Source organism: Gordonia sp. NPDC003585, from assembly GCF_040610755.1.
GTDB lineage: Bacteria > Actinomycetota > Actinomycetes > Mycobacteriales > Mycobacteriaceae > Gordonia.
In genome coordinates this window covers 1-42,704 of record NZ_JBEXMX010000046.1, presented here as the reverse complement: position 1 = coordinate 42,704, position 42,704 = coordinate 1, and the positions used below count along the sequence as shown (strand labels likewise).

At 66.5% G+C, this 42,704-nt stretch carries 40 protein-coding genes and 1 riboswitch; of the genes, 18 read left to right on the top strand and 22 right to left on the bottom strand.

The features are described from left to right. From ABZW74_RS14360 to ABZW74_RS14345, 4 genes are all read left to right on the top strand, one after another. A partial coding sequence (locus ABZW74_RS14360) for an MmgE/PrpD family protein (protein WP_355276993.1) occupies nt 1-1,305 on the top strand: 1,305 nt, incomplete at its 5' end. Then, nucleotides 1,305-2,219: a methylisocitrate lyase gene (gene prpB / locus ABZW74_RS14355; RefSeq protein WP_240858831.1), complete on the top strand. Its 915-nt coding sequence runs from the start codon at nt 1,305-1,307 to the stop codon at nt 2,217-2,219. The genes ABZW74_RS14360 and prpB, both read left to right, overlap by 1 nt. Next, the gene (locus ABZW74_RS14350; protein WP_240858833.1) at nt 2,216-3,364 is read left to right on the top strand and encodes a bifunctional 2-methylcitrate synthase/citrate synthase; all 1,149 of its coding nucleotides are present in this window, start codon (nt 2,216-2,218) and stop codon (nt 3,362-3,364) included. The genes prpB and ABZW74_RS14350 overlap by 4 nt, the downstream gene beginning before the upstream one ends. A 135-nt stretch (nt 3,365-3,499) precedes the next feature. After that, nucleotides 3,500-6,889 (top strand): pyruvate carboxylase, encoded by a 3,390-nt coding sequence (locus tag ABZW74_RS14345; protein WP_355276989.1) that lies wholly within the window; start codon nt 3,500-3,502, stop codon nt 6,887-6,889. A 248-nt stretch (nt 6,890-7,137) separates the two neighbouring features. Here ABZW74_RS14345 and ABZW74_RS14340 read toward each other — a convergent pair whose 3' ends face one another. Both ABZW74_RS14340 and ABZW74_RS14335 read right to left on the bottom strand, forming a co-directional pair. Further along, entirely contained in the window at nt 7,138-8,754 is a 1,617-nt protein-coding gene (locus ABZW74_RS14340; RefSeq protein ID WP_355276986.1) for a 4-hydroxyphenylacetate 3-hydroxylase N-terminal domain-containing protein, read from the bottom strand. 71 nt (nt 8,755-8,825) lie between these two features. Then, on the bottom strand, nt 8,826-9,392 hold the full coding sequence (locus ABZW74_RS14335) for a flavin reductase family protein (protein ID WP_355276983.1): 567 nt from the start codon (nt 9,390-9,392) through the stop codon (nt 8,826-8,828). Between the two features lie 120 nt (nt 9,393-9,512). Between ABZW74_RS14335 and ABZW74_RS14330 the strand changes: the two genes are divergently transcribed. After that, nucleotides 9,513-10,457 carry an AraC family transcriptional regulator gene (locus tag ABZW74_RS14330; protein WP_355276980.1) on the top strand — a complete coding sequence of 315 codons (945 nt, stop codon included), beginning with the start codon at nt 9,513-9,515 and terminating at the stop codon, nt 10,455-10,457. A 68-nt stretch (nt 10,458-10,525) separates the two neighbouring features. Here ABZW74_RS14330 and metE read toward each other — a convergent pair whose 3' ends face one another. Beyond that, the gene (gene metE / locus ABZW74_RS14325) at nt 10,526-12,817 is read right to left on the bottom strand and encodes a 5-methyltetrahydropteroyltriglutamate--homocysteine S-methyltransferase (protein WP_355276978.1); all 2,292 of its coding nucleotides are present in this window, start codon (nt 12,815-12,817) and stop codon (nt 10,526-10,528) included. A 143-nt stretch (nt 12,818-12,960) separates the two neighbouring features. After that, nucleotides 12,961-13,195, bottom strand: a riboswitch (cobalamin riboswitch). A gap of 161 nt (nt 13,196-13,356) precedes the next feature. Between metE and ABZW74_RS14320 the strand changes: the two genes are divergently transcribed. Beyond that, nucleotides 13,357-13,563 (top strand): cold-shock protein, encoded by a 207-nt coding sequence (locus tag ABZW74_RS14320; RefSeq protein ID WP_240858851.1) that lies wholly within the window; start codon nt 13,357-13,359, stop codon nt 13,561-13,563. Between the two features lie 346 nt (nt 13,564-13,909). Here the strand turns inward: ABZW74_RS14320 and uraH are convergent, their stop codons facing one another. The 3 genes from uraH to ABZW74_RS14305 are packed head-to-tail and all read right to left on the bottom strand — an operon-like array spanning nt 13,910 to nt 16,779. Further along, entirely contained in the window at nt 13,910-14,236 is a 327-nt protein-coding gene (gene uraH, locus ABZW74_RS14315) for a hydroxyisourate hydrolase (protein ID WP_240858861.1), read from the bottom strand. Beyond that, the gene (gene uraD / locus ABZW74_RS14310) at nt 14,236-14,766 is read right to left on the bottom strand and encodes a 2-oxo-4-hydroxy-4-carboxy-5-ureidoimidazoline decarboxylase (RefSeq protein ID WP_240858868.1); all 531 of its coding nucleotides are present in this window, start codon (nt 14,764-14,766) and stop codon (nt 14,236-14,238) included. The genes uraH and uraD overlap by 1 nt, the downstream gene beginning before the upstream one ends. A gap of 9 nt (nt 14,767-14,775) precedes the next feature. After that, nucleotides 14,776-16,779, bottom strand: coding sequence for a solute carrier family 23 protein (locus ABZW74_RS14305; protein WP_355276974.1), 2,004 nt, complete (start codon nt 16,777-16,779; stop codon nt 14,776-14,778). Nucleotides 16,780-17,091: 312 nt separating this feature from the next. Between ABZW74_RS14305 and ABZW74_RS14300 the strand changes: the two genes are divergently transcribed. Then, nucleotides 17,092-17,583 (top strand): NTP transferase domain-containing protein, encoded by a 492-nt coding sequence (locus tag ABZW74_RS14300; protein ID WP_240858978.1) that lies wholly within the window; start codon nt 17,092-17,094, stop codon nt 17,581-17,583. Here ABZW74_RS14300 and ABZW74_RS14295 read toward each other — a convergent pair. After that, nucleotides 17,505-18,209: a TetR/AcrR family transcriptional regulator gene (locus ABZW74_RS14295; RefSeq protein WP_240858980.1), complete on the bottom strand. Its 705-nt coding sequence runs from the start codon at nt 18,207-18,209 to the stop codon at nt 17,505-17,507. The genes ABZW74_RS14300 and ABZW74_RS14295 overlap by 79 nt on opposite strands. Before the next feature lie 96 nt (nt 18,210-18,305). On the opposite strand from ABZW74_RS14295, the gene ABZW74_RS14290 reads away from it, so the two are divergent. Next, nucleotides 18,306-19,859 carry an MFS transporter gene (locus ABZW74_RS14290; protein ID WP_355276972.1) on the top strand — a complete coding sequence of 518 codons (1,554 nt, stop codon included), beginning with the start codon at nt 18,306-18,308 and terminating at the stop codon, nt 19,857-19,859. A 121-nt stretch (nt 19,860-19,980) separates the two neighbouring features. Then, nucleotides 19,981-20,730, top strand: a complete 750-nt coding sequence (locus ABZW74_RS14285) for a hypothetical protein (protein WP_355276969.1) — start codon at nt 19,981-19,983, stop codon at nt 20,728-20,730. Between the two features lie 209 nt (nt 20,731-20,939). On the opposite strand, the gene ABZW74_RS14280 is transcribed toward ABZW74_RS14285, so the two are convergent. The 5 genes from ABZW74_RS14280 to ABZW74_RS14260 form a co-directional block, all read right to left on the bottom strand. After that, nucleotides 20,940-21,284 carry a hypothetical protein gene (locus ABZW74_RS14280; RefSeq protein WP_240858982.1) on the bottom strand — a complete coding sequence of 115 codons (345 nt, stop codon included), beginning with the start codon at nt 21,282-21,284 and terminating at the stop codon, nt 20,940-20,942. A 5-nt stretch (nt 21,285-21,289) separates the two neighbouring features. Further along, nucleotides 21,290-23,098 carry an acetyl/propionyl/methylcrotonyl-CoA carboxylase subunit alpha gene (locus ABZW74_RS14275; protein WP_240858875.1) on the bottom strand — a complete coding sequence of 603 codons (1,809 nt, stop codon included), beginning with the start codon at nt 23,096-23,098 and terminating at the stop codon, nt 21,290-21,292. A gap of 199 nt (nt 23,099-23,297) precedes the next feature. Continuing rightward, on the bottom strand, nt 23,298-24,893 hold the full coding sequence (locus tag ABZW74_RS14270) for a condensation domain-containing protein (protein ID WP_355276966.1): 1,596 nt from the start codon (nt 24,891-24,893) through the stop codon (nt 23,298-23,300). Next, a complete protein-coding gene (locus tag ABZW74_RS14265; protein ID WP_240858880.1) occupies nt 24,890-25,342 on the bottom strand; it encodes a SufE family protein in 453 nt (150 codons plus the stop codon). The genes ABZW74_RS14270 and ABZW74_RS14265 overlap by 4 nt, the downstream gene beginning before the upstream one ends. Beyond that, complete coding sequence (locus ABZW74_RS14260; protein WP_240858881.1) at nt 25,339-26,238, bottom strand: sulfurtransferase; 900 nt, start codon at nt 26,236-26,238, stop codon at nt 25,339-25,341. The genes ABZW74_RS14265 and ABZW74_RS14260 overlap by 4 nt, the downstream gene beginning before the upstream one ends. A gap of 87 nt (nt 26,239-26,325) precedes the next feature. Between ABZW74_RS14260 and ABZW74_RS14255 the strand changes: the two genes are divergently transcribed. Next, nucleotides 26,326-27,309 (top strand): neutral zinc metallopeptidase, encoded by a 984-nt coding sequence (locus ABZW74_RS14255; RefSeq protein WP_240858883.1) that lies wholly within the window; start codon nt 26,326-26,328, stop codon nt 27,307-27,309. Between the two features lie 36 nt (nt 27,310-27,345). On the opposite strand, the gene ABZW74_RS14250 is transcribed toward ABZW74_RS14255, so the two are convergent. Then, nucleotides 27,346-27,639: a hypothetical protein gene (locus tag ABZW74_RS14250; RefSeq protein ID WP_240858885.1), complete on the bottom strand. Its 294-nt coding sequence runs from the start codon at nt 27,637-27,639 to the stop codon at nt 27,346-27,348. On the opposite strand from ABZW74_RS14250, the gene ABZW74_RS14245 reads away from it, so the two are divergent. Further along, a complete protein-coding gene (locus ABZW74_RS14245; protein WP_240858888.1) occupies nt 27,638-28,354 on the top strand; it encodes a neutral zinc metallopeptidase in 717 nt (238 codons plus the stop codon). The two genes, ABZW74_RS14250 and ABZW74_RS14245, sit on opposite strands and share 2 nt — an antisense overlap. A gap of 124 nt (nt 28,355-28,478) precedes the next feature. Here the strand turns inward: ABZW74_RS14245 and ABZW74_RS14240 are convergent, their stop codons facing one another. Genes ABZW74_RS14240 through ABZW74_RS14230 form a run of 3 tightly spaced genes read right to left on the bottom strand, consistent with a single transcriptional unit; the run spans nt 28,479 to nt 31,023 of the window. After that, nucleotides 28,479-29,141, bottom strand: coding sequence for a Maf family nucleotide pyrophosphatase (locus ABZW74_RS14240; protein WP_240858890.1), 663 nt, complete (start codon nt 29,139-29,141; stop codon nt 28,479-28,481). Between the two features lie 14 nt (nt 29,142-29,155). Further along, nucleotides 29,156-29,398, bottom strand: a complete 243-nt coding sequence (locus tag ABZW74_RS14235; protein ID WP_240858892.1) for an acyl-CoA carboxylase subunit epsilon — start codon at nt 29,396-29,398, stop codon at nt 29,156-29,158. Then, the gene (locus ABZW74_RS14230; RefSeq protein WP_240858894.1) at nt 29,395-31,023 is read right to left on the bottom strand and encodes an acyl-CoA carboxylase subunit beta; all 1,629 of its coding nucleotides are present in this window, start codon (nt 31,021-31,023) and stop codon (nt 29,395-29,397) included. Before ABZW74_RS14230 ends, ABZW74_RS14235 begins: the two co-directional genes overlap by 4 nt. A gap of 119 nt (nt 31,024-31,142) precedes the next feature. Here ABZW74_RS14230 and ABZW74_RS14225 point away from each other — a divergent pair, with 119 nt between their 5' ends. Next, nucleotides 31,143-31,943, top strand: coding sequence for a biotin--[acetyl-CoA-carboxylase] ligase (locus ABZW74_RS14225; protein ID WP_240858896.1), 801 nt, complete (start codon nt 31,143-31,145; stop codon nt 31,941-31,943). Nucleotides 31,944-31,951: 8 nt separating this feature from the next. Here the strand turns inward: ABZW74_RS14225 and ABZW74_RS14220 are convergent, their stop codons facing one another. Beyond that, nucleotides 31,952-32,542: a DUF6069 family protein gene (locus tag ABZW74_RS14220; RefSeq protein ID WP_240858899.1), complete on the bottom strand. Its 591-nt coding sequence runs from the start codon at nt 32,540-32,542 to the stop codon at nt 31,952-31,954. A 112-nt stretch (nt 32,543-32,654) separates the two neighbouring features. Between ABZW74_RS14220 and ABZW74_RS14215 the strand changes: the two genes are divergently transcribed. From ABZW74_RS14215 to ABZW74_RS14205, 3 genes are read left to right on the top strand one after another with little or no spacing between them, the layout of a single operon-like run. After that, nucleotides 32,655-33,200 carry a PH domain-containing protein gene (locus ABZW74_RS14215; protein WP_240858900.1) on the top strand — a complete coding sequence of 182 codons (546 nt, stop codon included), beginning with the start codon at nt 32,655-32,657 and terminating at the stop codon, nt 33,198-33,200. Beyond that, on the top strand, nt 33,197-33,871 hold the full coding sequence (locus tag ABZW74_RS14210) for a response regulator transcription factor (protein WP_240858902.1): 675 nt from the start codon (nt 33,197-33,199) through the stop codon (nt 33,869-33,871). The genes ABZW74_RS14215 and ABZW74_RS14210 overlap by 4 nt, the downstream gene beginning before the upstream one ends. 21 nt (nt 33,872-33,892) lie before the next feature. After that, complete coding sequence (locus ABZW74_RS14205; RefSeq protein WP_355276957.1) at nt 33,893-35,239, top strand: HAMP domain-containing sensor histidine kinase; 1,347 nt, start codon at nt 33,893-33,895, stop codon at nt 35,237-35,239. On the opposite strand, the gene ABZW74_RS14200 is transcribed toward ABZW74_RS14205, so the two are convergent. Continuing rightward, on the bottom strand, nt 35,211-35,771 hold the full coding sequence (locus tag ABZW74_RS14200) for a GtrA family protein (RefSeq protein WP_240858906.1): 561 nt from the start codon (nt 35,769-35,771) through the stop codon (nt 35,211-35,213). The genes ABZW74_RS14205 and ABZW74_RS14200 overlap by 29 nt on opposite strands. Before the next feature lie 162 nt (nt 35,772-35,933). On the opposite strand from ABZW74_RS14200, the gene ABZW74_RS14195 reads away from it, so the two are divergent. Further along, complete coding sequence (locus ABZW74_RS14195; RefSeq protein WP_308221050.1) at nt 35,934-37,139, top strand: 5-(carboxyamino)imidazole ribonucleotide synthase; 1,206 nt, start codon at nt 35,934-35,936, stop codon at nt 37,137-37,139. Further along, nucleotides 37,132-37,644, top strand: a complete 513-nt coding sequence (purE, locus tag ABZW74_RS14190) for a 5-(carboxyamino)imidazole ribonucleotide mutase (RefSeq protein ID WP_355276954.1) — start codon at nt 37,132-37,134, stop codon at nt 37,642-37,644. The genes ABZW74_RS14195 and purE overlap by 8 nt, the downstream gene beginning before the upstream one ends. 9 nt (nt 37,645-37,653) lie before the next feature. On the opposite strand, the gene ABZW74_RS14185 is transcribed toward purE, so the two are convergent. From ABZW74_RS14185 to ABZW74_RS14170, 4 genes are all read right to left on the bottom strand, one after another. Continuing rightward, entirely contained in the window at nt 37,654-38,484 is an 831-nt protein-coding gene (locus ABZW74_RS14185; RefSeq protein WP_240858910.1) for a dienelactone hydrolase family protein, read from the bottom strand. Nucleotides 38,485-38,489: 5 nt separating this feature from the next. Next, entirely contained in the window at nt 38,490-38,864 is a 375-nt protein-coding gene (locus ABZW74_RS14180; RefSeq protein WP_240858917.1) for a nitroreductase family deazaflavin-dependent oxidoreductase, read from the bottom strand. A 108-nt stretch (nt 38,865-38,972) separates the two neighbouring features. Then, entirely contained in the window at nt 38,973-39,686 is a 714-nt protein-coding gene (locus tag ABZW74_RS14175) for a TIGR03089 family protein (RefSeq protein WP_240858919.1), read from the bottom strand. Nucleotides 39,687-39,694: 8 nt separating this feature from the next. Continuing rightward, a complete protein-coding gene (locus ABZW74_RS14170) occupies nt 39,695-41,833 on the bottom strand; it encodes an LCP family protein (RefSeq protein ID WP_240858928.1) in 2,139 nt (712 codons plus the stop codon). Nucleotides 41,834-42,035: 202 nt separating this feature from the next. Here ABZW74_RS14170 and ABZW74_RS14165 point away from each other — a divergent pair. Then, a partial coding sequence (locus ABZW74_RS14165) for a sugar nucleotide-binding protein (protein WP_355276950.1) occupies nt 42,036-42,704 on the top strand: 669 nt, incomplete at its 3' end.

The window sequence follows — 42,704 nt, the reverse complement described above, 5'->3', positions numbered from 1 at the left end:
GCCGGGAGCGGAGCGAGCGGGCCGAATAGACACGGCGCCACCGTCTTCGGTATCGACGGCACCTACTCGCCGGAGTGGGCCGCCTGGGCCAACGGCGTCGCGGTGCGTGAACTCGACTTCCACGACACCTTCCTCGCCGCCGAGTACTCCCATCCCGGCGACAACATCCCGCCGCTCGTCGCGGTCGCCCAGCACCTCGGTGTCGGCGGCGCGGACCTGATCCGCGGCCTCGCCACCGCCTACGAGATCCAGATCGACCTGGTGAAGGGCATCTGCCTGCACGAGCACAAGATCGACCACGTCGCCCACCTCGGACCGTCGGTGGCCGCGGGCATCGGAACCATGCTGAATCTCGATCAGGAGACCATCTACCAGGCCGTCGGCCAGGCGCTGCACCTCACCACCTCCACCCGGCAGTCGCGCAAGGGCCTCATCTCCAGTTGGAAAGCCTACGCACCTGCCCACGCCGGAAAGATCGGCATCGAGGCCGTCGACCGTGCGATGCGCGGTGAGGGCGCACCCGCCCCGATCTGGGAGGGCGAGGACGGCGTCATCGCCTGGCTGCTCGGTGGCCCCGAGGCGTCCTACGAGGTTCCGTTGCCCGGACCCGGTGAGGCCAAGCGCGCGATCCTCGACTCCTACACCAAGGAGCACTCGGCCGAGTACCAGAGCCAAGCGCCGATCGACCTCGCACGCAGGATGCGCGAGAAGATCTCGAACTTCGACGACATCGAGTCGATCGTCCTGCACACCAGTCATCACACCCACGTGGTGATCGGCACCGGATCGGGCGACCCGCAGAAGTTCGACCCGAGCGCCAGCCGCGAGACCCTCGACCACTCGGTCATGTACATCTTCGCCGTAGCGCTGCAGGACGGTACCTGGGATCACGAGGCGTCCTACGCTCCCGAGCGCGCCAACCGCCCCGACACCATCGACCTGTGGAAGAAGATCTCCACGGTGCAGGACCCGGAGTGGACCCGTCGCTATCACTCGACCGACCCGAACGAGAAGGCCTTTGGTGCCAAGGCGGTCATCACACTGAAGAACGGTGAGGTGATCACCGATGAACTCGCGGTCGCCGACGCGCATCCGCTCGGTGCACGTCCGTTCGCGCGGCCGCAGTACGAGGCCAAATTCGCCACGATGGCCGACGGTGTGGTGGAAGTCGAAGAGCAGCAACGCTTCCTGGCCGCGGCCACCGGACTGGCCGGCCTGGCCGCCGGCGAGTTGGGCGCACTCAACGTCGCGGTGCTGCCCGCGCTGCTCGACAAGGCTCCCTCGACCGGCAAGGGGATCTTCTGATGTCCCTGTTCTCTTCGGCCGTCACCGACGGCGACAAACGACTGGCGCTGCGCGCCGGTTTGACCTCCGGTGAGTTGCAACGGTGGCCAGGAGCGTTCTCGCCCCTGGTGGCAAAGCTCGTTACCGATATCGGATTCGACGGGGTGTACGTTTCTGGTGCGGTGCTGTCGGCGGACCTGGGCCTCCCCGACATCGGGCTCACCACGCTCACGGAGGTGGCGGCGCGGGCCGGGTCGATCGCACGTGCGACCGACCTGCCCGCGCTCGTCGACGCCGACACCGGATTCGGCGAACCCATGAGTGCGGCAAGGACTGTCGCGACACTCGAGGACGCCGGGCTGGCCGGGTGTCACCTCGAGGATCAAGTCAATCCGAAGCGATGCGGGCATCTCGACGGCAAGGACGTCGTCCCGGTCGGCGACATGCTCAAGCGGCTGGCGGCAGCGGTCAACGCACGGCGCGACGAGAACTTCGTCATCTGCGCACGCACCGACGCCCGTGCGATCGAGGGCTTCGACGCCGCGATCGACCGGGCCAAGGCGTATGCCGACGCCGGTGCCGATCTCATCTTCACTGAGGCGCTGCGCGATCTCGGTGAGTTCGAAAAGTTCCGGGCCGCAGTCGATGTCCCGTTGCTGGCCAACATGACCGAATTCGGCAAGTCCGAGCTCCTCACCACCGATCAGTTGCGCGACGTCGGCTACAACGCGGTGATCTATCCCGTCACCGCCCTGCGGATCGCGATGGGTGCCGTCGAAGCGGGACTTCACGAAATCCATTCCGCAGGAACGCAAGCCGGACTGCTCGACGGTATGCAGCACCGGAGTCGGCTCTACGAACTGCTTCGTTATGCCGAGTACAACGATTTCGATTCCGATCTGTTCAACTTCTCACTCGAGGGTGCATCACAATGAGCACAGAGGCGATAACCACGGGCACGATCTCGACCCCCAAGATCTACAAGGGCCTGTCCGGCGTGGTGGTGGACACCACTGCAATCTCCAAGGTCGTCCCGGAGACCAACTCGCTGACCTATCGCGGTTACGCGGTCCAGGATTTGGCCGCGCAGTGCAGCTTCGAGCAGGTCGCGTACCTGCTGTGGAACGGCGAGCTGCCCACCGACGGACAACTGGCGCTCTTCACCCAGCGGGAGCGTGCGAGCCGTCGGATCGATCGGTCGACGCAGTCGCTCCTGGGGAGCATCCCGGACAACTGCCACCCGATGGACGTTGCGCGTACCGCCATCAGCTACCTCGGCAGCGAGGATCCCGACGAGGACAACAGCAATCCGGAAGCCAACTTCGACAAGGCATTACGCATGTTCGCGGTTCTGCCGACGATCGTCGCCGCCGACATGCGCCGGCGTCGTGGGCTCGATCCGATCGCACCGCATCATGGCCTGGGGTACTCCGAGAACTTCCTGAACATGTGCTTCGGCGAGGTCCCGGACCCGGTCATCGTCAAGGCCTTCGAGAAGTCGATGGTTCTCTACGCCGAGCACAGCTTCAACGCGTCCACCTTTGCCGCCCGGGTCGTCACCTCGACGCAGTCGGACATCTACAGTGCAGTCACAGCGGCCATCGGGGCGCTCAAGGGTTCGCTGCACGGCGGAGCCAACGAAGCCGTGATGTACGACATGATCGAGATCGACCGTCCCGAGAACGCTCGGAGCTGGCTGAACGCCAAGCTCGACCGCAAGGACAAGGTCATGGGCTTCGGGCACCGCGTCTACAAGAACGGTGACTCGCGCGTGCCGACGATGAAGGCCGCGCTCGAGGACGTGTCGCATCACGTCGGCGACGAGCGCTGGCTCGGCATCTACGCCGAACTCGAGGCCGTGATGGGCGAGCGGACCGGCATCAAGCCGAATCTCGATTTCCCCACCGGACCCGCCTATTACCTGATGGGCTTCGACATCGCGTCGTTCACGCCGATCTTTGTGATGAGCCGAATCACCGGGTGGACCGCGCACATCATGGAGCAGGTCGCGTCGAACGCACTGATCCGCCCGTTGAGCAACTACGACGGACCAGCCCAGCGCGAGATCGCGACGGTCTGACCCGACCCAAACGCGCACAGCCACGGTTGATCTCTGTGAGGTCAACCGTGGCGTGCGGGTTTGTGCAAAGGTCTTCATACGGGGGTTGTGCAAACAGCGGCCCGTGCGCGTGCGCACCCGATGAGAGAGAGTCAAGTGTTCGACAAAGTTCTGGTTGCCAACCGCGGCGAAATCGCCATCCGCGCTTTTCGTGCGGCCTACGAGTTGGGTGCGCGCACGGTCGCGATCTTCCCGTATGAGGATCGTAACTCGGTGCATCGTCTGAAAGCGGACGAGTCGTATCAGATTGGGACGCCCGGACATCCGGTGCGCGCGTATCTGTCGGTCGACGAGGTCGTGGGTGCGGCGCAGCGGTGCGGTGCGGACGCGATCTACCCCGGTTACGGATTCCTGTCGGAGAACCAGGGCCTGGCGGCGGCGTGTGCGGCGGCCGGGATCACCTTCGTCGGGCCGTCGGCGGATGTGCTGGAGCTGACCGGTAACAAGGCGACCGCGGTTGCGGCTGCGAAGGCAGCGGGCCTGCCGGTGCTGGCGTCCTCGGAGCCGTCGTCGGACATCGACGAGCTGGTCGCATTCGCCGAGCAGATGCAGTTTCCCGTCTTCGTGAAGGCCGTCGCGGGTGGTGGCGGTCGCGGGATGCGGCAGGTGGAGCGCATCGAGGATCTGGCCGAGTCGATCGCGGCGGCGTCACGGGAGGCCGACGCCGCGTTCGGCGACCCGACGGTGTTCCTGGAGCAGGCGGTGGTCAATCCCCGCCACATCGAGGTGCAGATCCTGGCCGACACCCAGGGCAACGTGATCCACCTGTTCGAGCGGGATTGTTCGGTGCAGCGTCGCCATCAGAAGGTGATCGAGCTGGCGCCCGCGCCGAACCTGTCCGAGGAGTTGCGGGAGAAGATCTGCGCGGACGCGGTCGCTTTCGCCAAGCACATCGGCTACTCGTGCGCGGGCACTGTCGAATTCCTGCTCGATGAACAAGGCAGGCATGTGTTCATCGAGATGAATCCGCGTATTCAGGTGGAGCACACGGTGACCGAGGAGATCACCGACGTGGATCTGGTGGGTTCGCAGTTGCGGATCGCGTCGGGGGAGTCGCTGGCCGATCTCGGTCTGTCACAGGACAAGCTGCAGATCCGAGGCGCCGCGCTGCAGTGCCGGATCACCACCGAGGATCCGGCGAACGACTTCCGGCCCGACGTCGGACGTATCACCGCCTACCGGTCTCCGGGTGGTGCGGGTGTGCGCCTGGACGGCGGTGCTGTCCTGGGGGCCGAGGTCAGTGGCCACTTCGACTCGATGCTGGTCAAATTGACCTGTCGCGGAAGGGATTTCGCGACCGCAGTGCGACGGGCACGACGCGCGGTGGCGGAATTCCGCATTCGCGGCGTCTCGACCAACATCCCGTTCCTGCAGGCCGTGCTCGACGACCCGGATTTCCAGGCCGGCAAGGTGACGACGTCGTTCATTCCCGAACGACCGTGGCTGTTGACGTCGCGCAGCTCGGCCGATCGTGGCACCAAGATCCTCACGTATCTCGCCGACGTCACCGTCAACAAGCCGCACGGCGAACGCCCGACCACCGTCTACCCGCGCGACAAACTCCCCAAGATCGACAAGTCGGTGCTCGCGAACCCGCCGGCCGGGTCCAAACAGCGACTCGACGAACTGGGTCCAGAGGGATTCGCCACGGACCTTCGCGCCCGCGAGGCATTGGGTATCACCGACACCACCTTCCGCGACGCGCACCAGTCGTTGCTGGCGACCCGCGTGCGGACCAGTGGTTTGGTGACGGTCGCGCCTTACATCGCAGCGACGACGCCACAGTTGCTGTCGATCGAATGCTGGGGTGGCGCCACCTACGACGTGGCGTTGCGGTTCCTCAAGGAAGACCCGTGGGATCGGCTTGCCCAGCTGCGTGAGGCGATCCCGAACATCTGCCTGCAGATGCTGCTCCGCGGTGCCAACACGGTTGGCTACACCCCGTACCCCCGCGAGGTGACCACCGCGTTCGTTGCCGAGGCCACCGAGGTCGGCATCGACATCTTCCGGATCTTCGACGCGCTCAACAACATCGAGCAGATGCGTCCGGCGATCGACGCGGTCCGCGAGACCGGCACCGCGGTCGCCGAGGTCGCCATGAGCTACACCGGTGATCTCGCCAACCCGGACGAGGATCTCTACACCCTCGACTACTACCTCCGGCTCGCGGAGCAGATCGTCGGCGCCGGTGCGCATGTGCTGGCGATCAAGGACATGGCCGGTCTGCTGCGGGCGCCTGCCGCGACCAAGCTGGTGTCGGCATTGGTCAAGGAATTCGAGCTACCCGTCCACGTGCATACCCACGACACCCCCGGTGGTCAGCTCGCGACCTACATGGCTGCGTGGGAGGCGGGTGCGTCGGCGGTCGACGGTGCGTCCGCGGCTCTGGCCGGCACCACATCGCAGCCGGCGTTGTCGGCGATTGTCGCGGCGACGGCGCACACCGGACGCGACAGTGGCGTCGACCTGCAGGCCGTCTGTGACTTGGAACCGTATTGGGAGGCGCTGCGCAAGGTGTACGCGCCGTTCGAGTCGGGGCTTCCGGCTCCGACCGGGCGCGTGTACACCCACGAGATTCCCGGCGGACAGTTGTCGAATCTGCGGCAGCAGGCCATCGCACTGGGCTTGGGTAACCGGTTCGAGGCGGTCGAGGAGGCCTACGCCGCAGCCGACCGACTGCTGGGCCGGCTGATCAAGGTGACCCCGTCGTCGAAGGTCGTCGGTGATCTGGCGCTGGCGATGGTCGGACGTGGGATCACCGCGTCGGAGTTCGCCGCCGATCCCTCTTCCTTCGACATCCCGGACTCGGTGATCGGTTTCCTGCGTGGCGAACTCGGCGACCCAGCCGGCGGCTGGCCCGAACCATTGCGCACCCTGGCGCTCAAGGGCCGGGCCGAACCGCAGCCCACCGTCGAGTTGTCCGCGGAGGATTCCGCCGTGCTCGACAAAGCCGGCCGCGACCGCCAGGTCACGCTCAACCGGCTCCTGTTCCCCGGTCCGACAAAGGAATTCGAAGACCACTTCGAGAGCTACGGCGACACCTCACGACTGTCGGCCAACCAGTTCTTCTACGGACTGCGCTACGGCGACGAACACCGCGTCGTCCTCGAACCCGGTGTCGACCTGCTCATCGGCCTCGAAGCCATCAGCGACCCCGACGAGAAGGGCATGCGCACCGTGATGTGCGTGCTCAACGGGCAGCTGCGGCCAGTGCAGGTGCGTGACCGATCCATCGACTCCGCCGTCGAGGCCTCCGAGAAGGCCGATCGTGGCAACCCGCATCACATCGGTGCACCGTTCGCCGGGGTCGTGTCCATCTCGGTCGACGTCGGCGACGAGGTGGTTGCCGGAGCCGCCATCGGCACCATCGAGGCCATGAAGATGGAAGCCACCATCACCGCCCCGGTCGGCGGCAAGGTCGCCCGCGTCGCCGTCGGGCCGGTCACCTCGGTGGCCCCAGGGGACCTGCTCATCGAGATCGGCTGAATTGCAACCACTCCCGCCCTTCTTGTGACCGGTCTCTACCGCTCCCTGAGGTGCGAGGAGCGATAGCGACGAGCCTCGAAGGGCCTGGCGACGTATCTCACCAGGCCCTTCGAGGCTCGCAAGCTCGCACCTCAGGGAGCGGAGCGGGATTCCGCAACGCGGGGAGCGGATTTGGGGATTCGCACCTCAGGGAGCGGGGGAGGGGTAGCGCTCCTTTCACCTCACCTCAGCTCAGGGAGCGGCGGAACTCAGTTGCCGAAGTAGCTGACGTCGTCGTTGCCGATGAGGTCGGGGACCGTCCAGCCGTCGAGGTCGTACTCGGACAGGCACTGCTCGGCGAGACCCTTCATCTGCTCGACGCCGCCGCGGTTCTGGGCGGCGAACAGCAACTCGGCCTTCACGTTCTCGTGGTTGCCGGAGTAGTTACGCTCGTACAACTCGTGCCGACCACCGAACTCGGAGCCGATCGAATCCCACAGCGCCTTCATGACTTTCACGCGATCGACGGCGGTGATGCCGTTGGAGCCGCGCACATACTTGTCGAGATAGGGGCGCACGGTGGGACTCTTGAAGTCGGCGGCGCTGGACGGCAGGTAGATCAGACCCGACGCGACGTCCTGCTCGATGATCTCCTTGATGCGCGGGTAGCCCTGCATCATGAACATTCGGTAGGTGAGCCCGTATTCGAGACGCGGGATCACGGTGTCGCCGATCCATGGCTCCGGGTTGTGTGCCATCGCGTCTGTGAGCGTCCAGAACAGGTTGCGCCACCCGATGACCTCGCCGACGCGCGTCTGGACGCCACGGAAGCCGCCCGAGCCGGTGCAGTCGAGTGCTTTCATCAGGAGCCCGGCGATGAAGTCGAGCTTCACGGCAAGGCGGGTGCAGCCTTGGAAGGTGAAGCGCGGCAAGAAGCCCGACTGCGGGAAGAAGGCGTTGATGCGGTCGACGTCGCCATACATGAAGACGTTCTCCCACGGCACCAGAACCTTGTCGAAGACGAAGATGGTGTCGTTCTCGTCCATCCGGCTCGACAGCGGATAGTCGAACGGGCTGCCCATCACCGCGGCCTGCTGTGTGTAGGAGCTGCGGCAGATCAGCTTGATGCCGGGAGCGTCCATCGGCACCGTGCAGATGAGGGCGAACTCCTTCTTCTTGATCGGCAGGCCGTAGTGGGCGATGAAGTTGTAGTTGGTGATCGCCGATCCGGTGGCGACGACCTTGGCGCCGGAGACGATGAGGCCGGCGTCGGTTTCCTTCTCGACCTTCATGAACACGTCACCCACCTCGTCGGGCGGGAGTTGACGGTCCACCGGCGGATTGATGATGGCGTGATTCCAGTAGAGGACCTTCTCCTGCGATTCGCGGTACCAGCGTTCCGCGTTGGCCTCGAACGGTGCGTAGAGGTCCTTGTTGGCGTGCAGCGTCCCGAGGAAGCTGGCCTTGTAGTCGGGGGAGCGGCCCATCCAGCCGTAGGTCATGCGCGCCCACTCGGCAATGGCGTCGCGCTCCTTGATGAGGTCTTCCGAACTGGTCGACGCCTTGAAGAACGGCATGGTGACGCCGCCGTTGCCGGTATCGGTGGGTGCGGTCACCTTGTCCTTGGTCTCCGGGTCGTGCATCGAGTCGTAGAGCCGTGCGGTCATCCGGATCGGATTGCGGAAGGCGGGATGGGTGGTGACATCCTTGACCCGCTCGCCGTGCAGCCAGATCTCACGACCGTCGCGCAGGGACTCGATGTACTCGTCGCCGGTCATGGGGCGTGAAGCGAAGTTCTGCTTCTTGTTGGCCTCCGCGTCGGCGGCCGGGTTGGTCTGTGGGGCCCCGTTCTGTGGTGTCTCGGTGGGGCGCTCGATGGTCGTCATGATTGATACCTCTTTCTGATCGATTGATCGTGACTGTCGATGAATCGCGTTCGTATGGAACGGTTTTGTGGTCAGGCAGGCTGGTCGAGGGTGCGCTGGAACGGGGTGAAGTCGGTCGTCGAGTCGAACCACCCGGAGTGCGGATCGTCGGCACACAGGGTCCACAGCGAGTTGACCGTGGGTTCCCCGAGATCGTGGAAAGTGCTGCGGTAGTAGAGAAGTGGTGATTTTCCGGTGGACTCGGCGTCGACGATCTCGCCGATGAAGATGAGGTGGTCGCCGCCGTCGTAGCTGCGCCACGGGACGCAACTGATGGTGGCTGCGGCGTCGCAGAGAATCGGTGCCGTCGGCCCCTGTGCCCATACCGGACCGGGGGTGGCAGGTCGGCCGGCGAAATGCATCGCGATGTCGAGCTGATCGGCGGCAAGGATGTTCACCGCGAACGGCTTGTCTTCTAAGTAGCTGCACGCCTTGGATTTTCGGGTGAGCGTGACTTGGCACAGGCGTGGTTCCAGTGAGACGGCGGTGAACGCTGTCACTGTTGCGCCGTGGGGTTCGCCGTCGGCGTTCGCGCAGGTGATGACCGTGACGCCGCTGGCGAACTGGCCGAAGACATTCTGTAGCGTCTTGCGTTCCATGTGACCTCTCCTTTCGATGAGGCAGAATGTGAGGTAGAACATAAATCGACCACAGCCAGTCTTCGATCCGCCGAACGCGATGGGGATCCGGAATACGCGGTGAGGTCGTGAGGAGTTGTCATGAGCCAAGTCGAGCGGCTTCGGATTCCGGGTGATGCGGAGTGGGAAGCGGCCTCGGCGGCGGTGTCCGACGCGTACTTTCCACACGAACTGAGTCCTCGGGAGGCGGGCAGCACGGCGATCGACGCCGACGTCGCGGTGACCGTCGTCGGGCCCCTGAGAATCGCGCGGATCGGTTGGGGCGCGGAAGTCGCGATCGCATCGGACCATCCCGGCGCGTACGGGATCAATGTTCCCCTCGACGGGGTGCTCGAGACCAGCGTCGCCGGGAGCACGGTGGTCTCGACCAGCGGCTCGGCGACGATCAATCCGCCCGACACTCCGGCGGAGATCACCCGCTGGTCGAGCACGTGCACCATTCTCGGGGTCAAGATCGACCGCGATTTCCTGCAGCACGAGGTCTGTCGCGTGACAGGTGGACCCGATGCGCGTCTGCCCGACCAGCTTGATCTGCACTCGCCCGAAGGCGCGAGCTGGTTTCGGCTCGTCCAGTCGATCGCGGGTCAGCCCGACGACGACCCGCTGCTGGCCAATCCACTGGTGGCACAACAACTCGCCGCTTCACTGACGGACGCATTTCTACTCGCCACGCTCACCGACGATCCTTCGGACCACAAGACCCTGCAACCGCGCATCGTCACACGAGTACTCGACGCCCTCCGCGCGGATCCGTCCCGACCGTGGGCGGCGGCAGACATGGCCGAGATCGCGGGCGTCAGTGTGCGCCGCCTGCAGGAAGGATTCCGGGACTACGTGGGCCGCACTCCGCGTGAATGCCTCGTCGAGATCCGACTCGCCGCGGTTCACGACGACCTGGCGTCCGGCGTTGAGTCGTCGGTGACGGACGTGGCGATGCGGTGGGGATTCACCCACACCGGACGGTTCGCGGCGGCCTTCCGGCGCAAGTACGGGGTGGCGCCGTCGCAGGTCCTGCGCGATCGGTGAGGTGCACACACAGAACTACCACGTACACACGAGATCCCTTGTGTACGTGGTAGTTCCAGGTGTATGTATCAGACCAGCTGCTCGCGCATGGTCTGCGCGGCGGCGACCATGTTGGTGAGCGACTCGATCACTTCTTCGTTGCCGCGGGTCTTGAGCCCGCAGTCCGGGTTGACCCACAGGCGGCGAGCGTCGACCGCCTTCAACGCGGCCGCCAGCGACTCCTCGATCTCGCCGGTGGCGGGCACGCGCGGCGAGTGGATGTCATAGACACCCGGTCCGACCGCATTGGAGAAGCCGACCTTGTTGAGGTCGTCGAGCACCTCCATGTGCGAGCGGGCCGCCTCGATCGAGGTGACGTCGGCGTCGAGGGCCGCGATCGCCCCGATGACCTCGCCGAACTCCGAGTAGCACAGGTGGGTGTGCACCTGGGTGGTGTCAGCGACACCCGACGTGGACAGTCGGAACGCGGTGACGGCCCAGTCCAGGTAGGCGGGCTTGTCGGCGTCACGCAGCGGCAGCAGCTCGCGCAGCGCGGGCTCGTCGACCTGGATGATGCCGACGCCTGCCTTCTCGAGGTCGACGGTCTCGTCGCGAATCGCGAACGCGATCTGATTCGCCGACTCCGATAGCGGCTGATCGTCGCGGACGAACGACCACGCCAGGATGGTGACCGGCCCGGTGAGCATGCCCTTGACCGGCTTGGCGGTCAGCGACTGCGCGTAGGTGATCCAGTCGACGGTCATCGGCGTCGGACGGCGGACATCGCCGTACAGGATCGGCGGACGCACGCAGCGGGTGCCGTACGACTGCACCCAGCCGTTCTGGGTGGCGAAGAATCCGTCGAGCTGCTCGGCGAAGTACTGCACCATGTCGTTGCGCTCGGGTTCGCCGTGCACCAGCACGTCGAGACCAATCTTCTCCTGCAGTGCAACCACATCGGCCACCTCGGCCTGCATGCGGCGTTCGTACTCCGCCTCATCGATCTCGCCCTTGCGCAGCGCGGCCCGAGCCAGTCGGATGGCCGAGGTCTGCGGGTAGGAGCCGATCGTGGTGGTGGGCAGCGGAGGCAGACCCAGCTGCTCGTACTGCTGCTCCAGCCGGGCGGCGGCCTCACCGCGGGTGATGTCGGCCGACGTCACGGCCTCCAGCCGGGCGCGGACCGCCGGGTCGTGCAGCCGGTCATCGGTCTCACGGGTGGCCAGCGCGCGCCGGCTCTCGTCGAACGCTGCTGCCTCGCTGTCGCGACCGTCGCGCAGGGCGTGAGCCAGCGCCGCGACCTCGCGATACTTCTCCGACGCGAAGGCCAGCCAACCGCGGAGGTTGTCGTCGAGCGTGTCCTCGGCGTCGAGGGTGTAGGGCACGTGCAGCGTGGAGCACGACGTGGAGACCGCAAGGTTGCCGACCGACCCGAGGATGGAACCGAGGGTTCCCAGGGCCTTGTCCAGGTCGGTGCGCCAGATGTTGCGCCCGTTGACGACACCTGCGACGACCAGCTTGTCGGCGAGCTCGGGGACGGCGGCGACGGAGTCGACGCTGCCCTCCACGAGATCGACGGCGATGCCCTCGACACCGGTGCGGGCGAGTTCGCCGAGCGCGCTGCCCGGGTCGCCGAAGTAGGTGGCGACGAGGATCGCCGGCCGGCGCGAGACCCCGGCGAGGCGTTGGTATACAGCACCGGCGAGTTGCGGCAGGCCCTCGACGGCGTCGGTGACCAGCGCGGGCTCGTCGAACTGCACCCATTCGACGCCGGCGTCGACCAAATGGTCGAGGAGCTCGAAGTAGGCGGGCAGCACGTCGTCGATGCGTGTGATCGGGTGAGCGGCGCCGTCGACCGCCTTGGCCAGCGCAAGGAACGTGACCGGTCCGATGATCACCGGCCGGGCAGCGACGCCCAGGCCGTGGGCCTGCGCGATCTCGGCGAGAACCTTCTCGGGGCGCAACCGGAACGTCGTCGAGTCGGAGATCTCCGGCACCAGGTAGTGGTAGTTGGTGTCGAACCACTTGGTCATCTCCAGCGGAGTGACGTCGGCGTTGCCGCGTGCGGCGGCGAAGTAGCGGTCGAGCGGATCGTCGATGCCGGCCACGCGCGGCGGCAGTGCGTCGAGCATGGCGGCGGTGTCGAGCATCTGGTCGTAGTACGAGAACGAGTTGACCGGGATCGAGTCCAGCCCGGCGTCGGCGAGTTCCTGCCAGGTCTGACGACGAAGATCGGCGGCGACCTTGTCGAGGTCGGTGGCCGAGACGCGTCCGGCCCAGTAGCCCTCGACAGCGCGCTTGAGCTCCCGACGGGCCCCGATCCGGGGTGTACCCAGGACAGTTGTGGTGAACCGGCGAGCCGGTGATTTCCCAGAGGTTGACATGGAAATGCTTCTCCTGCAAACGATGTGGATGGTCCGCCGCCGGCAGGGAGGGTCGACAAGCCCCATCGCGCACGGCACTGCCACAGCACGATTCGTCTTCTTCGACCAGCGCCCATTCCACGAGGCGGTGAGCCACCGGACGCGGCGCGTCCGGTACCGCTGGCAGGTCTTCGGACTCGTCGGCGGGCGCGGCAGAAGGTCTCTGCTGCGCGGTCCTACTGGCCGTCGCTTCCCAGACCCGTGGTCCAGTGCTTGTGACGGCGGTCGTTCCGACATACCGCTGCGGGACAGTTCCGGATTCTCACCGGATTCCCTCTCACCCGTCCCGTGTGGGACAGGTTCGACGCCGAACGCGGGAGCAGGGGCTCCATAGTCAACCCGGTCGGCGAACCAGTTGCGTGTGTCAGGCTACCGTCCCGCAGTGCCTCGACAACAGGGCGGTGTGGACACGATTCACCTTGGTGGCCCGCAGTGTGGCAAGATGTATCGGCGCGCCTCAATTGAGGCACGTCTGCATAAAGAGAGAAGTACACAGCATCATGGCTCAAGGAACCGTCAAGTGGTTCAACAGCGAAAAGGGCTTCGGCTTCATCGCTCCCGACAACAGCACCGATGGTGACGTCTTTGTTCACTACTCGGCCATCCAGGGCGGCGGATACCGCAGCCTCGACGAGGCAGAGCGCGTCGAGTTCGAGGTGGAGCAGGGTCCCAAGGGTCCCCAGGCGACCTCGGTCACCAAGCTCTGACACCGACTTAACAGCGACGCCGTCCGGATTTTCCGGGCGGCGTCGCTGTTGTTGTGGCGTCTCTATCCCCTACCGCAGGCCAGGTGCGAACCCTCCTCCGCTGCCTGAGCTAGGTGCGACGAGCCCTTGCGAGGAGCCTCGAAGGCCTGGCGACGTCATCTCACCAGGCCCTTCGAGGCTCGTCGACTTCGAGACGCTCCATGCTCGTACCTCGCAATGGGGCTCCTCAGCCCGGCGGCTTGCGCTCCTCGCACCTCAGGGAGCGGAAGTTGGGGCACCTCAAGGTGGAGCGGGAGTGTGGCACCTCAGGGAGCGGAAGTGGGGCACCTCAAGGTCGAGCGGGAGATCAACTACCCCGATACGTCGAGTACGAGTACGGGCTGAGTAGAACCGGCACATGGTAGTGCCGGTCGGGATCGTCTACTTCGAAGCAGATGTCGATCTCCGGATAGAAGCCGTTGATGTCGTTGTCGGCGAACCATTCTCCGGTGTCGAAGACGAGGTGGTAGATCCCCGGCACCAGCGGATCGGTGTTGACCTGACCGATACGTCCGTCGGAATCCGTACTGCCCGAGGCCAACTCGGTACCGCTCGCGTCCTGCAGGGCGACCGCCACCCCGACCGCCGGAGAGCCGGACACCGCGTCGAGGACGTGCGTGGACAACCCGGTCATCAGCCCGCCTTCTCGTCGGCGAATTGTCCGGCCGGTGCCAGCATCCGAATCAGCCTGCTGCGGTTGATCTTCGCGAGCTCCATGCGCAGCACGCGTCGTTCGGTGTCGGCGTCGTTGCGGATGCGTTCCTTGAGGATCGCGAGTAGTTCGTCGGCCGGGCGTCCGTTGGCGAACACCAGGTAGACGTGGCCGAACTTGTCGTCGTAGGCCTTGTTCAGATCCTTCAGCTCGGTCAGCACGGCCGGGTCGGCGCCCGATACCCCGCTTTGTTCACGCTGCGACGACGGGTTGTCGGGCCGGTCCCCGATGCGGGGATGGCCCGACAACGCCTCGTCGAGGTCGGCGTCGGTCAGCTCGGCGAGAATCAGATCCGCGTACTCGAGCAGTGCTTCCTCGTCGGCGAACGGACGTGCCCGGGCAACCCGAAGGGCCCAGATCGACGAGCTGCAGCACTCGTAGAGCGTGCTGATCGCCTGCCGTTCGCTGAGCTCGTTGAAACTCTCGAGCCCACGCCAATCCACCCGTCGCATACCCCTACCCTAAGAGAGTTCGGGCTGGCGGCTGAATCGGGCCGAGGTGATCGGATTGGCGTCGGCGACGAGATCATCGAAGCGGTAGTTGGCGATCTTCGCGATCTCGATGAGCGCAAAGGACTTCTCCGACGTCTCGGAGTTGTCCATGCGTGCCCAGCCGTTGCGCAGCACGCGGTCGTAGCGTTCGGTCTCGCGGGCACAGATCACCAGCGGGAACCCGAAGTGCTCGCGGTAGGCCGACGCGAGGTTCACCACGTTCTCGTGTTCGGTTTCCTCCAGGTGCGAGAGACCCTTGTGGTCGACCGCGATGAGCTCGCCGGTGTCCTCGTCCTCGGCGCCGAGGTCGGGGAAGGCCTGGATGAGCTGCATGTGCTGGTCGTCGCTGCCGGTGAGCATCGCTTCCTGGAACGCGCTGCGCAGATCGTGGACATCCTCGAACGGCCGCTGTTCGAAGGCGCGGTCGAGCACCCAGTCGACGTTCTGCACCACGCCACCGAAGGTCGCGCGGAACTGCTCGATCGACATCGCGTTGACCTCGTCCAGGGTGATCGCACCGCCGCCGGCAACCGCCGGGCCCTTGCGTCCGATGTGGAAGAACAAGAGGTTCAACAGGATTGCGCTGATCGCGCCCATGGTGATGCCGGTGGAGAAGGGTATCTGTAGGAAGATGTTGGGCATCGCCTGGTCCACGCCGGGCAGTGCGGGCACCTCGATCGGGGTGCCGTCCTTGGCCATCACGGTGGTGGGGGGCGAGGACTGCGAGTGCTCGACGTAGAGGGCGATGGCCAGCGACGTCGCCGAGATGATCAGGTTGCGGTGGTCGGTGAAGTCGACGGTTGTCAGGGTCTGGATGCCGACGATCGCGACCGTCGCGAACATGATCAGCGCCGCGCCGCCGAGAACCGGTGCGGGAATGGACTCGACGACCTTGGCCAGCTTGGGCAGCACACCGAGGATGATCATGATGACTCCGGCGCAGGCGACGACCCAGCGGCTCTTGACGCCGGTCAGACGCACCAGTCCGACGTTCTCGGAGAACGCGGTGTAGGGGAACGAGTTGAACGATCCGCCGATCACGGTGGCCAGGCCGTCGGCGCGAACGGTCGCCGCGACGTCTTCCTTCTTGATGCGCTTGCCGACGATCTCGCCGGTGGCGAAGACCGAACCCGTCGATTCGACGATGACCACGAGCAGCACCACGATGAGCGACACGATCGCGACGATGTCGAAGCGTGGCCAGCCGAAGGCGAACGGCGGGGTGAAGCCCAACCAACTCGCTTCGCCGACGCTGCTGAAACTGGCGTCACCGAGCAGCCACGCGACGAAGGTGCCGGTCGCGAGGCCGACCAGAACGGCGATGGTGGCCATGAACCCGCGGAAGAACCGCTGCATCAACACGATCAGCAGAATCGTCCCCAGTGCGTACATGATCCAGCGCGGATTGGCGGGGTCGTGGTCGTGCGTCGCGGGGTCGGTCACCGCGTCGCCCGCGCCGATCGGCAACAGGCAGATACCGATGATGGTGATCAGCGTGCCGGTCACGACCGCGGGCAGGAATCGGATCAGTTTGGCAAAGAACGGCGCGATCAGGAAGGTGAACACACCGGCCGCGATGACGGCGCCGTAGACGGTCTGCAGGCCGACGCGAGCCGCGTGCTCGCCGGTGCCGGCGTTGTCGTTGGCGATTTTGATGACCGGAGCCAGAGTCGCGAAGGTGATGCCCTGCAGCAGGGGTAGGCGGACGCCGATCTTCCAGAAGCCGACCGCCTGCAGCAGCGATGCGATGCCGCAGGTGAAGAGGTCGGCGGTGATCAGCATGGTCAGCGCTTCGTCGTCGAGATTGATGGCGCGCGCGATGAGCAGCGGGACGAGGACGGCGCCCGCATAGAAGGCGACGACGTGCTGGGCGCCGAGGGCGACCATCTTGCCGAACGGCGGCACCTGGTCGACGGGATGGATGCGCTTCTTCGGCTTCTTGGGGGTGGCTGCTGGTATTGCATCCGTCGCCATGATGTTCTCCTGGGTCGTGCGTTTGGGGGTTGCGGCGTCTGGGGTGTGGCAGGCGAGTTCGCCCTGCCACCGGGCACGCAGGAGCGAACATCGCGATCATCGACCGGCAGCTAAATAGTGGACCCGGTGTGCGAACCTCGCTGGGTGGCGGATCGTATATTGCGACCGGGTAAAAGGTGCGGATCGGACATCGATCAGCGGTGATCGGAGGCGGCTGTGGGCGAGAGTGACGTGGAGGTCGGCGGACCTGTCGGACGCTCCGGAAACGTGCTGGGTGTGGTGCTCGCCGCCGGTGCCGGCACTCGATACGGAATGCCGAAAATACTTGCTCACCAAGGGGAATGGCTGACAATCGCGGTCTCCGCGCTGCGGGACGGAGGGTGCCCGGAGGTGATGGTCGCCATGGGTGCCGCAGTGGTGTCGGCGCCGGCGGGAGCATCGGCGATCGTCGTCCCCGACTGGTCGGATGGAATGGGGTCGACGGTCGCTGCTGTGCTTCGCGCCGCACGCAATGAGTCCGGACTGGCCGGAGTTCTTTTACATGTTGTTGACACGCCGGATGTGGGCGCGGACGTCGTTGCCCGGGTGCTCTCGGCAGCCGAAGGCCACCGCTCAGTGTTGGCACGAGCGGTATTCGACGGCCGCCCCGGGCACCCGGTCTACATCGGGATCGATCACATCGATGGCGTGCTCGCCGTGGTCGGCGGCGAGGTCGGAGCCAGGGCCTACCTACGCGACCGTGCGGATGTCGTGGACGTCGAATGTGGGGATCTCGCGACGGGGGCCGATGTCGACGTCGAATGAGCCGACGCGTCGTCGCCGGCGCTCTGCGGTGTCAAGACCAGCATGACGGTGTCGAGCGTCCTTGTGGCGTCCACTCTGCCGCGGTCGTGTCCGACAAGTCGGGGTTGGGTGGTCCGGAAGAACACCGAACTCAGCAGCAGGTAGGCGAGCGCACCGGCATCGGCCTCGGGATTCGCGAACCCGGCAGCCTGGGCGTCTTCGATGAAGCCGGTGATCGCGGCCAGTCCGTGCTGGGGGCCGTAGTCGTTCTCCGCCATCACTGCGTGGATGTCGGTGCGGAGGTCCGCGTCGGCCTGGGTGGCGAAGAGGACGTCGAGCCCGGATTCGAGGAAGTTGCCGACGGTCTCGGTGAAGTAGGCGATGCCGGCGCGCAGGTCGTCGAGGTTCTGCGGTGGTTCGGGCGGCAGCGTCTTGAATTGCAGCAGGGGCCGCAGCGACTCGTCGAAGACGGCCTTGATGAGCCCCTTCCGATCGCCGAAGTGATAGAAGATGGTGCCCTCGGAAATGCCCATGCGGGAGGCGATTTCGCGTGTGGTGAGACGGGCGATGCCGCGTTCGGCCAGCACTTCGACGGCGGCGGCGACGATCTCGTCGCGGCCGGTCTTCGGGGGTCGTCCTCGGCGCATCACACCGGCCACATTATCGGATTCCTGTCAAGTTCTTGAGTGAGAACTCAAAATATGTCACGCTTTATTGAGTTCGCACTCAAATAGGAGGCTCGCATGGATCGAAAGTGGTTGGCGCTGACCGCCGTGGGCACCGGCGTCTTCATGCTCTTGCTCGACGTCACGATCGTGAATGTGGCGCTGCCCGACATCCAGGCCGATCTCGGGTCGTCACTATCCGGCCTGCAGTGGGTGATCGACGCCTACGCGCTGACGCTGGCCGCACTGCTGCTGACGTCGGGAACCATCGCCGACATCGTCGGTCGCAAGGTGGTGTTCGCGACCGGCATCGTGGTGTTCACCATCGGCTCGCTGCTCTGTGGTCTCGCCCCGACGATCGAATTCCTGGTCGGCGCGCGGGCATTGCAGGGCGTCGGCGGCGCGATCATGTTCGCGACCTCGCTGGCGCTGTTGGCGCAGGCGTTCGCGCCGAAGGAGCGGGGTGTCGCCTTCGGCGTGTTCGGTGCGGTGACCGGTGTGTCCGTTGCAGTCGGCCCGGTGCTCGGCGGCCTGCTCACCAGCGGGATCTCCTGGCACTGGATCTTCTACGTGAACATCCCGGTGGGGATCTTCGCGCTCGCGATCACGCTGTGGGGAGTCGATGAATCCAAGGCGCCGGGTGCGCATCGCATCGACTGGTTGGGGTGCGTGACGTTCAGTGCCGCGTTGGCGTTCCTGGTCTTCGGACTGATCCGGAGTCACGCTGACGGCTGGGGATCGTTGACGGCCGCTGGCTCGCTTGGCCTTGCGGCAGTGCTCCTGATCGCGTTTGTGATCGTCGAACGTGTTGTGTCCCAACCGATGATCGACGCTTCACTACTGCGGGTACCGACCTTCAGCGGCGGACTCGTTGCGGCGTGGGCCATCTCGGCGTCGATGTTCTCGGTGCTGACCTACCTGGTGATCTATCTGCAGTCGATCATGGGCTATTCGGCTCTCGAGGCCGGTCTCCGGTTCCTGCCGTTCTCGGGTGTGGTGTTCCTCGCGGCCGGTGTTGCGGGCCGACTGTCCGACGTGGTGCCGGTGCGCTGGCTGATCGCGCCCGGGTTCGTGCTGGTTGCGGTGGGCCTGTGGCTGCTGCGCGGCACCGATCCGACCGGTAACTGGACACAGCTGATCCCCGGATTCGTGGTGGCCGGGATCGGCACCGGCCTGATCAATCCGCCATTGGCGTCGACGGCTGTCGGGGTGGTCGAACAGGCCCGCGCGGGAATGGCGTCGGGCATCAACTCGACCTTCCGCCAGATCGGTATCGCCACCGGCGTCGCACTACTGGGCAGTCTGCTGGCCGCGCGCTACTCCGACGTGGTCAGTGACGCCCTGGCCGACGGTCCGCTCGCCTCGAGGTCTCGGGAGATCGGTGACGCGCTCGCGAGTGGCGATGTCGCGCAGGTGATGCAGGGCGTGCCCGGCCCGATGCGGGGACAGGTGCTCGCCGAAGCCGCACAGGGATATGTCGCGGGACTCGACCAGATCCTCGCCATCGCGTCGGTGACGGCCGCAGTGGCGGCGGTGGTCACCGCGGTGTTGATTCGGCAGAAGGACTTTCATCACGAGCGTGAGGGTGACTACGCCGGGACGGGCCAGGTCGCGGCATCCCTACGATCCTGACCGTTTCCGTTTCGTTGCCGTCTCGTGGTCGTTCCGGTGCACTCCGTTGCCGTGATGCGAGAGCACTTGTGCCTAGGGTGCACCAAGGGGCAGAAATCCGGGGGCCGCGAACCGTGAGGTGATGGCCGTGACGCGTACACATCGCGCATGGGTCGCTGCCATCGTGGTCGGGATCGCGCTGGTCGCCGGATGTGCGCGCGGTCCGGACACACCGACTGCCACGGTCACCTCGTCACACGATGCCCATGTGCCGGCAGAGTTCGACACCACCTTCCGATGGATCGCCGGGCCGGCACTCGACATGTCGAGTCCCGAGGGTACGTTTGTCCGCGCGTACGTCGAGTCCTTCGAACTCGCCAACGCCGGTGGATCTGTGCAGTGGGGTTACCGCGGCTTCGTGCAGGCCTCGCCGTCGAACATCGACCAGATGATCCTGGCGTATCCGTCGGGTGTGTCGGCTGGACGCCACGCCGTGGGCACGGCCTTCTTCACGTCGCTGCGTCGGATCGACGGTGTCGATCGAACTCGTATTGTGCTGTGCCGCTATGGATATCGGTCTGTGCGCGACGGTGATGCGTGGGTGTCGAAGGTCGACGATCCGCACCCGGTGGAGATCGACTTCCGGCGTGAGGGTGCAACACCGCCTACCGCTGCGAGCGGCCGCTTGCGTACTCCGGAGACCGCAGTGTTCGGCGGTTGGTACACCACCCGATACGACTTCGCCGCCGTCTACCCGACCCCGACCGCCGACCAACATGCCTGTGCCGCAACGGTTCCGGACGCGGCACTGAATCGCGGACCTGCGCGTGGCGACCAACCGTGGCCGACGATGGCTCCGAGTCCTGGATGGTCGGGTCGGTCGGTGGTGTGAAGAGTCTCGCTCCCGCTGGCTTAGCCCATCTGCTGATTGAGTAGCCGAGCCCCTCAGGGCGAGGCGTATCGAAAGCCGGCGAGATTCCGTGTCCGCAACCCGGTGGTCGCTGACACCGCCGTCTCCCGAGGTTTCGATACGCGGCGGGCTCGCTGCGCTCGCTCGTCGCTACTCAACCAGCAGTGGTCGGCGGCTCTTTCCGATCAGCGTCAGGCCGGTTCGACCGTGAGCCCGAGCGCACCCTCGGCAAACCGGGTGACGGGGCCGGTGGCGACCTCGACTGCCTCGTCGTAGCCGGAGCGGGCGCGCGCCCACAGGTGGCCCGTCTCGCCGTCGCGGGTGACACCGATCAGGGCGATCAGCTCACCGGTGGTCGGAATGCAGATGGCCCAGACGAATTCGGTTTCGCCTGCCCAATTGCGGTCGGCGGTCGAGACGTATCCGGCGGGGTCGTCTACCCCGAGATCGGACAACGCCGGGACATCGGATATCCGGTCGTCCGCACGAAGCGCACGCAGATACCAGGTCCCGGCGTTGATCTCGACTGCTTGCAGCGTTACTACTTCAGCTCGAGGAGGACGGTGCCCTGGGTGACAGCGGCGCCGGCCTCGACGGAGAGTCCGGTGACAACGCCGTCCTTGTGCGCGGTGACCGGGTTCTCCATCTTCATGGCCTCGAGGACGACGACGAGCTCGCCCGCGGCGACCTGCTGGCCCTCCTCGACGGCGACCTTGACCACGGTGCCCTGCATCGGGGCGGCCACGGCGTCACCGGATGCGGCAGCGCCGCCACCCTTCTTGCGTGAGCGGGCCTTCGGCTTCTTGCGGACCACGCCGTTGCCGCCGCCACCGTTGCCGAGTGCGAGATCGCCGGGCAGCGACACCTCGACGCGGCGTCCGCCGACCTCGACGACGACCTTCTGGCGCGGGGCCTCGTCGTCGTCCTCGATCGCCTCAGCACCGGTGTAGGGCTCGATCGGGTTGTCCCAGTCGGTCTCGATCCACTTGGTGTAGATATCGAACTTCTCGACGCCGTTCTCGTCGACGTGGCCGTGGAAGGCCGGGTTCTCGACGATGTGGCGGTGGAACGGCAGAACTGTGGCCAGACCCTCGACCTGGAACTCGGCCAGCGCGCGACGCGACCGTTCGAGCGCCTGCTCGCGGTTCTCGCCGGTGACGATCAGCTTGGCCAGCATCGAGTCGAACTGTCCGCCGATGACGTCGCCCGCGACGACGCCGGAGTCGACGCGCACGCCCGGGCCGGTCGGCTCCTTGTAGACGGTGATCGGGCCGGGAGCGGGCAGGAAGTTGCGGCCCGCGTCCTCGCCGTTGATGCGGAACTCGAAGGAGTGTCCGCGCGGGGTCGGGTCCTCGGAGATCTCCAGCTTCTCGCCGTTGGCGATGCGGAACTGCTGGCGCACCAGGTCGATGCCCGCGGTCTCCTCGGTGACCGGGTGTTCGACCTGCAGGCGGGTGTTGACCTCGAGGAACGACACCAGGCCGTCGCTGCCGACGAGGAACTCGACGGTGCCGGCACCGTAGTACCCGGCCTCACGGCAGATGGCCTTGGCCGAGGAGTGGATCTTGGCGCGCTGCTCATCGGTCAGGAACGGAGCGGGGGCCTCCTCGACGAGCTTCTGGAAGCGGCGCTGCAGCGAGCAGTCGCGGGTGCCCGCGACGATGACATTGCCGTGCTGATCGGCGATGACCTGTGCCTCGACGTGGCGCGCCTTGTCGAGGTAGCGCTCCACGAAGCACTCGCCGCGGCCGAAGGCGGCGATTGCCTCACGGGTCGCCGACTCGAACAGGTGGGGGATCTCCTCGATGGTGTAGGCGACCTTCATGCCGCGTCCGCCACCACCGAATGCGGCCTTGATGGCCACGGGAACACCGTGTTCTTCGGCGAAGGCGACGACCTCGTCGGCATCCTTCACCGGGTCCTTGGTGCCCGGCGCCATCGGCGCGTCGGCCTTGAGGGCGATGTGGCGGGCGGTGACCTTGTCGCCGAGGTCGCGGATGGACTGCGGCGACGGTCCGATCCAGATCAGCCCGGCGTCGATGACGGCCTGCGCGAAGTCGGAGTTCTCCGACAGGAAGCCGTAGCCGGGGTGGATTGCGTCGGCGCCCGACTTTGCGGCGGCATCCAGGATCTTGTCGAACACCAGGTACGACTCGGCCGAGGTCTGTCCGCCCAGCGCGAAGGCCTCGTCGGCCAATTTCACGAACTGTGCATCCGCGTCGGGCTCGGCGTAGACGGCGACACTGGCGAGTCCGGCGTCACGAGCGGCGCGGATCACGCGCACGGCGATCTCGCCGCGGTTGGCGATCAGGACCTTGCTGATGACGGACGGGGTCGTGGAACTGGGCACTTGTTCTCCTGGGCCTTACTCGTGCTGGGTGCTGCGACTTGCGGCGCTGCACAGGCATGTCGGACATCGAGTCTTGTGGGTGCACCCGCGCGGTCGGGGTGTGACCTCAGCGGGTGACGTACGACACCTGGGAGTGTATGTGTCGCACGTTCCGGGGAATACCCTAGCCCACCGAGCAATCGTTCGGTGGAGCCCTATGTCACATCGTCGGACCGAAGGTGCTCGCGTCACCGAGCGATCGAACGAGTTCGGTGAATGCGTGCAGGTAGGCGTGCACGGGACCGACGTCGGGGTCGATGCGATCGCCGTCCTCGGAGTGCGGAGTGGAATTGTTCACTCCGGGTGTCGCGGGCTGCGCGGACTCGCGGGGGAAGCGTGCCGAATACCGCATTCCGGACGGCGTGCGGTTGATCCAGATGTACACCTCGTCGGGTGCATAGCTGTGGCTGCGGATCACCTTGGCCCTTCCGGCGTCGGCCACGCCGGCACCCGGCGCATACCGGGTGTCGATGAAGGAGATCACGAACCGCGGATGCCCCTTGTGGCCGAGCAGCTCGGCGACGCGGAGGAACGGCAACATAGCGCCCCGCCTGCCGTTCTTGAGCTCGGCCGTGGCGCGGGTGATGGACTCGTCGAAGCTCGGCGAATCCGACATGTCGATACAGAACGGTGCCACCGCGACGAACCAGCCGAGCGCAGTGAGCCATTGCGTGTCGTCGCGTGTGTGCCGGGGAAGGACGCAGCGGAACTCGCTGTCGCCGGTCAGTTGGTGGTGAACGACGGCGAACGCGGCCAGAACCCCAGCGGTGAGGGTGCCGCCGGCCTCCGAACAGACGGCGTTGAACCGGTTGGCGCCCGCGTCGTCGAGGATCGTGCCCCACAGGGATTCCTGGGGGTCGTCGGTGGCGGGATCGGGATCGACGGTGGCAACTCGCGTCGACGCAGAGGTATCGGACCCAGAGGTGTCGGACGCAGAGGTATCGGACGCAGAGGTATCGGACGCAGAGGTGTCGGACGCAGAGGTGTCGGACGCAGAGGTATCGGACGCAGAGGTGTCGGCCAGCAAGGGCGGCATGTCGCCGGAGCCCGACGCGAGGAAGCGTTGCCACGTGGCCACCGCGGGATGGTCGGCGCCCGACTGATCGGCAAGACGTCGTTCCTGTGCGCTGAAATCGACGTAGCTGCCCACCTCGGGCAGGTTCGCGGCCCGGCGCTCACGGACCGCGCGGTAGAGCGTCACGAGTTCCTGCTGAGCCATGATCAGCGAGTAGCCGTCGACCAGCGAGTGGTCGGCGGCGAAAAGCAGGGTGAACGACCGCTCCCGGCCGACCGTCGCGAACATGTACGCCGGCCACTGCAGCGGGGCAGTGGCCCGATCGAAGGACCCGGCGATCTGCTCCATCAGCGGACCCGACGCGTTGTACCAGCCGATTCGGCCCATCTTGAGCTTGACGGTGCCCGGCGCGGTGGTCAGACGCTGCAGCCCGCGGCCCTTGATCACGACGTGACTGCGCAGCACCTCGTGCCGATCGATCCACTGCGTCAGGACCGAGCGGATCGCGGGGATCGACAGCGGTTCGTCGAATTCGATCGACAAACCCAACCACGACTCCCGGCCACCCTCACGGCGGGTGCGCACCCGGTACTCGAAGGCGGAGCGCAAGTGCTCCTCGTGATTGTGCGACGTCAACCGCGAATCGGTGCTCCATGCGCCGAGCCCACCCGGCACGAAAGGCGTCCATTCGACGAGCCCACCGGGTTCGAGCGGTTCGTCGCGGATCTGGACGAACTTCATGCCCCGGGATGGTTGGAACTCGGCCCGGCGGAGGTCTGGGTGCGGACCTGACCCTTGATGCGCCCCAGCATCCCGGCCATGCCGCGCAGGCGCAGCGGGCTCACCGCCGACCCCAGTCCGAGGTCGTAGTAGAAGTCGGCGGGCACCTCGAGGATCTCCTCGGCCGATGCGCCGTCGAGGCCCTGATGCAGGATCGACGCGAACCCGCGAGTGGTCGGTGCCTCCCGAGGCGCGCTGAAGTAGAGGCGCACCGCGGACGGCTGCGTCGCGTCGACCGACAGGAACACCGGCGACTGGCACTCGGGTACCGGTTCCATCGCGTCCTCGCGCAAGTGATCGGGCAACGCGGGCAGTTCCCCGGCGAACTCGAGCAACAGCGTGACCTTGTCCGAATCGCCGAGAGCCCCGAAATCGTCGACGATCTCGGCCAGGGCGGGCGGCAGGGTCATGCCGCGGAACCGGGCGGCGAACCCGGCTCGGTGCCGACGGCGATGGGCACCCGGACCGCGTTGCCCCACTCGGTCCACGAACCGTCGTAGTTGCGCACCTTGGTGAAGCCGAGCAGGTGAGTGAGCACGAACCAGGTGTGGCTCGAACGCTCGCCGATGCGGCAATAGGCGATGGTCGGGGTGTCGGGGTCGAGGCCTTCGTAGACATCGTCGAGTTCGGCCCGCGGGCGGAATCGGCTGTCGGGCGCTGCCGCCTTCGCCCAGGGGATCGAGACCGCGGTCGGGATGTGGCCACCACGCAGTGCGCCCTCTTCGGGATAGTCGGGCATGTGCGTGCGTTCGCCGGTGTACTCCTGCGGTGAGCGCACATCGACCAACGGCTCGGTGCCGATGGCGGACAGGACCTCTGGCGCGAACGCGCGGATCGTGTCGTCGTCGCGCTCGACCACCGGATAGTTCGATCGCGGATACTCGGGCACGTCGAAGGACGTGTCCCGGTCCTCGGCCATCCACGCGTCACGTCCGCCGTCGAGCAGTCGGACGTCCTCGTGGCCGAACAGGGTGAACACCCACAGCGCGTAGGCGGCCCACCAGTTGCTCTTGTCGCCGTAGATGACGATCGTGTCGTCGCGTTCGATTCCCTTGCTGCGCATCAATTCTGCGAACTGCTCGCCGTTGATGTAGTCGCGCGTCACCGGATCGTTGAGATGGAGGTGCCAGTCGATCTTCTGCGCCGTCGGGATGTGCCCGATGTCGTAGAGCAGCACGTCCTCGTCGGACTCGATGATCTTGAGGCCCTTGGCGCCGAGATGCGCGGACAGCCACTGGGTGGTGACCAGACGTTCCGGATGGGCGTAGTCGGCGAAGGCCGGGTTCGGGTCGGTTTCAACACTCACGGTCTGAGTCTAGGGGTTTGTGGCCCAGTCATTCGGCTCACCGACAATCCACGCTCGGGGGGTGTCGCGATTGCTAGATTCGTTTCCATGATTCGTGCAGGTGAGCGGCGTGTGTTTCGTGTCGGGATCGCATTGGCCGCCGTCGGCGTGATGGTGCTCGCGGCGTGTGGTTCGCAAGGGTCGGACAAAGGTTCGTCGTCGACGACGAGTGCGAGCCCGTCGTCGACCACCTCCACGACCACCACGACGACGTCGACCAGCACCTCGGCGCCGTCCGGTGGCGTCGTGCCCGGCGCATGCACGAAGGCGGCATGCCCCGACCTGGACGAGTCGTCGGGCAATCTCATGCGCGGAGTGGTCACGACGGAGAATGCCAACGGAACCAACGTGACGCAGTTCCTCACCGACGCCCTCGATGACCTCGACGAGTCGTGGGGTCAGTGGTTCAGTCAGGTGCAATGGGGCGATGCCTCGCCCGGCCGCGCCCTGATCGCGCCGGGCACCACTTTCATGACTCGTTGCACCGACTCGGAAACCGGTGAGGCCGAACCGGTGCCGTCCGACGAGAAGAATGCCTACTTCTGCTCCGCGGATGCCGCGCCCAACGGTGCGGGGGTGACGCGGCAGGGTTCGGTTGTGCTCCCGGTGCAGACCTTCGTCAACTTCTGGCACGGCCAGATCGTCGGTGTCCCCGCACCATTGGGGGCGGGCGAGTTCGCCGCCGCGACCGTGGTCGCACACGAGTACGGCCACAACGTGGTGTACCGGATCGCGCAACAGGGCAACATCCCCCGAAGTGGGTATCCGCAGGGCGACAACAGCGAACTGATCGCCGACTGCTTTGCCGGCAACTGGGCGGCGACCGCGCTGCGGCAGCGATTGCTCCGACCCGACGATCTGCGGCAGGCGGTGTCGTTGATCGAGGTCGTCGGGGACCCGGAACCGGGACAAGGCCACGGGACCAGCGCGGAGCGGGGTTTGGCGATCCAGCGTGGGTTCGGTCTGCCCGGCCGGCCCGGCCAGCCCATCGATTGCCTCACCACGTACTGGCCCGAGGTCTTCGGCGCCTGAAACGGCAGCGGGGGCACGCCACCAGAGTTCATTCGTTCAACGCTGCCGATGTGCGGCCGCGCTTGATAGGTTCTTGGCCATGAACGGTGCGGGACGTACGCGTTTGACACGGGTGTTGGTCGGTGTTGCCGTCGTCTTCTCGATGCTCGCGGTGGCCGGTTGCTCGGTCCTGGATTCCGGTGACAAGAATGCCGGTTCGTCGAGTCGCGCGGCGTCCTCATCCTCTGCCGAGACGTCGAGCCCGCGCACCGCCACGTCGACGCCGAGTAGTCCCGGCACCTGCAGCGCGACATCGTGTCCCAAGCTGCCGACACCGTCGTCGGACGTCATGGAGAGTGGCGTCACCGACTCCAACGCCGACACCGCGGTGCCGGCCTACCTCACCAGCCTGTTCAACGACCTCGACGAGACCTGGGGCGGATGGTTCGGCGAACTGGGTTGGGGGAGTCCGGATCCCGGCCGTGAACTGATCGAGCCCGGCACCACCTTCCGGACCGAGTGCATCGACGACGAGAACGACGCGAACATCCCGTCGAATCTGGCCAACGCGTTCTTCTGCCCAGTGGACACCCAGCCCAACGGATCCGGTCAGCCGACGAAGGGCACCATCGTGTTGCCGGTGCAGACCTTCCAGGCGATCTGGCAGGGCAACGTCTTCGGGGTGCCGTCCCCGGTGGTCGGCGACTTCACCGCTGCGATCGTGGTCGCGCACGAATACGGCCACAACATCGTCTACCGGATCTCCGAGGTCCTCGACATCCCGGAAAGTCAACAGCCGCAAGGCAACAACTCCGAGCTGATCGCAGACTGCCTCGCCGGCAACTGGGCAGCCACGGTGTTCCAGCGTGATCAGTTGTCGCCCAAGGATATTCTTCAGGTCGCGACTCTGCTGCCGATCATCGGTGACCCGGGCCCCAACCAAGGACACGGCACCATTCGTGAGCGCGCCACCGCGCTGACCATCGGACTCACTGGGCCGCAACTGAATCGGCAGGGCCAACCCGTCGACTGCCTGTCGAAGTACTGGCCGGAGAAGTTCTCCTGATTTGGCAGTGTCATCTCGCCAGGGGCTTCGAGGCTCGCAGGCTCGCACCTCAGCCGGCGGGTGGGTCACCATCCGCTCCCTGAGGTGCCCGAGGCACAAGCCGAGGCCTCGAAGGGCTCGCGCCTCAGCCGGCGAGAGGGCGCCAGAAGTCGTCGATGCGCAGGCCGACTCGTTCGACAAGCATCCGTACGAGAGGCAGTCCGATACCGATCACCGACGACGGATCACCGTCGATCTTCTCCACCAACCAGCCGCCGAGCCCGTCGAGGGTGAAGGCGCCGGCGACCTTGAGGGGCTCGCCGGTGGACACGTAGCGCTCGATCACCTCGTCGGCGGCGTCGGCGAAATGCACCGTTGTCGACGAGGTGTCGCCTGCCTCGGCACGGTTCGCGCCGTCGAGGCGGATCAGGTGGTGTCCGGTGAGCAGGTCGGCGTGCCGGCCGCGCATGGTCTGCCACTGGGTCAGCGCTCGCTCGGCGGTGTGCGGCTTGCCGAGGAGCTGATCACCGAGGTGGAGCATCGAGTCGCATCCGATCAGCACGACCGGTGCCCGATGATCCGCGAGTGCCGCGATCTCCGGCGTTGCGGCCACCGCTTCGGCCTTCGCCCGCGCGAGCGCGAGCACCACCTCGGCCGGGTCGGTGGAGTCGGGCAGCGCGGCGATGACCGCATCCTCGTCGACGTCGGAGACCCGGACGACGGGATCGATGCCCGCGGCCTGCAACACACGCAGGCGTGCAGGGGAGGCGGAGGCCAGCACGAAGACCGGTTTGTCTGCAGCTATCACGGAACCGGGAGCGCTCAGTAGCGCATGTTGGTGAAGCTCGTCGGTGCGCCCCACTGCGGGCGCAGCCGATCGATCGCACTGCCCCATTCGTTGCGCGGCTCGGTGGAGGTCTGGGCCGACCCCCCGCCGGCAGCAGCACCGGCGATGAGAGCGGTCAGCACCGCGAGCTCCTCGTCCGACGGGTTGCCGCGCACCACCCGCAGGAAGGGGCGGGCGGGCGCTTGCGACGTCGTGTCGTCGGTTGCGTTCTCGGTCATAGCGGGATGTTTCCGTGCTTCTTCGGCGGCATGGTGACCATCTTGCGCTCGAGCAGCTTGAGGGCGGTCGCCACCTGGCCACGGGTGTGGCTCGGCGGGATCACCGCGTCGACGTAGCCCCGTTCGGCCGCCACGTACGGGTTGACCAGTGTGTCCTCGTACTCCTGCTGTAGCTGCAGGCGCAGTGCGTCGACGTCGTCGCCGTTGGCCGCAGCCTCCTTGAGCTGGCCGCGGTAGACGAACCCGACCGCTCCCGACGCGCCCATGACCGCGATCTGGGCGGTCGGCCACGCGAGGTTGACGTCGGCCCCCATGTGCTTGGAGCCCATGACGTCGTACGCGCCGCCATAGGCCTTGCGGGTGATGATGGTGATCTTGCCGACGGTGGCCTCGCCGTAGGCGTACAGCAGCTTGGCGCCGCGGCGGATGATGCCGTTGTATTCCTGGTCGGTGCCGGGCAGGAACCCGGGCACGTCGACCAGCGTCACGATGGGGATGTTGAAGGCGTCGCAGGTTCGAACGAACCGTGCGGCCTTCTCGGAGGCGTTGATGTCGAGGCAGCCGGCGAACTGGGTCGGCTGGTTGGCCACGATGCCGACGCTGCGACCGTCGACCCGGCCGAAGCCGACGATGATGTTGGTCGCGTAACCCTCTTGGACCTCGAGGAACTCGTCGTCGTCGAGGATGCGCCGGATGACCTCGTGCATGTCGTACGGCTGGTTCGGGGAGTCCGGGATCAGGGTGTCGAGCTCGAGGTCCTCGTCGTTGAGGGTGTCCTCGATCGACCCTGCGGCCGGCTGCGTCACCGGCAGACGCGGTGCGTCGGCCCGGTTGTTGCTGGGCAGGTAGCCGAGCAGTTCCTTGACGTATTCGAGGGCGTCCTCCTCGTCGGAGGCGACGTAGCTGGCGGTACCCGACTTGGCCATGTGCGTCTGGGCGCCGCCGAGTTCTTCCATGGTCACTTCTTCGCCGGTCACGGTCTTGATGACGTCGGGGCCGGTGATGAACATCTGGCTGGTCTTGTCGACCATGACCACGAAGTCGGTGAGCGCCGGGGAGTAGACGTGTCCGCCGGCGGCAGCGCCGAGGATCAGCGAGATCTGCGGGATGACGCCGGACGCGCGGACGTTGCGGTGGAAGATCTCGCCGTAGAGACCGAGGGAGACCACACCCTCCTGGATGCGGGCGCCCGCACCGTCGTTGATGCCGATCAGCGGGCGGCCGGTCTTGACCGCGAGATCCATGACCTTGACGATCTTCTCGCCGTACACCTCGCCGAGGCTTCCGCCGAACACGGTGGAATCCTGACTGAAGACGCACACCTCGCGACCATCGATCGTGCCGTAACCGGACACCACACCGTCGCCGAGCGGACGGCGATCGGCGAGCCCGAAATTGGTGCTGCGATGCCGGGCGAGGGCGTCGAGTTCGACGAACGAGCCCTCGTCGAGCAGATGGGTGATCCGCTCGCGGGCGGTCAGCTTGCCTTTTTCGTGCGTCTTCTCGACGGCTGCTTCGCCGACCGGATGCTTGGCCTCGTCGATGCGGTTACGCAGATCAGCGAGCTTTCCCGCAGTGGTGTGGATGTCGGGAGCCGCGTCGCCGTCGCGTGAAGCTGTGGTCATGACTGTCGATGCTAACGACCCGAGTGTGAGCTACGTCAACCGGATCGACGTGAGATATCCCTCAGGTTTCCGAGCGATCGGTCGGTGGGATGGCGACCGCGCCCCGTAGGCTCATCGACATGGACGAACCGGTCACCCAGAATCTGCGCGACGCCATCGACGAATTGCGTCCGAGGATCGCCGACACGCGCTGGCAGCGCATCGAGGTGGTCGAGGCCACCGGGTCCACCAACGCGGACCTGATGGCTCGTGCTCACGAGCCGGAGATCGTCGGGACGGTCCGCATCACGACCGATCAGACCGCCGGCCGCGGCCGCCACACGCGCGTGTGGGAGGCGCCTGCGGGAACCCAGGTCGCGATCTCGGCCGTGCTGCCTGCCGGGGACAAACCCGATCGTCTGGGGTGGTTGTCGTTGGCGACCGGTGTCGCGGCGGCGTCGGCGATCGAATCGGTGACGAGCCTGCGCCCGGTCCTCAAATGGCCCAACGACGTGCTGATCGACGGCAACAAGGTCGCTGGCATTCTTGCCGAGGTCACCAGCGTCGGTGACCTCGGAATCGTGGTCGTGGGCATCGGCATCAACACCAACATGACCGCCGAGCAGTTGCCGGTGCCCACGGCGACGAGTCTGGCTATCGCCACCGGCCAACCGGTCGACGCGGCCGCGGTGGCCGTGGAGTATCTGCGCGCGCTGTCGGGGCAGGGGTGGCCGGAGGACATCGCAGCCGTCACCGAGAATTATCGCGGGCGGTGCGACACCCTGGGGCGTCGTGTGCAATTGGCCCTGCCCGGCGACGAGACGATTGTCGGCACCGCCGTGGACATCGACTCCGACGGCCGCATCGTGGTCGAGGACGCGGACGGTCGGCGGACCGTGGCCGCCGCCGGCGACGTCACGCATCTGCGCAGCGTCGACTGAGACCCGCCCTATCTCGGCTGGTTTGTGGTCTTGCGTCCCATCGCCGGTATCAACGTCAGCAGCGGCAGTCCGATGATCAGGTGCATCACCGCTGTGCCGATCTTCACCGAGACCTGGGCCGACAGCACCAGCGGGATGATGACCGCAGCGGCGACGAGCAATCCGACGATCCAGGTGTAGAACTGGTCCGGCGACGGTGTGCTGATCTGCAGCACGTACCAGAGCGCACCGGCGGCCAGGGCACACAGGAAGCCGACGACCGCGAACCAGTACTCGTCTCGGGCGACGGGATTCCAGATGCCGTACTTGCCGGATTCGTTCACCTGATCGACGATCGCGCGGATGATGAACGCGGCCAGCCAGGCCGCGAGTCCGGTCACGACGCCGGACATCACGACGCCGCCGACGAACATCCCGACGTTCACATTCGGGCCGCGCTTGGGACGCGGCTGCGGCGGCGGATACCCGCCCTGTGCATAGTTGCCCTGGGCGTACTGCGCATTCGGATCGCTGCTGTATGCGCGCGATTCCGGACGGTAGTCGGGCTCGTAACGGGCGGTGCCCGGATCGCGGGGATCTCGCGGGTCGGAAAAGCTCATGTGTTCCTCACCGGGCACGATATGCCCTGTTCGGTGGCGGTCTCTGACGCATTCTACTCAGGGCGGCGATTGGTGGCCCCGGCCTGCGAATCCACCCACTAAGCTGATCGCCATGGCCTATCCGCGGGAGAACCTGGCGCCCGGCGAGCGCATCGTCCTGCATCGTCACCCTCATTGGAAGTGCCTGCTGGGGCCCTTCCTGATCTTCATCCTGGTCACCGTCGTGGTCGGGGTACTTGCCGGCGTGGTGACCGGAAACGACCTGGGCTCGACACCCACCATGGTGCTGTTGATCATCCTCGGCGTGCTGTGGCTGGCCGGCTTCGGCTGGTACTTCGTGCGTCCCCTGGTGTCGTGGAAGTCGACGCACTTCGTGCTCACGGATCGTCGCGTCATCTTCCGTAACGGCATCATCACCCGCTCGGGAATCGACATCCCGATCCGGCGGATCAACACCGTGGAGTTCCGGCACGGCCTCATCGACCGGATGCTGCGCACCGGCACGCTCGTCATCGAGTCGGCGTCCGACGACCCGCTGTCCTTCGACGACATCCCGCAGGTCGAGAAGGTCCACGCGCTGCTGTATCACGAGGTGCTGGACATGCAGGACGACGAAGACGGCGGCGCGCGGGCCGACACCGGGACAGTGGACCGGTGACCGACGTCCTGCTCGCCGAGGACGACGCCGCGATCGCCGAACCGCTCGCGCGCGCTCTCGCACGCGAGGGTTACGGCTGCGAAGTGGTGACGACGGGTACCGCCGCCCTCGAGCAGGCCCTCGACAACCGGTTCGAGTTGCTGATCCTCGACCTCGGGCTGCCAGAGGTCGACGGCCTGGAGGTGTGTCGTCGTGTTCGCGCGCAACGGCCTGCGCTCGCGGTCATGATGCTGACCGCGCGGACCGACGAGGTCGATTTCGTGGTCGGACTCGATGCCGGCGCGGACGACTATGTCGGCAAACCGTTCCGCCTGGCCGAACTCCTGGCCCGGGTGCGCGCGCTGCTGCGCAGGCGCCCGGCGGGCGACGTGGTCCTGGAAGGCGGTGACATCCGTCTGGATGCCCGTGGCCGTCGGGTGTTGGTGGCCGGACGAGATCTCGTCCTGGCCAACCGCGAGTTCGACCTCCTCCGATTCCTCATGGAACGATCGGGCGAGGTCGTCAGCCGCGACGAGATTCTGACCGAGGTGTGGGGGTCGGCGGATCTCCGTTCGTCGAAGACCCTGGACATGCACATCTCATGGCTGCGCCGAAAGATCGGCGACGACCGTCGTGAGGGTCCGCGTCACATCGTGACCGTGCGCGGCGTCGGCTTCCGCTTCGATCCCTGATCCGCCGTCGAGAAACTCCTCATGCGCCGCCGAATACTCAACACGATGCTCGCCATGCTGCTGGCGGTCGGTGCGCTGCTCGGGATTCCGCTGAGCGTCGTCGCGTGGTGGTGGGTCGCCGACAACGCCCATCAAAGCCTCGACGCCCGACTCAAGGTGATCTCCGATCAGCTCATCCGGGCGGAGGGGCCCGACGGTCGGGTCCCGCCGGATGTCCTGACCGGCGAAGACGTCGCGGTGCTGCTGCCGCCGGACGGACGGCTCACACTGCGCTATCCCGACGCCACCGGGATCGAACGCACGACCACGACCGGCAGTCAGATCGACGGCAAGACCATGGCGGATTCGATCGGGCTGGGTGATGCCGGAACACTCGCCCTGGAGATCCCCCTCGATCAGGTCCGCGACGACCAGCTCGCGGCGGTGGGGATCGTGGCGATCGTGGTGGCCGGTTCGATCGTGGCGGGCACCGTGGTCGCGGCAGTGACGGCCGGTCGGATCGCCGACCCGCTGACCGACCTGGCCGCACGCGCCGGCGCCATGGCCCGTGGTGACTTCCGCAGCGACTGGAAGATGTACGGCATCGCGGAACTGGATCGGGTCTCGCGCGCACTCGGCGACGCGAACGCGGAGATCGCCCTGCGGCTCGAACGCGAAGGCGAGATCGTCGGCGACGTCTCGCATCAGCTGCGCAGCCGCCTGACCGCCATCCAGCTGCGCCTCGACGAACTGTCGATGCACTCCGACCCTGCCGTGGTGAACGAGGCAGAGGCGGCCTTGTCGCAGGTCGAGCGTCTGTCTTCCGAACTCGACGAGATGGTCGCGGCGGCCCGCGACGACCGTGGCGCGCCGCATGTCACCGACGTCCGTGACATGCTCACCACCCTCGTCGGCGATTTCCGCAGCGCGTTCGACGCACAGCACCGCGAACTGTCGGTGACCTTCCACGGCACGGCGCAGGCGTTGAGCGCCCGCCCTGGACGGCTGCGCGAAGCGGTCAGTGTCCTGGTCGACAACTCGCTACAGCACGGCCGGGGTGAGTGTCGAATCACCGTCGGTGAACTGCCGAGGGCGAACATGCTCAGGATCACCGTCGCCGACGACGGTGAGGGGGTGCCCGACTCGGCCGCCGAGCACATCTTCCGGCGGGGTTACTCCGCCGGGCGCGCCGACGGGGTCGGCGGCAACGGCGTCGGCCTGTCGCTGGCCCGGGCGCTGGTCGAGGCCGACGGTGGTCGACTGGAACTGACGGTGCGTCGACCGCCGGAATTCGCGATTGTCGTCCCGTCGGGCACCGATGGTGACGACCCGCCGGGTCCGACCCCGCCGCTGACCGGCATCAGGCGTGACCGAGTTCCTCATCGTTGAGTTCGGCGAGACTGGCGTGCAGGTCGGTGGACCCGGCGTCACCGCCGCGCAGCTTCTCCTCGGGGAAGGCGAACTTGCGCAGCGCCCAGAACCGGAACGCCATCTGCAGGATGTTGCCGATGATGAAGCCGAGGATGAAGTCGACGACCGCCAACTCGATGGCGCTCAGGTTGTCCCGGACGTCGAAGACGTTGTTGGCCAAGAACAGCGGTGCCGCGGCCAAGATCACACCGATACCGCTGATCGCGAAGAACAGCAGCGCCTCGTGGTGGCGTTCCCGTCCACCGCGGTTCTTGAAGGCCCACTCGCGATTGAGGATGTAGCTCAGGATGGTTGCCAGGGTGCCGGAGATGACACGGGCGATCACCGGTTTCGTCTCGAGCACCGTGAAGGTCAGCAGATAGAAGATCGCCAGGTCGAAGACGAACGTCGTGCCACCGACGAGGGCGAACTTGATGAGCTCGTGGTGGCGCATCGCGAGGCGACGAACCGGCCCGGGGAGTCGAGCGACGAGCTCGTCGATGAATGGCACAAGATCCGAGTGTACGAAACAAAAGCGTCGGCGATCTCGACCGGTCGGTCATGCGCCGGACATGTCCGGCATGCCACGATGGGTCGCGTGAACCCAAGCGAGCAGGTGCCACGGCCCCAACCGGCCGACCGCACCCAGGCGAGGACGGGCGGAACCGACAGCGTGGGACTACCGACCGTGACGATGATCGGCGGCGGTCAGCTCGCCCGGATGACCCATCAGGCCGCGATAGCCCTCGGCCAATGCTTGCGGGTGCTGGCCACCACGTCGTCGGATCCGGCCGCGCAGGTCAGCGCAAACGTGGTCCTCGGCTCGCATGACGACCTCGACGACCTGCGCCGGGCCGCCGACGGGGCGGTGGCACTCACCTTCGACCACGAAGGTGTACCGCTGGCACACCTGCAGCACCTCGAAGCGGAAGGTGTGGCAGTGCGTCCGCCGTCGAAGGCGCTGCACTTCGCGCAGGACAAACTGGCCATGCGTGAGCGGTTGTCGGAATTGGGGTTGCCGGTCCCGGACTACGCCGACCTCGCCGGTGACCGTGACGGAGCCCGCACCCGGCTGGTCGAGTTCGGTGACGCACACGGATGGCAGGTGGTCATCAAGACGGTGCGCGGTGGCTACGACGGACGAGGGGTATGGCTCGTTGACAACCGCGACGCCGCGCTCGAGGTCTTCGACACCCGTCCGACCGATCTACCGGCGCTCATGGTGGAGAGCAAGGTCGACATGCGGCGGGAGTTGTCGGCGATGATCGCGCGTTCGCCGTTCGGCCAGGGTGGTGCTTGGCCGGTGGTCGAGACCGTGCAGCGCCACGGGCAGTGCGCCGTTGTGCTGGCACCCGCCCCGGGCCTCGACGCCGACGTCGCAGCCCAGGCCCAGCAGATGGCACTGCGGCTTGCCGCGGAACTCGGTGTGGTCGGTGTGATGGCGATGGAGCTCTTCGAGACGACCGACGGTGAGCTGGTGGTCAACGAGTTGGCCATGCGCCCGCACAACAGTGGGCACTGGACGATGGACGGCGCCATCACGTCGCAGTTCGAACAGCATTTGCGCGCCGTTCTCGACTATCCGCTGGGTGACACCTCGCCCCGCGCGCCGATCACGGTGATGGCCAACGTGCTGGGTGCGCCCGATGCGCCGGATATGTCGATGGACGAGCGGCTGCATCACCTGATGGCACGGATGCCCGACGCGAAGGTCCACCTGTACGGTAAGGGCGAACGACCGGATCGTAAGATCGGACATGTCAATATCGTTGGCCGGGTGGATGATTCACTCGCCGATGTACGTGAACGTGCCGAACGTGCGGCGCATTGGATGTCGCACGGCCAGTGGACCGACGGATGGGATGTGCACGGTGAGTGAGGGTTTGGCGCCACGCGTTGGCTTGATCATGGGCAGCGACTCGGATTGGCCGACGATGAAGGCCGCCGCGGAGGCGCTCGCCGAGTTCGACGTGCCGTTCCAGGTGGGCGTGGTGTCGGCGCACCGCACCCCGCAGCGCATGCTCGACTACGCGGCCGGCGCCGCCGAGAACGGCATCGAGGTCATCATCGCCGGTGCCGGTGGCGCAGCGCATCTTCCGGGCATGGTGGCCTCGGCGACACCGCTGCCGGTCATCGGTGTCCCGGTTCCGCTGCGCTACCTCGACGGGATGGACTCGCTGCTGTCGATCGTGCAGATGCCGGCCGGGGTGCCGGTGGCGACCGTGTCGATCGGCGGCGCGCGCAACGCCGGACTGCTGGCGGTGCGCATCCTGGCGTCGGGCGACGCGGAACTGCGCGGACGCATGGTTGCCTTCCAGCAGGGCCTCGAACGGATGGTGCTCGACAAGGACTCCGCGCTTCAGCAGGAGTTGTTGGGGGAGTAGGTTGCGTGGCTACAGTTCGAGCTTGCTGTGGAAGAACTCCAGAACCTGTTGGAGCGCTTCGTAAGTCGGCTCACCTGGTGCGTCGATCAGATCCTCTGTGAGAACCGAGTGCGGCTTCGGGAACTCCGAATCGGGGTTCGCGGTGGAGTCCGGCAGTTCGATCCCGATGAAGGCGTCGCCGAGCTTCTCCTCCAAGAACCGGAAGCGTGAGCCGGGTGCCAGGACGTCACCTTCGAATCGGAGTCCCATCACCTGAAGCCCCTTGGCGCATCGCACCTGCACTTTCTCCAGGTCGGCGTCGCTGATGTCGATCGTGGACCTGCGGCCGGGAAGCGCGGCGAAGGGCAATGACGGCTGTGACAGGACGGGTGCCAGCATGCGCTCGTCGGTCGCCATCGCGAGGGCGAATCCACCGGTGAAGCACATGCCGACCGCCCCGACGCCGGGTCCGCCGCAGCGTGCGTGTTCCTCGGCGGCCAGCGCGCGCAGCCAGGACGCCACCGGCGACGTCTTGCCGGTCGCGAGGACGGTGAACTCGCGTGAGATGCAGGCGCGCCCAATGGTGCCCAGCATGTTGGTGACGGCGCCGACCCGGCCGAGACTCGACGGTCGGGGATCGCGTCCGTCGACCCCGAACAGCGACGGCATCACGGCGGTCGCACCGAGATCGGCAACCCGCCGCGCGAAATCGGCCACCTTGGGACTGATCCCGGGCATCTCCGCGATGACGATCACCGCAGGCCCGGTGCCCTTGCGGTAGACACGGCGAGTTGCGCCGTCGTAGGTGACGTCCTCGGAGGTGAAATCGTCGAGCGGATCGTCGGTGTGTGTCCGGCTCATCGGCGTCACGCGCCGTGCAGGGTGCCGATGAGCACCGAATCGAACAGTCGGCCCGGAATTTTGGCGCCTTTGACGATGTCGGGGGAGTCGGACGGGACAACTCGCGGACCGGTCACGGTGTAATGCCGGGATTTGCGGATCAGGCCGAACGAGCCGGCAGCTTGCACATTGCGCACCCAGTCGGTGTGGCGTCCGTAGGTGAGGACGATGGACAGTCGGTCGCCGTCGACCCACGCCAGAACCGGTATGGAGTACTTCTTGCCCGACTTGCGGCCGACATGTTCGACCATCGCGTACGGGGCGAGCTTTGGCGCCCATTGGCGCTGAATGGGATTGGTGATCTTCTTGTTGATCCGGCCCACGACCGCAGGAATCTGCATGGCCTCCACTCTGCCCGAAGGGATCGGATCGCGGTAGGTCTTCGACCTCAGGAGTGTGGGAAGGGCTCGCTCCTCGCTACTCAACCAGCAGGGGTGCGGCGTCGTAAGTCAGGTCAGGATGAGGTCTGCCTTCTCGGTCGCGGCTCGTGCGTCGAGTGCGTCGGGCCTGGCGCCGGAGACGTGCACGAGCGACGCGCCGACCACCAACGGGCCGAGGAGATGGGCGAGCACGCCGTCGGGCGTGTGCCACTCCCGAGTCGAGAGGACACGGGTGTTGGGACCTATGCCCTCGTGTTCGGCAGCCGAAAATGCTTGGGCGACAACGTCTGCGACAGTTGCCGTCTCGAGTGCCGGACCGGCCTGCGACGACGACGCGAACTGATCGCCGTGCACGCGGACCACCGAGCCGTAGTCGGCGACTCCGGGCGGCAAATTGCGAAGGGGCAGCGCGAAGGCGTCGAGCGAGGCGATCACGAGTTCGTCGGCGTCGGGATGGTCGTCGATACCGTCGATGCCGGTGAACGTGACCACCTCATCGGCCGCGTCGTCGTGCCCGAGTCGGATGTCGGCGCCCGCCCACCAGGCACCGAGCAAGATGCCGGCCGTCTGCCAGTGCTCTGGCAAGTCCACGCGGACGACGTCACCGGAGACCACCCCGATCTCGTCGATGAGGTAATTGGCGGTCTTCGCGGCCCAGTTGCCCAGCGTTGCGCCGGACAGTTCGGTGCGCTCACCCGTCCGATCGTCGTAATAGGTCAACAGAGGTCGCGACCAGTCGGTGATGACGCCGAAGACGGCGTCGGTGACGGTGCGCGCGGTCATGGCTGCCATCAATTCACGCAGGTCGGACCGTCGGTGCCGGCGGTGATGGGCGGACGGTTGTTCCCGACGCGCTCACTGGCGGGACGGTTGTCCTCCTGAGATCCGGTGTCGGAGAACGATCCTGGGCCGGCGTAGGTGTTTGTCAGCACCGCGCGCAGCCGATGTGCGTCGATGTTGGGGTCGAGAAGAACTCGTGCGCCACCGAGGTCGCGCGCAAGCATCCGTGCGCCCTCGTTGTCCTCGTGTGCGTAGACCACAGAGTCGCGGACGTCGGCGGGCTCGGTCGACGTGCGGCCGGCCTGGAAGCCCTTGTTGGTCAGGATGTTCGCCACATTCGACGCCAGACCGTCAACGGTTCCGGCGTTGACCACGTCGACCGTGTAGTCGCTGCGTTCGCCTTGTCTCTTGCCGCCGTTCAGTAGCCCGTCGGTGAACTTCTTGACCGCGTCCGGATCGACGCGGACGACGCTCTGCTCGCCGTCGTCGCTCCAACCCTGTTCGTCGACCACCGGGATGGTCGCGAACTTCACCTTTCCGCCGCTGAGATCGCGCAGTTGTTCGGCGAACGACAGGATGTCCCAATCGTCGTCGATGACCACCGACCGGGAGACGGCCTCCTCGAGATCGGTGAGCTTGGCGGGATCGGTGAGCGTCTTGGCGGACAGGATCTTCTGGGTCAGCGACGCCATATATGCCTGCTGACGGGTGATGCGGTCGAGATCGCCCCGGGGGAGCCCGTGACGTTGTCGGACAAAGCTGAGTGCCCTTGGGCCGCTGAGGGTTTGACGTCCCGCTCGGAATTTCGCGCCGGTCACCGGGTCGGCGCTGGCCTCCTTGAGGCAGACCTCGACGCCGCCGACCGCCTTGGTGAGCAAGGCGAATCCCAACAGGCCGACTTCGGCGTAATGGTCGACGCGCACACCGGTCAGGCCGGCCACGGTGTCGATCAGGGCCTTACGTCCGGCGAGGACACCTGCGGCCTCGGCCTGTTTCTCGGTCTTGCCGGAATTGACGGCGTCGACGCGCGTACGTTCGCGCGTCGCTCCATAGGCGGCGTTGATCTTCGTCATCCCGATGCCCGGCGCCTTCACGTAGGAGTCGCGCGGAATCGAGATCGCGGTCGCCGACGACCCGTCGTTCGGGATCCGGATCAGCAGGATGGTGTCGGTGTTGGTGGCCACCTCGTTGCCCGCGCGCAGCATCCGCTGCTCCTCCTCGGACAGCGGGTTGCCCTTGGCGTCGGTCCGTGAATCGGTGCCCACCAGCAGGATGTCGGTGGCGCCGTCCTCGGCGTCACCGAGCCCGAGACCACTGATCTGATTGATCTTGCCCTGCAGGTTGTTCATGCTGTTCCAGGCGTATCCGGTGCACAGCAAGACCGCCGCCGAGACCAGCGCGATGAAGCCGCGTCCCCACGCCGAACGTCCGAGCCAACCGCGGCCTCTCGGGCCCGTGCGGGCGGGCGGTGGCGCCGTGGCGGAGTCGGTGACCGCAGAGTCCGCGACAACAGAGTCGGCTGCCCCAGACTCGGCTGCCACAGAGTCGACTACAGCGTCCGCCGCCTTCTTGCGAGCGGGACGCTCCGGTTTGCCGCCGGGCGGGCGCGGTCGGCGCGGCTTGGTCGATGCCGCCTCAATTCTGCGTCGGTCGTCGCTGCGGGGTCGATCGTCGGTTCGGGGTCGACCGTCGGGCCGAGGCCTGCTGCCGGTCTTACGTGTGTGGATTTCTCCGGACGACCGGCGATTCGTGCCGTCCTTCTCGCCGGGGCGCGCGGGACGTCGCGGACGTTCGCCGCCCGCCGGTGTGCGATTCCTCCGGTCGGGTCCGCGATCACGCGCGTGTGGGTCTCGGGTCCGTTCTGATGAGCGCGGTTCACGAGGCTCCGAACGTCCGGCGTCGGCTGCGGGTCTACGCGGGCGAGGCTTTCGGGGCTCGGTGGCCGAGTCGCGCCGCTGGTGTTCGTCGCCGAGCTCTTGGCCGCCGAGCTGTTGGCCGCGAAATTCTTTGTCGCGGGCTCGCTCGCCGCCCGCTGTGCGGGGTGCTCCCGACCGGCCGGGGTCGGTCGGCCGACGACGTCGGCGCGGATCCGGGGCGGTGTCGGGGCGTGGTCGCGGACGTCCTCTGGCGCCGTCAGGTGGGAGATCCACGAGTGGGCGATACCTTTCGACTGGACCACGTGCCAACGGCACATCGTGAGACGGCCGTTGTTGGAGTGGTTGACGTTTCTGGTGTTGTTTCTCTGACGCCAGGCTACTGAAGTGACTCGAGAATCCGGGCACGCAACGCCGATGGAAGCCCGACGCGACGCGCAAGGTCGTGTCGTCGTACGGCACGATGGTGCCCATGGGGATGCGAGATGCAGAGCCGACGACGGTCTACGTACTCGGGGCCGCAGGCCAGCTCGGGTCGGCGCTTCGGGCGCGTCTGGCAGCGGCTCGTCTGCAGGCCCGGGTGAAGTGGCTGACCTCGGCCGACGTCGACATCGCGGATGGCTCCTCCGTGGATGCCGCGCTGAGGGGCCTCGCCGGTGGGGACGTGGTGCTCAACTGCGCCGCGTATACCGATGTCGACGGCGCCGAATCGGATCGTGCCGGTGCCTTTCTCGTCAATGCCGAGGGACCTGCCAACCTGGCCCGCGCCACGGCACCGGCCGGTGCCTGGTTGATCCACATCTCGACCGACTACGTGTTCAGCGACGCCGCGGCGGGGGCAACGGCGACAGGCGGCACTCGACACCCCTTTGAGCCGGACGACTCCACGTCGGTGACCCCGGCGACCGTCTATGGGGCAAGCAAACTCGCCGGCGAACGGGCGGCATTGGCCGCCGACCCGCGCACCACGGTTGTCCGCACCGCCTGGGTGTACACCGGCACCGAGGCGAGCAAGGACTTCGTGGGGACCATGCGTCGCCTCGAACGCACCCGCGAGTCGGTGTCGGTCGTCGACGACCAGCTCGGCTCGCCCACGTACGCCCTCGACCTCGCCGCCGGTCTGTGGGAACTCGCCGCCGCAGGTCCC

Excerpts from the sequence above, each read along its gene's own strand:
- ABZW74_RS14330 (WP_355276980.1), top strand. The coding sequence starts at position 9,513 with ATGAGCCAAGTCGAGCGGCTTCGGATTCCGGGTGATGCGGAGTGGGAA.
- ABZW74_RS14290 (WP_355276972.1), top strand. The coding sequence starts at position 18,306 with ATGGATCGAAAGTGGTTGGCGCTGACCGCCGTGGGCACCGGCGTCTTC.
- ABZW74_RS14350 (WP_240858833.1), top strand. The coding sequence starts at position 2,216 with ATGAGCACAGAGGCGATAACCACGGGCACGATCTCGACCCCCAAGATC.
- ABZW74_RS14230 (WP_240858894.1), bottom strand. The coding sequence starts at position 31,023 with ATGACCACAGCTTCACGCGACGGCGACGCGGCTCCCGACATCCACACC.
- ABZW74_RS14180 (WP_240858917.1), bottom strand. The coding sequence starts at position 38,864 with ATGCAGATTCCTGCGGTCGTGGGCCGGATCAACAAGAAGATCACCAAT.
- prpB (WP_240858831.1), top strand. The coding sequence starts at position 1,305 with ATGTCCCTGTTCTCTTCGGCCGTCACCGACGGCGACAAACGACTGGCG.
- ABZW74_RS14270 (WP_355276966.1), bottom strand. The coding sequence starts at position 24,893 with ATGAAGTTCGTCCAGATCCGCGACGAACCGCTCGAACCCGGTGGGCTC.
- ABZW74_RS14250 (WP_240858885.1), bottom strand. The coding sequence starts at position 27,639 with ATGACGTCCGACGACGGTGTCGGCAGCTTGGGACACGATGTCGCGCTG.
- ABZW74_RS14185 (WP_240858910.1), bottom strand. The coding sequence starts at position 38,484 with ATGAGCCGGACACACACCGACGATCCGCTCGACGATTTCACCTCCGAG.
- metE (WP_355276978.1), bottom strand. The coding sequence starts at position 12,817 with ATGTCAACCTCTGGGAAATCACCGGCTCGCCGGTTCACCACAACTGTC.
- ABZW74_RS14320 (WP_240858851.1), top strand. The coding sequence starts at position 13,357 with ATGGCTCAAGGAACCGTCAAGTGGTTCAACAGCGAAAAGGGCTTCGGC.
- ABZW74_RS14300 (WP_240858978.1), top strand. The coding sequence starts at position 17,092 with ATGCCGAAAATACTTGCTCACCAAGGGGAATGGCTGACAATCGCGGTC.
- ABZW74_RS14205 (WP_355276957.1), top strand. The coding sequence starts at position 33,893 with ATGCGCCGCCGAATACTCAACACGATGCTCGCCATGCTGCTGGCGGTC.
- uraD (WP_240858868.1), bottom strand. The coding sequence starts at position 14,766 with ATGCGACGGGTGGATTGGCGTGGGCTCGAGAGTTTCAACGAGCTCAGC.
- ABZW74_RS14235 (WP_240858892.1), bottom strand. The coding sequence starts at position 29,398 with ATGACCGAGAACGCAACCGACGACACGACGTCGCAAGCGCCCGCCCGC.
- ABZW74_RS14340 (WP_355276986.1), bottom strand. The coding sequence starts at position 8,754 with ATGACGACCATCGAGCGCCCCACCGAGACACCACAGAACGGGGCCCCA.
- ABZW74_RS14225 (WP_240858896.1), top strand. The coding sequence starts at position 31,143 with ATGGACGAACCGGTCACCCAGAATCTGCGCGACGCCATCGACGAATTG.
- ABZW74_RS14335 (WP_355276983.1), bottom strand. The coding sequence starts at position 9,392 with ATGGAACGCAAGACGCTACAGAATGTCTTCGGCCAGTTCGCCAGCGGC.
- ABZW74_RS14285 (WP_355276969.1), top strand. The coding sequence starts at position 19,981 with ATGGCCGTGACGCGTACACATCGCGCATGGGTCGCTGCCATCGTGGTC.
- ABZW74_RS14175 (WP_240858919.1), bottom strand. The coding sequence starts at position 39,686 with ATGACCGCGCGCACCGTCACCGACGCCGTCTTCGGCGTCATCACCGAC.
- ABZW74_RS14215 (WP_240858900.1), top strand. The coding sequence starts at position 32,655 with ATGGCCTATCCGCGGGAGAACCTGGCGCCCGGCGAGCGCATCGTCCTG.
- ABZW74_RS14245 (WP_240858888.1), top strand. The coding sequence starts at position 27,638 with ATGGAGAGTGGCGTCACCGACTCCAACGCCGACACCGCGGTGCCGGCC.
- ABZW74_RS14305 (WP_355276974.1), bottom strand. The coding sequence starts at position 16,779 with ATGGCGACGGATGCAATACCAGCAGCCACCCCCAAGAAGCCGAAGAAG.
- ABZW74_RS14295 (WP_240858980.1), bottom strand. The coding sequence starts at position 18,209 with ATGCGCCGAGGACGACCCCCGAAGACCGGCCGCGACGAGATCGTCGCC.
- ABZW74_RS14220 (WP_240858899.1), bottom strand. The coding sequence starts at position 32,542 with ATGAGCTTTTCCGACCCGCGAGATCCCCGCGATCCGGGCACCGCCCGT.
- ABZW74_RS14265 (WP_240858880.1), bottom strand. The coding sequence starts at position 25,342 with ATGACCCTGCCGCCCGCCCTGGCCGAGATCGTCGACGATTTCGGGGCT.
- uraH (WP_240858861.1), bottom strand. The coding sequence starts at position 14,236 with ATGACCGGGTTGTCCACGCACGTCCTCGACGCGGTGTCCGGCTCTCCG.
- ABZW74_RS14255 (WP_240858883.1), top strand. The coding sequence starts at position 26,326 with ATGATTCGTGCAGGTGAGCGGCGTGTGTTTCGTGTCGGGATCGCATTG.